This is a genomic window from Vibrio cionasavignyae (genome assembly GCF_050337155.1).
Classification (GTDB): Bacteria; Pseudomonadota; Gammaproteobacteria; order Enterobacterales; family Vibrionaceae; genus Vibrio; species Vibrio nomapromontoriensis.
The window spans coordinates 1-57,671 of record NZ_JAKJSR010000027.1 but is presented as its reverse complement, the minus strand read 5'-3'; the positions used below and the strand labels follow the sequence as shown (position 1 = coordinate 57,671).

The following is a 57,671-nucleotide window of genomic DNA, read 5'->3' as shown; positions in this document are numbered from 1 at the left end:
AAAGTGATGAAGCCACAGCAACAAGGACAAATTATCAACGTCATCAGTACAGTGGCTAAGCGTGCGAATGCGACCATGAGTATCTATACTGCGATGAAGCAAGGTCTTGCAGGTTTTAGCGCGATCTTAATGAAAGAAGCGCAGCCTCATGGCATTAAAGTGACATCACTATTTCCCGGTGGTACGGATACCAATTTTCGCGAGGCTGAGCGTCCGGAATACATGAATCCGACCAGCGTAGCCAAAACCATTGCACAGTTGCTTGAACTGCCCGCGGATATTGTTATGCATGAAATGACATTCCGTCCACCCGTTGAACTCGAGTAACATCTGTTGTGATCGAAATCTTAGACGATATCACCTGACATTCGCGTGTTCGGTGATATCGTTATTCCATGGCCTGAGTCCCAAGAAAATGCCGGGAGAAGATGGTTTAGTAGCTTCTCAAGGTATTGAACAACGAGCTCCGCGCATTCAAGATGGTTATCTTGGGTAAAGGCGACCATGATTTGTTCCATTGTATTAATAGGCAGCAGTTGCGAGCACTGTTTGGGATCATGCATTATATAAAGCCGAATATAACGGCGTAGATTGGTCAATACGGAGTCAAAAAACAGGTCTACTACTTTGGCGACGTGTTGGTTTCGAAGTAATGACAACAGTGCGATAAAATGGTCTTCAATGATAATCGCGTTTACACGCTGAATATCTTTGTTATTTAATTCTTGTTTCAGTTGTATGAAGTGGATAATAACCTCAGCGTGTTGCTTTGAGTATTTTTCATCCGACTCTATTACTTCTTCGTGAGTGACTGGGCTGTTCTGCGTAGGGGAACTGAAGTTATCAAAATGGAATATCAGAAATTGTATTAGGGAACGCAATTCGATCGCCGTCAGTGGTGTGACATAAGCACCTATATTGGGTTTGTAGTCAACAAAACCCATCGAAGCAAGCTCTTGTGTCGCTTCGCGAATGGGAGATAGGCCAAGACCGTATCGATTGGAAAGATCTTGAGTAACGAGCCGTTCATTTGGTGCAATGGTTTGATTGAGGATATCTCGTGTTAGATAAGCCATTGCTTTGTGTTTACTAGTCTTCAAGGAAGAGGACCTATGGTTATGTATTTTCATTTATTGTCCATATTTATAAAATCATAAATACAGTAAAATTACTGAATGTTATTGCTATTTGTCATAAAAAATAGTGTTATCAAAAAACAGTATTTTTACGGTATTGAAACGATAGGGTTTCATTCAAACTCACTGACTCGTTAATAAGCCTTAATGATTATCAAATCTTATTAATTAACAAGTTAGAGAGCGCGCTCATGAATAAGCACCTTATATCTGCGATGATGGTTATTGCATCGCCATTTTCCATTGCTGAAACTACGGGTGGGGATATTGTTGACCCTACCTCCAAGCTGATTTTTACTTATAACAATGTCACTGCTGAGGTGGCTCAACAAGAGCTTGCTCACTGCCAAACATTAGCAAACCATACGCAAGAATCGGTCACGAGCAATCAAGGCTCTGGTGTTCGTGGTTTATTAAAAGGTGCGGCGGCGGGCGCTGCTGTCGGCGCAATTTCGGGTGGTAGCGGTTCTGACGCGGCGAAAATTGGCGCTGCTGGCGGTTTGGTTGTTGGGCGCGTCCAAGGCAACGCGAAGCAGTCGGCGCAGCAGAGTAGCAATATGAATAATTACAAAACGGTGATGAGAAACTGCATGGTAGAACGTCAGTACGTGGCGTTAAATTGATACGTTGACGGTTAACCATTAATGATTCCTTTCATATTTAAATAAATGTTCAAGGCGTATATCGCGAGTGATACACCTTGAACATTTCTTACTGACCTTTCTCTTTGCGTATAAGCAAAAGGGTTACATGGCGTTTAAGTAAGATTTATAAGAGTGTAAACGCACCGTTGCCGCGCCAATTACATCAATAAACCCAAAGAAAGCATGCGGCTTAGTCGCTGCAATCCATGCTGATCCCGTCGCTCCAATAGGAATGATTTTTCCCTCAGGTTCAATGATTTCAAGCACGACCGTGCGTCCGTGAGTGCTGGTGTTCGCCCCCACATGCTGACGCACGCTTTGTGGACCTTGTATTGGCGATATTGACGATTCTCCAGTACCCGCAGTGAAGCTGTGAACACGAGCACGGAACACTTCACCTGGGTAGGCATCGACATAGAATTCAGCAAATTGGCCTTTTTTAACGTATCGGAATGTTTGATCTGGGATCCGCATCTCCAGAAACTTACGAGACGTATCATAAATATGCATGTTGCCCACACGACTGCCATCGGCGACATTGACCACTGCGACCTGACCATCAAACGGGGCACGTACCGTTTTTCTGTCTTGTTCGAATTCCACGCGATCATAATCGGCGTGTAATGAAGCAAGAGAAGACTCAGAAATTCTAAGTTGAGAAGCGTAATTTTCAACATCACGTTCTTTAAAGATCTCTGGTGAAGTTTTAGCTCGATGAAGGTCACGCTTCATTTGAGCAATCGATTCTTCTTGTTTCACTATTGATGCTTTAATTTTTTCTAATTCAGCATAGGAAGTGGTGTCGATTAAGGTATAGATGACATCGCCTTTTTTGACCACTTGGTTATGGTCGACGTGAATTTCATTTATCTGTTCACGTAGCAGAGGGGATAAGACCGAGTGAGGCGCTTTGATCGTTGAAGAGTAGGTTAAATCGACCGGAGCCCATAATCGAGAGAGGACACCTAACACGACAAGTATCAGTGCACCGCCAGAAATAATCCAAAACGCACTTTTTAGCGTCCATTTTATTGCGCCTGTCGAGACTAGAATCCACATAATGAGGATATAAGGAATCATCACTTCTTTCATGATTGAGCCTCGTGTGGGTCTGTAGAATTCTCTAAGTTTGAAGTACGACTATTTTTTATAACGCGGCTAATTGATGCGCCAATGTGTTCCCAGTTAGCGAATGCAATAATAATCGCGAGTACCCACCATGCTTTATGTAAAAATAATCCACAAAGTGACAGGGCGAAGACCAGTTGGATATGCGAGCTTCTTTTCTCGTGAGCTCTGTGAACGGCAACCTCATGAACCCGCCACAGTAAATAGATCACAAAGATAGCAAGGGCAATGGTGACGGAAAATAGATAACCACTAAAATATTCTGAATTAAAAATGACCATCATGGCGTCGTTTGGCGTGTTGGTAAAAGTCGCCATATCAACATCTTTAGAGTTGATGGTTCCCATAGGCGCTAACAAATAAGCGCCTAATAACATAGTGAGCATAAAGGCTGAGAACTTCATCAGTACTTTAGTTATCACCATGACGATACGCATTATATTTCTTATTGCGTTCATACAGTTTCTCGTTTTAGTTTGTAGGTTTTCACGGTTATTGACTACCATGCAAGCAGTTTATAACGGGTGTTTTGTGCCATTACCTTCATTTTATTTTTCGTTAAAAAGCCGCTAATTTTATTAGCGGCTTGGACTTAAGGTAATGAGTAGCTTCGACTACTTCAGGACTTGCTGGCTAACTTGTTCAAGCTGCTTTAATTTTCCTTGAAGCATGTAAGTGTTCTGGTTGAAGTTACCTGGGTTGAGCACTTGGCTGTTTTGCATTGGGTAATCAGGTAGTGTCGCAATGAACTCCTGAACTTTGCCGCCTACTGGTACAAACAACCACATGTTGTCTGCCATCCAACGAAGGTACATACCTGACTCGTGTGGCGCTTTTTCAAATGGGTCGGCACGTAAGTGAACAACCTGAGGCCAGTTTGTTTGGAAGCGAACCGCATCAGTGATGTTACCTTCTAGTAATGCGAACGAGATCTTAAAGTCATTCCAGCGAACCGCGTTTAATTCAGCATTAGCAGAGAAGTACAATAGAGAGTCACGAGGGCCTTTGTCTTCTTTGCCTTCAAAATAAGGCAGGAAGTTATAACCATCGAGGTGCACGCGCCAGTTCTTATTGTTGTAGCTTGCGCCTTTGTCTGACGCGAGTTTTTCAACCACTTTATCGTCGCCGGCAGCGGCGAGCAGTGTTGGGATCCAGTCTTGGTGTGCCATGATGTCATTAATTTTTGACCCAGGCTCAATCACACCAGGCCAACGGACGAGTTGAGGGACACGCATGCCACCTTCAAAGGTTGTGCCTTTTTCGCCATGGAAAGGGGTTGCACCACCATCTGGCCAAGATACGGTTTCCGCGCCGTTATCGGTTGAGTAGATAACAATGGTGTTGTCGGCGATGCCCAGATCGTCCAGCTTATCAAGCAGTACGCCTACGTGATCATCGTGCTCCAACATACCGTCTGCATAGATGCTGATACCAGATTTACCTTGGTATTTTTCTTGTAAACGAGTCCAAACGTGCATGCGAGTCGTGTTGTGCCAAATAAAGAATGGCTTGTCCGCTTTGACCGCTTTTTCCATAAACGCTAATGACTCTTCTAAAAACTCCTCATCCGCGTTTTCCATGCGCTTACGAGTCATAGGGCCAGTATCTTCAATCTTTCCGTCAGCGGTCGATTTAATGACGCCACGAGGGCCGTAGTTTTTACGAAATTCAGGATCTTTAGGGTAGTAATACGTTTCTGGTTCTTCTTCGGCATTGAGGTGGTAAAGGTTGCCAAAGAACTCATCAAAACCGTGGTTCGTAGGTAAGTGTTTATCTTGGTCACCCATGTGATTTTTACCAAATTGCGCGGTCATATAACCTTGCTCTTTGAGTAAATCCGCAATGGTCGGCGCCCAGTCTGGTATGCCGTGATCTGATCCCGGCATACCGATAGTTAACAGACCGGTACGAAATGGTTCTTGACCCGTTAGAAATGCAGCTCGACCAGCAGTACAGGATTGCTGTCCATAATGGTCGGTGAACAATGCACCTTCGTTGGCAATGCGATCGATGTTTGGCGTTTGATATCCCATCATGCCATTGTTGTAGGCACTGATGTTGTAGATACCAATATCATCACCCCAAATGGCAAGAATATTCGGTTGTTCAGCAGCGACTGCGGCACCAGAAGCAGCCAGTAAGCTGACTCCAACAGCAGCTTTGTTTAAACGGGTCGTCATAGGGACTCCAATTGTTATTTTGTGATTGGACGTTGGGACGTTATTTCTGTGAAACGTCCTACTGACAACTAAACTAATCCTATTACGCGTATGCGTCGCTTTATACTGACTATAACCAAAGGTTATGAGCTGCTTGAGTACTATCGAACCTAGACTACTATCTAATTATCTCTTATGACGATGTCACTAAGATGCCATCTCTGAGTGTTGGCACGTTACCTTGGTGGTTTTAATCACTGGCTGATCGTCGTAATAACTGATAACCGTTTGATTTCTTGCGTGAGCCGTTTTTTCTGAACGTTCAATACACGCAAAGTACCTAACTTGATGAGATGACACATGAACCAAGCACAGCAAAAAATTAGCGAACTCATTACCCGTATTGAGCAAGATGTGGTGGGACAACAGCATGTTGTAAAAGCACTGGTGCTTGGATTACTCACCAACGGACACATTTTATTAGAAGGTTTACCGGGGACTGCGAAAACGCGTTCAGTTAAAGCACTGGCGAGTGCGCTTAATAGTCGATTTGGACGAATTCAGTTCACCCCAGATTTACTTCCATCCGATGTCACGGGTACGGAGGTATATCAAGAGTTAGAAGGCAAACCACAGCTTACGTTTCAGCAAGGTCCGATATTCAATGACATTGTATTGGCGGATGAAATCAATAGAGCACCCGCTAAAGTGCAAGCAGCGTTACTAGAAGCAATGGCTGAATCAACGGTAACGGTTGGTGACCAAACTCACGCATTGCCAGAATTATTTATGGTTCTCGCGACCCAAAACCCAGTCGAACAAGAGGGAACATATCCTTTGCCTGAAGCGCAAATGGACCGCTTCATCATGAAAGTGAACGTGGATTATCCAGAAGATGATGCCGAACTTGCCATTATTCGTTTAGTTCGAAGTGAGGAGAAGAAGGTTGATCGCCAAGCCGGTCATGCGTCACCTTTACCTCCGATTGACCCTCAATTAATTCTTCAAGCACGCGGCGAATTGCCGAAGATCGCCGTGTCAGACTTAGTTGAAAAGTACATTGTGGCGCTTGTGATGGCAACGCGTAAGCCTCAGCGTTACCCGGACAGCAAGCTGAGTGAATGGATAGCGGTAGGGGCAAGTCCGCGTGCCTCCATCGCTTTGGATAAATGCGCCCGCGCAAATGCGTGGTTGGAAGGGCGAGATTATGTCTTGCCAGATGATGTACGAGCAATGGCGTCCATGGTTCTTGGCCACCGCTTTAGTTTGTCTTATGACGCTTTGGCTGATGGTGTGAGCCACCAAACCGTGGTGGACACGTTACTTGATAGCGTTGAAATCGGATAGAGGATGTCATTGATATGATAAGCCCAACCAGTCCTCCAAGTTCGGTAAGTCGCGACGCGAGAATTTATTGCGATTATGCGCAATTGGTTCGCTTACAGTCTCAATCTCAATCTTTTCATTTACTTCCCAACTTAAAAGCGGGAAGTGCTTTGTCAGGGCGACATCAATCTCTGTTTAGAGGTCGCGGACTCAATTTTGAAGAACTGCGCCATTACCAACTCGGCGATGACATTCGAAACTTAGATTGGAAGGTGACGATGCGAACAGGAAAGCCGCATGTTCGCACCTATACCGAAGAGAAAGATCGAGATGTTGTGATTGTTGTTGATCAACGTAGTGCGATGTTTTTCTCCTCTGTGCAAGTGATGAAATCGGTCGTCGCGGCGGAAATCGCCGCATTGTGTGCTTGGCGGGTATTAAAAGACAGCGATAGAGTTGGTTTTCTGCTCGCTGATAGCCAACGTTTGACGTGGAGCAAGTCGAAACGATCCCAAAATGATCTGTTGGCTCAGTTAAAACGCATTGCTCACGCTAATCAAACGCTTGATGCTGCGAGTATCGATGCAGAAGGGACTCAATTTGATGATATTGTTCAGTTATTACTGCGCTTAAAGCTTCAGTCGACAACGTTAATATTGATCAGCGATTGGAGTGATGCGAGTACTCAAAATATCTCTCACTTACAACGTCTACAGCAGCACAATGACGTACTAGCCATCATGGTCTCTGATCAGTTTGAACAGCAGTTACCGACTCATGCATCAACGCAAGGTTGGGTGATGGGTAATGGCTCGCAACAAGTTAATATCCAAAATGATGCGATGTTACAGGTCGTCAATCGTCAGTTACAAGACCACATTAAGTCCAAGCGAGAGCAACTTTCCAAACTGATGCATCGTTATCATATTCCGTTAGTCGAGCTGGATACATCTGGGCAGCACATCGCCCAATTTAAGAAAACGGTGGGAGGCTGCAAAGATGGAGCATAAACCGCCAAGTACCTACATCCTTCGAGAGATGGTGGATGTCGATATACCTGAATCCATTAGCTGGTTTCCTCAAACATTAGGCTGGAAGATTGTTGCAGTGGTGCTTGTCGCTATATTGCTGGTGGTTATTGCCAAATTAGTGAAGCATTGGTGGAAAAATCGTTATCGTGGCGAAGCATTGCAAGCGATACAACAAGTTAACGTGCTTGAACCTAAAGCAGAGTATCAATTATTTTTGGTGATAAAAGCGGTATTACGCTACAGAGAGAAAGAGGCTGCAGCGCTGTATGGCGTGGATTTTCTTACTACGTTGGACCGTATGAATCCAGGTAGCCCTGTTTGGGCGCCTAACGATCGTTGTCATGTTGATGAGCATTTAGGCATGCAATGGATGGAGAGTATCGTTAATCCAAAATCAACGTTAACCCCTGAACAAAAGCAAGCCTTAGTGAGTGAGTTAAAGCAGTGGATTCTTCATCATGATTCTGGAGACGCGCATGTTACTTGCTAGTTTAGGCATTACTGGCCTTGATGCCCGTCAATTCCAATGGAGCAGTTTAGAGCTAGTCCATCCATTATGGCTGTTATTGCTACCGTTACCCTTAGTCATTTATCATCTGATTCCCGCATATAGAACCAAGAAAAAAGCGACGAAAGTACCGTTTTTCCAATTGCTCGTCAATGCATTAGGGGAACCGCCACGCCAAGGCGCCCACCAACTCAAGGCGCGTTGGTGGCAGCGTGCTGTACTTTTGGTTGCGTGGGTGCTAGTGGTCATCGCGTTGACAAAACCAACGTTGCTAGGGCCGCCGCAATTTAGAGAAAGTTTCGGGCGTGATGTTATGGTGGTACTGGATTTATCTGGTTCCATGGCAGAAGAAGACTTTATTTCACGCCAAGGCAAGAAAGTGACGCGCTTAGATGCGGCTAAAGACGTTTTGAACGAGTTTGCAGATGGACGAGAAGGTGACCGTTTAGGGATGATCTTGTTTGGTGACGCGGCTTTTGTACAAGCCCCTTTTACCGCTGATCATAAAGCGTGGCGAGAGCTTTTAGGACAAACTAGTGTGGCAATGGCAGGACCAAGCACGCGGTTAGGCGATGCCATTGGTCTAGCGATTAAAGTGTTTGAAAATCAGCAAGAACACAACGCCAACGATTCTGAGCGAGAAAAAGTGGCGATTGTTTTGACCGATGGCAATGATACGGGAAGCTTTGTTGAACCAATTGATGCCGCCAAAGTGGCCGCTGTAAAGGGCGTGCGTATCCATATGATTGCAATGGGCGATCCCAGAACCGTTGGTGAACAAGCTTTGGACATGGATACGATTCGCCGTGTCGCAAGTGAAACCGGAGGCGAGTCTTTTGAGGCGCTCGATCGTGATTCGCTAACGGCGGCATACCAAGTAATTTCTGAGCTTGAGCCAAGGCTATACGAGAGCACTAGTTTTAGATCAAAACAAAGTCTTCATCATTATCTTGTGTCGATTGTGATCGGTTTGGTGTTGGTGGCATTTACCACGGCAAGCGTGATTCGACGTTTTTTCCCGTCTCAGTCTAGACGTACTGAAGAAAAGCAAGCGGGGGGCGAATTATGATAGACACTCAATGGCTAGAACAGGTTATTACCCAGTTTCATTTTATACGACCATTATGGCTATTGGCATTTATCCCAATGGCAGTGGTGTTCTATGTGCGATGGAAACAAGAAGCGAATTCTGAAGATAGCCGATTTTTACCGTCCCATCTTCGGCAAGCACTGACGATCGAGTCACAAGGGTGGAATAACCAGTTACCGTTAAAAATGCTGATACTCGGTACCAGCCTACTTATTATCGTGGCTTCTGGACCTACGTGGCAGCGCCAAGCCTCGCCTTTTGGTGAAGACAAAGCGTCTTTAGTGATTGTGCTTGATGTCAGCGAAAGTATGCTGCAAACCGATGTTGCGCCAAATCGCTTAGAGCGAGCGAAGCATAAAATACACGATTTGCTAGAGATGCGACATGGTGGTCGAACGGGGCTAGTGGTGTATTCGGGCTCGGCGCATCTTGCGATGCCTACCACGCAGGACAATCGCGTTTTTGCGCCCTTTCTTGCGGCAATAGACCCACAAATAATGCCAGTGGCGGGGAAAGCGGCGGAGAACAGCTTACCGATCATCAAACAGCAACTCGACGGTCAGCCTGGTAGCACGGTGCTACTCATTACCGATGGTGCGACCCCAGCAACGGTCAAGGCTTTTGAATCTGAATTTGCGTCATCTTCTACCCAACTATTGGTGCTTGCGATGGGGAACCGTGACATTGTCACTAATAGTCCGTTAGATATAGTGGCATTGAAGCAATTGGCTAATGCCGCCAATGGCCGCCTTTTTCAGACTAGTATTGATAGCAGTGATATTCAGGCGTTGTCTCGTGATATTGATACGCATATGGAAATCAATGGAGAGTCGACCATGCCATGGAAAGACATGGGGTATGGCTTATTGGTTCCCATTGCGTTACTGATGCTGCTTTGGTTTAGAAAAGGTTGGTTAGTTCAATGGTGTCTACTTATCGTGTTGGTTGTGCCCACGCTCACGCCTACGACGGCGTTTGCCAACCAAGATTCATTACTGCAGGAGAGCGCTGAATCTAGCATTGAGACATCTAGCATTGAGACATCTAGCCTTGAGACAAACGGCAACGAAGTAATGCAAACGCGAACGCGAACGCTAATGGATAAAGGGTATCAATGGTGGATGGATCTTTGGTTTACTCAAGATCAACAAGGCCAGCGTTTATTCGACCAGCAGCGCTATCTAGAAGCCGCTCAGCATTATACCAAACCCCAATATAAAGGTGTCGCTTACTATTACGCGATGGAATATCGATTGGCGCACACGGAGTTTGTTAAAATGGACAGTGAACGAGGCGATTATTATGCCGCCATTGCCCTTGCTCGTCAGCGAGAGTATCTAGCGGCCAGAAACATGCTCCGTACGGTCGTAGAGTCCAAAACTATTGATGACAATTTACGAAGCAATGCCACACAGAATTTGACCGTCATGGAAAGTATTATCGACGAAATCAATCGAGTGAGCGAGAGTCAAACCAACACAACAGAAAGCATGGAAGAGTCTATTGAATTAGGGGATAACCCACAAACGGCAGATGGTGCGGAAGAAATGGCCTCGGGTATATTGATGAAAAAAGAGACATTAAATGCCAATGAAATCCTGGGTAGCGAGGCGCTGGCGGATAAGTGGTTAAAACGGGTAGAGGCAGATCCAAAACAATTTTTACGTGCCAAATTTCAACTTCAATATCGCGATCAAATGGCGTTGGGAGGCAGCAAGTGAACCTTAAATATAAATTCGTTTTAGTGTTGCTTGCGATAGTAGCGATGTTGTCTCATTCAGCCTTTGCCAATGAGAAGGACAGCTCGAAGATTCGAACCGTTAAAATGTCGGCCTGGTTAGGACAGGAAAATGCCGACAAGCCTCAAGAATTTACAGTCAATGAGCAAATAATTTTGTCGATTGAAGTCGCTACCCCCCGTTGGTTTACCGGGGGCACACGTATCAGTCGTATAGATGTGCCTAATCTTATTGCCAAGCAACGTAACCCAATGGCCATTAATTCAACAGAGCGTAAGAATGGCATTACGTGGTCAAAGCAGCGGTGGGAGGTGACGTTATATCCACAAACCTCTGGGACATTTGTTATTCCTCCTATCGCCATCCAAACGCAAGTATCGACGCCAAATGTACGCTCGGCCTCTCGGACGCTATATACGCAGCCAATGACATTTGAGGTTAGAATGCCAACTGGAAAATTGTCAGAGCAGCAGTCTTGGCTTTCTGCGAGTGATATGGCGCTAACGCAGCAATGGGAGATGTCGAGTGATGAACTCAAGGCGGGAGAGTCAATAACGCGCACGGTAACACTTAATGCAGATGATACTCTGTCGATTCTTATTCCTAGCCTAATACCCAAAGATGCGACGCATGCCTATCAAGTTTATCGTCAACCGGCTCGCCTAAGTGACAGTCATGAACGGGGGGCGTATAAAGCGCAGCGAACTGAGCAGCATACTTATGTCTTGCAAAGAGGAGGCAACGTTATCCTTCCTGACATAGATGTGGTTTGGTGGAACAACAGTACCAAAATATTGGAAACGGTGACCTTAGAAGGTAAAACGATTGCGGTTCGTCATACATTATCGTCATTTGTTGCTCAATATCAGCGCTGGCTTGCTGGCATGGCGGTTTTACTGTTCATGCTTATTGCTGGTAGCGTTTTGCTTTACAGACGTGTTCAACAGCAAGGTTTCTCAGAGGGTTTTAATTTACTATTCGCATTGAAAAACAAAAACTTTTCGCGATTACGTTTACTGACCTATCGAAAGCTGAAAATGTCTCAAGGGAAAGTTGCTTTATCTACGGTTTCAAATAATGAGCATTGGCAAGAGCAAGCAAGGCAGTGGCAAACGGGTAAGGAAAGCACCAGTTTGTTGATGCAGGTGTGGCGTAAAGTCAGTCAAAAGCACAGTGAGGATGCGCTGAAACCGTGTACAAAGTGCAGTACGCGGTTTACGGTACTAAAAAATCGGATCCTTCCTCCTGCATTGAATTTGCCAAAAGAGTAAATTTGCCAACTGTTTCAATAGTGTCTGTGATGTTGAATTGCAGACAATGTCGACGTTAACAGCAACCTCAAATTTCAGTGGGGTTGCGATGGATACTTATGAAAAACACAGAATTGAATCTTATCCCTATTTTCGTGGCGATTTATGAAGAAAAAAATCTATCAAAAGCGGCCAACCGTATGGATATCAGCCAGCCTGCGGTGAGTAAGGCGTTGGCCAAGTTGCGTGATATTTATGATGATCCACTGTTTCACCGAAATGCATCGGGTGTGGAGCCGACCCCATTTTCTAGCGATATTTATCCCGCGTTATCAGCGGCATTAAAAAACTACACGTCCACACTTTCGGCTTCTCGCGACTTTAATCCAAAGAAATCGAAGCGGATATTTTCAATCGCGTGCGTATCGCCGACAAATTTCAATCTTATTCCTATTGTGGTCAAACTCATTTCCGCATCAGCACCGGATATTTTTCTAGAAGTACACCCTTTGTTTACCGAAGATTATGAATCCGATCTTCGTTTACAACGCTATGATTTAATTATCGATATGACCCCTAAAGGGCGAACATCTTTAAAGCATGAAGTGTTGTATGACGAAGACTTGTTCGTAGTGTGTAGCCAGACTCATCCCAGAATCAATGACTCGATAGAAATGGTGGATTTTTTACAGGAAGAACATGTTGTGGTATCGCGTTGGCACACAAGACGAAGCCTACTAGAGGTCGAAGATTTTAGTGATCTTCAGCAAAGAAGGGTGGTGTATCGGGCGGCTGGCGCGGTAGAGATGTTGCCTGTGATCTCGGGGACGGATTACATCGGGATTTTACCGGGGACGACCATTGCTGACTTTGCAGATAAATATAAGGTAAAAGCCATCCCTTTGCCTTTTGATTTACCGTACCTTGGCTTATCTATGATTTGGCATCCAAGCCGAACCAATGAAAGTGGTCATCGCTGGTTGCGGAATAAGTTTAAGCAAGCGGCAAAGCATTGGGTTCAACAAAGAGCGATGAGTTAATGGCTGGAGAGTGAGCTCATAGCCGGAGAGTGAAAGGACGATCCTTTGTCCTATTTTTGCGGTATCTTACCTTCGGTATTGTCTTACGATCATATGAGCAGCGTACTGTCAGTGGCTTTATGTTTATTGAACGGCATGATTACTTGTCTTTAGCAAGTCTTAGCCCAATATCTGACATGATAATGGATTGGCTGGCAAAATCACGGCGATAGTTTTCAGAGTCATGTTCTGCGTATGAGAAGCTGCCACCACGTAACGACTTATGGGCGAGTTTGATGCTGCTATCATGAGCATTGTTAGGGTTGTCTGTAGGGCCATAACGATAGTAAGTGTCATCGAACGCATCAATAACGAACTCACCGACATTGCCTGTCATATCAAATAAACCCAGTTCATTTGGCGCTTTTAAGCCTACTGGATGCGCTTGGTTGTTTGAATTACTCGCATACCATGCGACATCGTCGATGTTGTTTGAGCCGCTATAAGTATAGCCCTTACTGTTGTTGCCCCCTCTGGCTGCAAACTCCCATTCGGCTTCAGTAGGTAATCGATAGGATTCACCAGTTAACTCATTGAGGCGTTCAATGAAGTAATTCGCTTGTTGCCAACTTAAATTGTTGACTGGAATGTCCGCGCCGGAGAAGTAGCTCATGGATGAACCCATCACGGACTCAAATAGAGATTGAGTGACTTCAAATTTAGAAATATAGAAACTGTCAACGGTCACTTCTCGAGAGGGTTGCTCAGCTTTTGAAGCGGTATCTCCATCTGAACCCATCACGAAACTCCCGCCTTCAACCAAGACAAGGTCATCATTGATGAGTTTGGCAATAGGGTGGTTAGGTTGTGTCGTGCATCCTGTCATGACAAGGGCTAATGAGAGGGTACAACACCCAATATAAGTTTTACTTTTTAATGATGGCATGACAAGGATCTCTGGTCTTGTGTGGAAGGCTAGATTACCGATTTTGGTCATTCCAATTGGTTATAAAGGGTATAACGAGCAAAGACAGTGAATGAGAATTATGATGGGACAGTCCAACTCATTTCAGGTGTTCTCAGTATGCATATCACTCAAGGCCCTCAATTTAACGGTAAAGCGTCGAAAAGGTTACATGCCATGGCCAAGCCGATTGGTGCAGCATGCAATATCGACTGTACTTACTGTTATTACTTAAGCAAACAGGACTTGCTGGAATACAAAAAAGGATGCTCTCCTAGAATGGATGACGAGACATTAGAAACTTACATTCGTCAGTACATTGAAGGACAAAATACACCTGAGATTATTTTTTCTTGGCAGGGTGGGGAGCCGACCATGCTCGGGTTGGAGTATTTTCAAAAAATCGTAGCGCTACAGGCGAAGTATCGCCCTGCTGGCATTGTGATCTCAAATGACTTACAAACGAATGGTACGCTCCTTAATGATGAGTGGTGTGAGTTTTTGTCTGAGCACCAGTTTTTAGTCGGGTTGAGTATTGATGGCCCCGAACTCCTTCATAATACTTACCGTACCAACAAAGCGGGTCGAGGTACGTTTCGCCAAGTAATGAATGCGGTTGAGTTACTGCATAAACATAACGTCAAGTTTGCCACATTAACTTGCGTGAATAATCTGACGAGTCAAAATCCTCTAGAGGTCTATCGATTCTTGCGCGATGTTGTTAAGTCCCCTCAAATGCAATTTATCCCTATTGTTGAGCAGAAAACATTCCGAACTACTGCGCCACAAACATGGGCGGCGTCGGACCAGCTAAAGCAAGGCGATAAACGTTTGATCCCGGGGCATAAAGATTCCGTCGTAGAACCGTGGTGCGTATCTGATCAAGCATGGGGCAACTTTCTTATCGCGGTATTTGATGAATGGATTCAAAAAGACATCGGTAAAGTGTTCGTCCAGTATTTTGAAGCGAGCGTTGAAACGTGGACAGGGCGTCCTAATCCACTCTGTACGCTCAATGAATTGTGTGGCAAAGGGTTGGCAATGGAACCCAATGGTGATGTGTATAGTTGTGATCACTATGTCTACCCAGAATACAAAATCGGCAATATTCACCATCAAAAATTGGATGAGATGGCGTACAGCCCAGCTCAGCAAAATTTTGGCTTTGCTAAGTCACGCACATTAACTAGCCAGTGTCAGAGTTGTGATTATAAATTTGCCTGTCATGGCGAATGTCCTAAGAACCGCTTTATTAGAACTAAAGCAGGCGAGCCGGGGCTTAACTATTTATGCGCCGGTTGGCATAAATTTTTTGCGCATGCCGATAAGGCATTAGCTTATATCTTAAGAGCGACGGGTCACCCTGTTGCCCACGGCAAGTTTAGTGATGAAGCACTGCGCCAACACCAAGTCGAGATGTGCGCGAAAAAGACCACCGTGACAGCGTCATTTAGCAGCAAATTTTAGGAACCAACTCAAATGAAAAAATCGTTAGCCTGTGCTTTTCTGACGCTTGCATCCGCATCCGTTATCGCCGCCAACATTGCGCCATCTGGGACAAACCATAATGAACGACCGGTTACCACGCCCGATGAACAAACCGTAACAAACACACTTGAGCAGCAACTGAGCCAACTCTCTTATACCGCTCAGAATATCAACGAACCGGAACAAGTACGTGCCAAGGCACTCAGAGAGTTAGCGAATTACCCTAGTCAAAATGCGCTGGTGGCCGTGGCGCGAGGACTCAAAGATCCCTCTTACGTGGTGCGAGAAGCGGCCATAATTGGTGCTGAGCCTTATCAGCTAGAACATCGCTGGCGTATTGTTGCCCCATTACTGACAGACAAAAATGAGGTGGTGCGAGTGACGGCTACCGCCAGCTTAGTGCGCGATTACGCCAATGTTACGCCAGAGCAGCAGCAACAATTGCAAATACCTATTGCAGAACTTAAGGACTATTTAGCCAACAAAGACGATTTTGATTCCCAGTTGCTGCTAGCCGATGTGTTACGCTGGAGCCAAGAGTGGGCACTGGCCGACAAACACTATCAGACGTTGCTCATCGAAAACGATGATAACCCGCAAGTGTGGTTAAACATTGCTGATAATTATCGCGCGCAAAATCAAGATAAATTGGCGATTGAAACGCTCGATACCGCAATAAGCATTAATGAAGATGTGGCGTCTCTCCACTATGCTAAATCGTTAACTTTGGTTCGTATGGATGAAAAGAAGAACGCGGCCAATGAGATTGAAACGGCTGCAACGTTAGCAAAAGATAATAGCTACTACTGGTATTTAAATGGTGTGCTGCAAGAAGAGTATGACATTGATAAATCAACAAAGTCGTTTGAAAAAGCGTATTTAATTTCTGGTGCCCCGGAGCAATTATACGCTGTTTGTGACATTTATGTGCGCTATGGAAACGAGCATGCAAATTCATGTTTAGATGAGCTTGGTAAAATAGCCCCACCTTATGTGCTGGAAGACTTAAGAGCAAAGCAACAGAAAGACTTGGATTCTTAATGGATAAGTAATACCGCATAATAAAAAAACCTCCTTTCGGAGGTTTTTTCGTTTGGTGAATTCGTTTTATTTGTAAAACGCTTCAACCGTGCCTTTTAGCGTGATAAGCATTGGTTGGCCCCAACGATCAAGCGCTTTAGGTGAAGGAATTTTAACCCAACCTTCACTGATGCAGTATTCTTCTACGTCGAAACGCTCTTTGCCATTGAGGCGGATACCAATACTATACTCAAAAATTTCTGCTACGTGGTGCGGGCTACGAGGGTTGCCTGCAAGGCGATCGGGTAAAGCTGGTTGTGACTTAGAGTCGTTCATGTTCATGACCTGACATAAATAAAAAGTGCGTCATTGTAGACAAAAATTCGATAAATATCACCATCGAGATGGAAAGAAATGGCGTAAACGTCGTCTCTTTGAGGCGATAGGGGAAAAGCGGTTTAGGCTTTGTTTCAAGACTAAGCAAAAATAGCGTGTTATTTACTCACCTTCGGAACAAAGGTCGGGTGTAATGCGATTCCAATAGAGTTGGAAGATAGTCTGTTCCACTGATGATGGTGAGCGAAGCCCCGTATTGGCGGTATTCCAGCGGTGCGAATACGGGGAAGGTGAGAGGTGGGGTGATTATGAATTAACCAACTCTACCGCTTCTCGTGTCAATCGTGCCAGCTCATCCCATTGCCCTTGTTCAATTAGGGTTTTGTCTACCATCCATGTACCGCCACAGGCTAACACTCGTGGAAGCGCTAAGTAATCAGTGATATTTTTGGTGTTAATACCGCCAGTCGGCATAATGTCTATTTCACCATAGGGGGCCAATAAAGATTTAAGCATATTGATGCCACCAGATGCTTCTGCTGGGAAGTATTTTAAGGTGGTTATCCCCATCTCTAGCGCCGCTTCAATGGTACTGGGGTTGTTGACGCCTGGTATAATTTCGATGCCGATTTCCTGGCAGGCTTTGACTGTGTTTGGATTAAAGCCAGGAGACACAACGAATGTTGCGCCCGCTTCTTTGGCTGCAATAGCTTGCTCACGATTTAACACCGTGCCGGCACCAATTAACATGTTTGGTTGCGTTTCTCGAAGTAACCGTATCGCTTCTACTGCGGCATCGGAGCGGAACGTGATTTCCGCCGCAGGCAAGCCATTATCCGCCAATACTTTACCTAAGGGAATAATATCTTCAGCGTTATCAATTGCGATAACGGGAATCACTTTAAGCGCTTGGAGTTGTTCTTTTATGGTCGACATTGAGTATCCTTAGTTAAATTTTTGTCACGGTATCGGTGGCGTCGGTTGGAATAATTGCGCCTCGATGCTGAATAACGACACCAGCGAGCGCATTGCCTCGCTGACACGATTGTTTTAGGCTGCCACCTGCGAGGTAGCAAGATAAAAAACCGCCGTTAAATGAATCACCTGCTGACGTTGTATCAACGACACGACTCACGGGCGTAGTTGTGACTGAATAGGTTTCATTTTGAGTGCGGTCACCCACGAGACAGCCGTCTTTTCCCAGCTTGACGACGACCTTGTTTACGCCAAGTTGATGCAATCGACTTAGGGTATCTTGAGGGCTGACGTCACCCCAAATCAACTGCTCATCATCAAACGTCACAAGCGCTAAATTTGTGATTTGGTACATTGCTTGATAATCCGTTTTAACGGTCTCAAGATTATCGCTCGGCCATAAGGCCGGACGATAATTACTGTCAAAAGCTATCTCAATACCATGCGTTTGCAGCCGTGTTAATAAGGCCAATAATGCCTGTCGATCTTGTAGAGATAAGATAGCCAAGCTGATTCCGCTGACAAATACCATATCGACATTCATCAGCTGAGTTTCTATGGCCTTAAAATTAGGGTGCTGCAGCAAGTAACGGGCAGCAGACTGATTTCGCCAGTACAAAAAGGTTCGTTCGCCAGCGTCGTCGAGTTGAATAAGGTATAAACCTGGCGTTCTTTGGTTATCACGCAGCACCAGTTCGGTATGAATGCCTTCTTCTTGCCAACGAGATAGCATTCCGTCACTTATGGAATCAGTGCCCAATGCGGACACATAAGAGACCTTAATGTCCCTCAATTTAGCATTGAGAGCGCAGCTACGAGTTAGGTAAACTGCCGCATTAAGGGTGTCTCCACCAAAGGTTTGATGCATCTCACCAAACGGTTTTCCGTTGAGTTCGATCATGCATTCTCCAAGAATGGCGATATGTTTCATATTAAGCCCTCGAACCATCAAAATAGCACTTGGCATTGTTAAAGCTGATATTCTCCACCAGTGAGCCCAGCATCGACATGTCATTGGGTATTTCGCCATTTTCGGCCCATTGGCCAACCATGTTGCAAAGGATGCGGCGGAAATACTCATGGCGAGTGTAAGATAGGAAGCTGCGAGAATCGGTCAGCATACCCACGAACTGACTTAATAATCCTAGCTGAGACAGTTGTTCCATTTGACGCTGCATGCCATCTTTTTGGTCGTTAAACCACCAACCTGAACCAAATTGCACTTTGCCAGCGATCCCACCACCTTGGAAGTTACCGATCATGGTTGCCATCATTTCGTTATCACGTGGGTTCAAGCAATAGAGAATGGTTTTTGGCAGCTCGTTACTTTGGTCCATGTCATCAAGTAGATGAGCCAATTCCCAAGCGAAGGTGCGATCGCTGATGGAGTCGAATCCAGCATCGGCCCCAAGACGTTTAAACATACGGCTATTATTGTTACGTTGAGCACCAATGTGCAGCTGCATTACCCATCCTAGCTTGGCGTAGCGCCGACCTAACCATACTTGAACTGCGGTTGAGAACTGCGCGCATTCATGTTCGGAAGGAACCTCACCATTTAAGCGACGAATGAGTAGGTTGTTTAACGCTTCCTCGGAGGGGATTTCAGCGTAACGGACCACTTCAATGCCGTGGTCTGCCGCTCGGCAGCCATGAGTGTCGAAATGAGCTAGGCGTTTGTCTAACGCATTAAGTAGAGAGTTAAAACTGGTAATTACGATATCCGCGGCTTCACCCAGTAATGTTAAATAGTCAACAAAGCCTTCCAGCTCAATCTTGAAGGCTTTATCCGGCCGCCAGCTGGGCAAAACTTCGACGTCAAAGCTTTGGTCGTTGGCGATGACGCTATGGTGCGCCAATGAATCAATGGGGTCATCAGTGGTGCCAGCCATGACAACATTCATTTGTTTCATGATGCCGCGTGCCGAGAACTCAGGGCATTGCAATTTGTCGTTACACTCATGCCAGATACGATCGGCGGTTTCTGGGCCGAGCAATGTTCCCGTAATACCAAATGGACGACGTAGCTCAAGGTGAGTCCAATGAAATAGGGGGTTACCCAGTGTCATCGGTACGGTTTTCGCCCACGCTTGAAATTTGTCGTAGTCCGAGGCTTGACCCGTTATTAAGTGCTCTTCGATGCCGGCGGAGCGCATGCCGCGCCATTTATAGTGGTCACCTTCAAGCCAAATTTGACTTATGTTCGCAAACTGGCGGTTCTGCGCAACTTCTGCCGGGTTAAGGTGGCAGTGGTAGTCATAGATGGGTTGATCCGCAGCATGCTCGTGATAGAGACGGCGAGCCGTCTCGTTGCTGAGTAAGAAGTCGTCACATAAGAAGTGCTTCATCCGAATACCTTCTAAAGCGCTGAAACGGTTGCTCTTGCACCGTTGTCGATAAGTGATTGGTAGGCGTGAGTAACGGCGTCAATGACAAGCGGGTTTTTACCGATATCCGCAGCGAAAATAGCTTCGACAGACAGTAAAGCTGGGACAACGGAAGCATTCAGTCCGTGTGTGTCGCAGATATCACTCAGCTTAGCTGCCATTGGGTCTCGAAGATCGATGTCATTACCTTTTTCATCGACACCCGCTACGTAGCGCATCCAGCCCGCAATACCGGTAGCCAGCCATTTGAAGTTAGAACCTTGCTCTAGGTGAAATCGCAGGCTTCCTCCCATACGCTGTGGGATCTTTTGGCTACCGTCCATGGCAATTTGCCATGTCTGGTGCTTTAGGCTTGGGTTAGTAAAGCGTTCGATGAGTAGGTTAGCATAGCCTTCAAGGTCTGTTCCCTCTGGCATTGTTAGTGAAGGGGCTTGAGCAAGCATCATCATATCAAGAGCGGCTTTGCGGTAACCTTGGTCCGTCATCGTGTCAGAAATATGCGCATAGCCGCCTAGGTAGCCTAAGTAGGCAAGGAAGGAATGGCTGCCGTTTAGCATACGTAATTTCATTTCTTCATAGGGTACAACGTCAGAAACAAATTCTGCACCGGCGATATTCCAATTAGGTCGACCAGCGACGAAGTTGTCTTCAATCACCCACTGACGGAAGGGCTCACAGGCTATGCCACAAGGATCTTGAACGCCTAATAGTGTGGTAATTTCTGTCAGCGTTTCTTCAGTTGCAGCGGGGACGATACGGTCGACCATGGTACAAGGAAAGGTGACATGTTGTTCGATCCAAGCAGCAAGCTCTGAATCCAACAATTGAGCGAATTCTAAGATTGCTGCTTTGGCGACATGGCCATTTTCTTGTACGTTGTCGCACGACATCACAGTAAACGGTGCGATGTTTCGTTGACGACGCAGTTTCAGCGCTTGGACAATATAGCCCAGAGCCGATTTAGGTCGGGTGGGGTGCTCTAGGTCGGCAATAACTAAAGGGTTATTTTTGTCGAGTAGGCCAGTGGCAGGATCTGCACAATAACCTTTTTCAGTAATGGTCATTGAAACGATGGCAACTTGTGGCTCTGCCATTTTTTCAATCACAGTCTCTACACCGTCTAAGATTGGGTGCAGTGATTCGGTGACTGAACCTATCACTTTTACATCTGTTGCGTCAGCACCTTTCTCTGCGACAGTATAGAGGTGATCTTGGTTACGTAGGTCTTTGATGAGCGCTTCGCCCCCAAACAGGTTGACTTCACAGATACCCCAATCACTGTCTGATTTTCGTGCGATTTCGTCAGTAAATAGACCTTGATGGGCACGGTGGAAGGCGCCGAATCCAAGGTGTACGATGCGAGATTTAAGATTACGACGGTCGTAATTTGGAGTGCTGACGATAGCGTTAAGCTCAGTGTTGCTAATGTTTTTCATGAAATAGTCTCTGTAATTCGTTGTCTTCTTATGCTCGTTCTGTCAACGAGTCGTGTGAATAATGGGTTTGATGGCAAGTTATTGCTGTTCTCGAATCACACCTTTCGTGAGTATGATATTGGCCTTTAACGCTCTTTCTGAGGTAGCTACAATGGCAAAGCATGTCCGCGCTTCTTTATAGAAATCAAATCGCTCTTTGAATTCCCATCCCTTAAATTGGTCATGTTTTTCAATGATGACCTCATAGTCGTGCCAGACTTCAGGTGTTTGTTCAATCGAGATGGGTTCCATCACACAAGTGGGTTTGTCGATATAATCATCGAGAGGCAGAAAGGTTAAGATGGCATCCAGCAGCTCAGCGATTCCATGGCCGTCTGCTCGTATCACTCGTTGAGCATTAGAAACGACCGGAAAATTGGCGTCGGCCAAGATGATTTTATCGCCATGGCCCATTTCCATTAATGTTTTCATTAGCTCAGGGGACAGGATTGGGGGGATATTTTTTAACATTATTTATTGTCCTGAATTAGTACTTTGTTGGTATCGGAACGCAAGCGATAAATGGTGATTAGGTTCATTATGATAAAGGTGGCTTCCATCAATGTGCCGCCAATCGAACCGACAATATAGTTATTGATAGTCCACCCGACATTGTTCGTGAGGAACAGCAACCTCATCTGGATACCACTCGTTCGATACAGACCATACGTGGCTAGGCTAGATGTCAAAATAGTGATGAGCTGATAATACTCAGTGAATTGAGATAAACCGAGTAACCACATGAGTGCGATAAAGCTCAGCATAACGCGCCGGCTTTTGGTCTTGCCTGAAAAGTAGGTTCGTGCGCCGTTTAGAATGCACATACAAGCGGAGATATAACTGCCCAATAGAGCGAAGTGCACCATCATGACTGCGCACATGCAAACCAATAGAAATCGAAGCTTCGCATCATCTTTTTGAAGGGATAATGTGATTCCTATTAAGTAGCCAAGAAAGCCTAGTGCCTGTGCAAAACTAACGTCCACGATAGAGTCTCCAAGGAGCTGCCGAAGCAGCTCCTGTGTTTACGAGGTTAAGATATCGTGCCGTTAGACAGCATTGAGTGATAGCGCTTGGCATCTTCGGTTTGCTGCTCTATATATCTAAATGCGTGTTGTGCTATATCTTCGCTATTGCTCCAAGTTTCACGCCAGATGGCGAGTTTTCCAGAGTGAGCTGGTTCAGATACGGCTGATGAAAAGACTTCTAAACCAATAAAATGTTGGTAGTCTATTTCAGCGAGTGCTCTAAACAGTTTGGTAAAATTAAACTCACCTGTTCCTAAATAACCACGATAATTTTCAGCAACTTGTATATATCCAAGACGATCACCTAATGTCAAAATGGCACCGCGGATGTCTGACTCTTCAATATTCATATGAAACGAATCAAGCTGGACATAAAGGTTATCAGCGCCTACTTTATCAACGAATTCACGGCCTTGTTTCGCGGTATTAATAAGATTGTTCTCGTAGCGATTGAGTGCTTCTATACAAATATTAATACCGTACTGTTTTGCGTATTCAGCGAGTTCAGCCATAGAACGAGCAGAGTTATCGATTTCAAGGTCAGTACGTTGAATATCAAACTTTCCTAACGCCGAAGCAGTTGGGCCTGTTATCCATTTCGCGCCCAGTGCTGCTGCACAGTCGATGCCTTTTTTCATCTTTGCTACTGCGGCGATACGAACACTTTCATCTTCGGTCGCGATGTCGAGATCGGCAGCATGCACGTATGGACAGACACAAGTCATGTCATAAGCGTCAAGGATCGCCTTAATTGCGGTTACATCGACGGTTTCCGGAGCGCGAATTGGGACTTCTAGAAAGTGATAGCCTAGTGCCGATGCTTTTTTTGCGGCTTCTTCGACTTCACTTGGTGTCCATGTTGGTTTCCAAACTTGGATATGTGTACCGAGTTTATTCATCTTCTGCGTCCTCAATCATTCCAATTAGGTCAAATTTTTCAAAGCTAACTTCTAGTTTGTGGTCTTGGTTGAGGTTGGGGTAGCGAACACGAACTGTGTTGTCCGCACAGTCAAAGATCCACCCTTTGTCACAATCAGCAAAGTGGTTGCGGTCGAGAACTTGTGGCAGAAGTTCGTCATCCAATTTACACCAGAATGCTCCTTTTTCAGGGCTAATGACGTGCCATTCAAAGGTTGATATTGGGCTAACATAGTCGCCCTTAGATTCAACATTAATGGTACAGATGTCTTTTGAGTCGACGTTGAATGTTGTTAATTTGTAGTCACCAGACTGGAAGTTGTTAGTCTCGCCATCATCTTCATACAGCTCATGCGCACCAGATGCAGGGGCAAGGTGCAACTTCAATGTATTTACTTGGTCGAGTTTTAGATGATTAATATCATGAGTACTCGTGACTAACCCACCTTGCTTAATGAACATTGGAATTGAATCGAGCTCTACGTCTAGCGTAATAGTTTGGCCGCCAGCATAGACTTCATGTGTTCCCCAGCGTAACCATCTTTGTCCTGCCGGCAGATAGACATCACGTTGCTTTTGTCCCTTTTTCAAGACTGGCGCAACGAGTAGGCTATCACCCCACATGAATTGGTCTTCAACATCAAAGACGTTTGGATCGTTTTGGAAGTCGACAATAAGGGCTCGTAAAATAGGCTCGCCAGTCTGAGTTGAACGACGCAACCAAGTGTACAAGTAAGGGCTCAGCGACAAACGAAGTTGGATGGCGTCTCTAACAAGCTGCGTGACGTCTTTATACATCCAAGGTTCTGTGACCGTATTATCGGTGTTGCATGAGTGAATGGAGAATCGAGGGTAGAACACACCGCTTTGTACCCAACGAACAAACAATTCTTTTTCAGGGCGAGGGCCAGCAAAGCCACCGACATCCGCACCATTATTGGCGACACCTGAAAGCCCCATACCCATAATCGTTTTTAGACCATATTCCATTGCGTCCCACGTAGAGGGATTATCGCCACTCCATGTTTGGGCATAGCGTTGAATACCGGCTGAGCCAGAGCGGTTAATGACATATGGACGAACGGTTGGCGCTGATTCTTCCAGTGCTTCATGAGCCACTTTCCCCATCAGGGTAGGTTGAATAGATTTCAGCTCGCCTGCAGTGCCACCTATGCCATCAAAATGGCATTTCGCCATACGATCATTGATTTCGTATTCGCAGTTGTCGTTCCAGATCGAAGTGACACCGTGGTCGATTAAAGACCTTTTCATTTGGTCTTTCCATACGCTGCGGCCATCTGGATGAGTAAAGTCGACGAAAGACCCCATTCCACCCCACCAACTATCGATGTACGGATTGTCACCATCCGCTGTTTTTATGAAGCCATTGTTTGTTGCATACTCATCATAGTGAGGGTGGGTGACTAATATACCGGGCTTAATGTTTGGAGAAACAGGGCAGCCGCGTTCTTCCATTGCTTTGAAGAAACGTGATGGGTTAGGGAAGCGAGTGTCATTCCAGGTGAAGACATAGCGCTTATTGTCAGGACCTACTGTATAGCCAGAAGAGAGTTGGAAACCACTGACTGGAATCTGCTCGCGGTCGTTTTGCTCCATGAAACCAAGAATCGCATCATCACAGTCTTTTGGCAGCTCCGGGTAATACATGGTTGAGCCAAGGTACCCCATTGAGTATTTTGGTGGCATGTAAGGACGGCCAGTAAGCTGCGTGTAGCGGTCGAGTACATCGGTAATCTTTGGTCCATTGATAAAGAAAATGTCAATATCACCACCTTCAGAGCGGAAGTAAGAGTATCTAGGCCAGTAACCAGACACTTCGCTATCCATATGAAACTCGGATTCCCAGCTGTTATGATAAAACATGCCTAGTGCATGCCCAGTGTCATTTTGAACGCGCATATAGAAAGGGATATGCTTGTACATGTTCTTGGTCTTAGACGGATCGTGGTTGATGGCGTCTTTTGGACTAAGCGAAATATGCTCGCCTTTTTTGTTGATGTTGCCAGTGGTCTCGCCAAAGCCGAAATAGCGTTCATCTTTTACTTCACTGTAGTGATAAACACGGCCTAAATGATCTTGTTGAATATTTCGATTTGGTAGGTCAGCGTAAATGACCTTGCCATCTTGGTCATAGATTTTAATGACAAACGGGTCTTTAAATAACTTGACGGTAATCGATGCTGTTTTTAGTAAGTAATGAGTCGGGTTATCAATGACTTCTGGTGATAATAAGTCGATTCGATGCCTTTCTTTCCCTAAAAATTCATCAAGACTGTCTTCCCAGCCAGTCATGGTGAGAACGTATGATCTTTCATCGAACTTACCACTAAAGTCAGCTCGGAGGCGGACGATATCATCAGTTAAAAAATACAGTCTTAATGTTGTCGATTCAGTTTCTAAAGAAAACCAAGGGTTGTCTTTTTTTACACTTAGCAGTTTATTTGTAGTCTTCATATAATTATTCCAATAAAAATCAATTACATTAAGTTAAGTAAAGTTGGTAGACCTGTTGTTAGGAATGGTACAAATGTGATGAACATCAGCATGACTAACAAAGCAAAGAAAAATGGAATTAATGGTTTAGTGACCCCTTCAATAGTGGTATTACCTACACTACAACCAATAAATAAAACACTGCCTACTGGTGGTGTCATATTTCCAAGTCCAAGGTTGAATATCATCATCAAGCCGAAGTGAACCGGATCCATGCCTAGGTATACAGCGATTGGCATAAATATAGGCGTAAATATAAGTACAGCTGGCGTAAGGTCCATAAAGGTCCCAACAACGAGCAAACAAAGGTTTATAAGTAGTAATACAAGAATAGGGTTTTCAATTTGAAGAATTAGTTCACTAATTGCATCTGGGATTCCAGTGAAGGCCATTACCCATGACATGATACCTGATGCGGCAATTAAGAATAAAATAGACGCTGACATAGTCAGTGACTTTCTTAACGTCTCAATATAGTCCTTTAATGATGCCATTCGGTAAATAATAGAGAGGCCTAATGAATAAATGACGGCAACTCCAGCGCCTTCTGTCGCTGTAAAAATGCCCCCAACAATACCTCCGATAACCACAACAACTAATAGGAGACTCGGAAGTGCCTGCAAAGTGACGGTTTTAGCTTCTTGAAACGTTGGTTTTCCTGCGACAGGGTAGTTATTTTTTTTCGCGTAGTACCAGGCAACGATCATACATGCGAGTCCCATCATTATTCCTGGGATATAGCCACCAATGAACAAGGCACTAATCGACGTTCCACCACTGACAAGTGAGAACAGAATCAAGGGGCCACTAGGCGGGATAAGTATTCCTGAAGGCGCTGAAGCGATGTTCACGGCCGCTGAAAATTCAGGACTATAGCCTTCTTTCTTTTGTAGAGGAGCCATGACGCCACCAACAGCTGCAGCGGCAGCAATCGATGAGCCCGAAATGGAACCGAACAGCATATTAGCAACGACGTTGGTGTGTGCTAGACCACCCGCAAATCGACCTGCTGAAAGTTTAGCAAAATTGACGAGCCTTAACGCTATACCGCCGCTATTCATTATATTTCCGGCGAGTATGAAGAAAGGAATAGCTAATAGAGTAAAGCTATCGATACCTGCATACATTTTTTGAGCACCGACAAACGCTGCCATATCGGGCATAATGAACAGCCCTAGTATGGCGGAAGAGAGCGCAATTGCGATAGCAATCGGAACACCAATGAAGAGTAGGATAAAGAACGTGCTAAATAGTAATATGGCAGCGTATAGCGGCTCATACATGAGCTCAGAAATGACATCAAACATTATCAATACCTTTAATTAACAGTATGAGCATCGGCAGGAGATTTGTTTTTGTCCTGTGGCTCTGTGCTGAAGGTTGTTATTATGTGTTGTATTTGAATTACGGTAACTAGCAAGCCAGATATAAATACGCATGAATAAACTAACGACATGGAAATACCTAATATGGCTGTTTTTTGTGTTCCTGCCGAGATTATTAAATCGTATCCGCCATAAACCATTACTAGCAGAGTAAATGCCAAAACAATACAGTCATTAATAATACGTAGGATTTTTGCTTTACTTGGTGTTAATTTTTCGAAAATAAACACTAAAGCAAGATGTTCTCTGGTTCTAAATGCTAATGCTGATCCAAGCATAACCATCCATACTAGAAAGGATCGCAACAATTCTTCAGTAAACGTACTTGGGTTATTTAATCCGTAGCGGGAGAATACTTGCCAAAAACATAACATGACAAGCGCGACTAAAATGGCAATACAAAACCGTTCAAGGTTTTTAAATAATTGATTCATAACTACCACCAGTACGTAGGCCTAACGAGGTTAGGCCTACGTGAACATTATTTACGTTGAATTAAGTCAAGTAACGTTGCGATCTCTTGGTTTTCACGGTACTCGTCATACAAAGGCGCCACTTTTTCGCGGAACGGTTCAATTTCAGGGTAAAAGAACTGAACGCCCATCTTAGATTTAGCTTCTTCAATAGCTAACGCTTCTTGCTCACCCCAGAGTTCTTTTTGGAAGTCTCTTGCAACATCAGCGGATGCTTGCACGGCCTCTTGTTGTTCTGGCGTTAACTTATCCCAAGAGCGCGTACTAATTAAGACGAAGTCAGGGATACGATTGTGGCGGTCGAAGCTATAGTACTTCGCCACTTCACCATGGCGGCCGAGCGTAAGCGCGGTTGGGTTGTTTTCTGCGCCATCAATAACGCCTTGCTGAAGGGAAGTGAAGATTTCGCCATAAGCAAGGGGGGTTGGTGTCCCACCAATGAGCTGAACCATTTTGATAGCTGTAGGGCTATTCATCACACGGATTTTTTGGCCTCTAAGATCCTCGGGCTTCATGATTGGCTTATTAATGGTGTAGAAGTTACGTTCACCACCATCAAAAAAGGTAAGTCCTTTAAGCCCTGTCTCTAATGTTTGTGTGTAAACAAACTCACCAGCTTCACCTTGTAATGCCGTATACATGTGTTCACGGTCATCGAAAAGATAAGGGAGTGTAAATGCAGAGTAGATTGGGTCAAACGTTTCCAATGTTGCTGCGCCAACACGTGTCATATCGATGACACCACGTTGCACTTGTTCAACAACAGAGCGTTCATCGCCTAATACACCATTGAAAAACAGGCGAACTTTTACATCACCTTCGGTACGGTCTTTCACCTCATCGGCAAATTTTTGCATTGCTTGGCTGGTTGGATGGTCCTCAGCTAGGTTGTGGGCCATACGTAATGTCAGCGCATTCGCGCTAAATGCACTAATGCTTAACGCTAATGTAGAGAGGGTTGTGAGTAATTTTACTTTTTTATTCATAGGAAGTGTCCTTTTGTGTTCCACTGGTATGCCAATATAGGTGTTTGGTGAACAATTAATACCCAAACATGGGAAAGGTGTGCCACTCATCACATCTTTTCGAGAAGAATATAATTTAATTGAGTGATTCATCAAAAAAATGAGTTTGCAGTAATTATACTGTATACAAATGTGTTTTTGAGTTAAAACAACGACTTATCTTTGTTTGTTAGGTTTGCGTCAGCTCAGTGTCAAAACATGACACTGTTCAAAACTAAATTAACTTCTCTATTTTTTGATGATTTTAAAATTGAAATTGGCATGCCAAATGGGGTAGAGTGGTTGCGAACAGAAGAATTTTATTTGGAGAAGTAGCAAATGACGAAAAGAGTTGCGATATATTGGCCCGGTGAGTTCTATGAGAAGCCAAACAAACTAGCACAGCCAGAAGCGGAACTAGCTTTGGTCCAGCTGCAGCGAGCCTTCGTAAAATTAGGCTGGGAACCTTATGTCATTGAAGGGTGTATTGACCGCCCTCATAAGGCTCAAGAGAAATTGTGGAATATCCAAGACCCGATTGTCGGGTTGTTTGTACATTTTGCTTGGGGGACGCACACGCTTGAGGGTGTAATTGGTAAAGACACGCCATTGTTGCTTTGCTCCAACTTTAATCGAAAATGGCCAGGGTTGGTCGGGTTACTTTCCACGTCTGCGTCGTTGCAGTCTTTTGACCGAAAACACAGCCGAATCTGGACTGATGCTGAAGATTGGTCTATCGATGATGCGTTTATGTCGAGACTAGAAGAATGGTGTACCACTGGTCAAATTAGGTACGATGACGCTCAAATTCAATCCGTTATCCCATTGGAAAAAGAGTCTGTTGATCTGGCACATGCCGCCGCAGAAGAAATCAAACGCAAACGTATTACGATGCTAATGCTGGGGGATACGTCTCAAGGCATGGTGAACTCCTACTTTGGCCCGCGCCTACTTATGCCGTATGGCTTTTCTGAATATAAATTTGATCAGTCGTGGATAGCACATCGTGGCCAATTTATTGAACAGCAGCGTATTGACGATGCATTTGAGTTTGTGGTGGACAAAGGGGTTAAGTTTCATTGGGAGGGTGACTTTACACCGGAATCAACCAAAGAACAGCTTAGGGATTATCTGACGGTTTTGGATATGGCTAACGAGTATAAAGCGGACTGCATAGGCTGGCAGCATCAAATTGGAATGCTTGAAATGCTTCCGCCTTCCGACTTTGCAGAAGGGCTTTTGAATTCAGCATGCCGTCCTGAATCGAACGGTTCTACTATTGTTTGTGCGACTGAGGCGGACCAAGGTAATGCGATGCCAGCAGAGTTGCTGAAACGTTTACTTGAGAAAAAAGGGCTTCATGGTGCTGTCTTTATGCATGACTTACGCTGGTGTGGAGAGCATGACAACAAAGACGTATGGATGATGTGTAACTCCGGTTCAAGCGGCGCGTATGGTTTTAACAAACAAGTCGACTCTCTAGAGGGCGTCAACTCTTACCGCCAAGTTCGTCGTAAGTTCCCTATTGGTGGGGGCACATTTGCTGGACTTGGTCAGCCCGGACAAATTACTTGGGCACGTTGCTATAATATTGATGATAAACTTATCATGGATATTGGCCGTGGAGATATCGTCGATCTCCCAGAAGAAAAGCGCAATGAGTGGTGGAACGGTGCAACACCAGAGTGGCCGCTTTTACCAACCGATCTTGGAGTGAGTAAAGAGACCATTATGGGTCACTATATGAGTAATCACATTGCAATCTGTTACGGTGATGTACTCCAAGAAATGGTAGCATTGTCGACAGAACTAGGCTTTAAAGTCAGAATTTTTGGTAATAATTAAGGATTTATAATGAACAGCAGTACGGTTAGGTTAAAAAAGTATCAGGAAATAGGTAACAGTCTAAAGCTGGATATTTTTGATGGCCAATATGTCGTAGGTGATAGATACAAATCTGAACGAGAGATTGCAGAAACCTATGACGTAAGCCGTACCGTAGTTCGAGAAGCCTTTGTTATGCTAGAAATTGAAGGCGTTGTTGAAGTTAAAAAAGGGGCGGGCATCTACATTCGAAGAACACATGCTGTTAGCGGTTCTGTAATCGTTAATAGTGAATTGAGTGATGTTGGTCCTTTTGAGCTTCTTCAAGCTCGACAATATATTGAGTCAGAAATAGCATCATTAGCTGCGTTGCAAGTGACTAAAAATGACATTATCAAGTTGAAACAAGCGTTGGATAACGAGAGGAAATTTTTACATTCGGCTGATTTAAGTCAATCTGACATTGAAGATGACGCTGATGAACAATTTCACCATTTGATTGCTGAAGCTTCCCAAAACAGTGTTCTGGCACAGGTCGCTAAGGACCTGTGGTCTAGGAGACACAGTAGCGCGATGTGGGCGCAGTTACACTCTCGGATTGAAAATAAAGACTATCGTAAAAAGTGGCTAAAAGATCATGAAATGATTTTGGCTGCTTTAGTTAGACGAGACGCGAGTGGCGCAAAAGATGCCATGTGGCAACATCTTGAAAATGTAAAGCAGACTCTTTTAGAGTTATCTAATGTTGATGACCCTAATTTTGATGGCTATTTATTTGGCTAATTATTGATATTCGCTATTTAGCATACTTTGGCTTCCTTAAGAAAATAAAGAGGAAGCAATATGGAACAAACATGGCGTTGGTATGGCCCTAATGACCCTGTATCTTTGGATGATATAAAACAAGCGGGCGCAACAGGTATTGTAAATGCACTTCACCATATTCCAAATGGTGAAGTTTGGACTAAAGAAGAAATATTAAAACGAAAACAGATCATAGAAGATAAAGGCTTTGTATGGTCTGTTGTTGAAAGTGTTCCTGTACATGAGGAAATTAAAACTCGCACAGGAAATTATCAGCAATGGATCGAAAATTATAAGCAGTCTTTAATTAACCTAGCTGAATGTGGTATTGATACCGTATGTTATAATTTTATGCCGGTATTAGACTGGACGCGAACTGATTTAGAGTATGAATTAGCGGATGGGTCTAGAGCACTGCGATTTGATCAAATAGAATTTGCAGCATTTGAGCTCTATATTTTAAAACGACCAGGTGCAGAACTCGAATATACACAGCAGGAGGTGGATCAAGCGCTTGAACGTTTTGAATCAATGCCACAAGCCGCGATCGATAAACTCACTTCGAATATTATTGCAGGTTTACCAGGTGCAGAGGAAGGTTACACTTTAGAGGAATTTCAGGCTCGATTAGATACCTATAAAGGCATTGATAAATCAAAACTGCGAGAGCATCTAGTGCTGTTTTTACAGGCCCTTATGCCGGTTTGCGAACAGTATGGCTTGAGGTTAGCGGTACACCCTGACGATCCACCTCGACCTATTCTTGGTTTACCACGCATAGTGTCGACGATTGAAGATATTGAAGCGTTAACCTCTGCTGTGCCAAGCATGATGAATGGTATTACAATGTGTACCGGCTCGTATGGTGTACGAGGTGATAACGATTTAGTGAAGATGATTGATGTATACGGTGACCGTATTTATTTTACTCACTTACGTTCAACCCAAAGAGAAGAGAACCCTTTGAGTTTCCATGAGGCTGCTCATCTTGAAGGGGACGTGGACATGTATCACGTGGTCAACGCATTGCTCAAAGAAGAGCACCGACGTAAAAAAGTAGGCGAGACCCGCTTGATTGCGATGCGTCCAGATCATGGGCACCAAATGATTGATGATTTAAATAAAAAGACTAACCCAGGATATTCTTGTATCGGCCGATTAAAAGGTTTAGCTGAAATTCGTGGATTAGAGCTTGCTCTTAAAACAGCGTTCTATAAGTGATAAATAGCACCGGTATAAAATAATGGCTAGCAAAGCGTAAGCTAGCCATTCATTTCTTTCATGGCATTACAGGTGATAATAATCCTAACCGATATAGTGTCCATGTTAATGTTATGAGTAAATACGACGTTTATACAAAAATGTCGCATATGGAATTTTTAATTAATAATACTTGGAATATATATGTCTGATCTTATTTTGAATTCAACCGACTCGTTCGTAATTGACTCCATTTATGGAGCGCTATATACATCTCAACGTGACAACCTCACGTTACTCGATTTTGAAAGTGATATTAAAGTTGTCGCTCGCAATGACTGGAATAAAGAGAAGGTCGCGTTAATTTGCGGTGGTGGCTCGGGGCATGAACCCGCTCACGCTGGTTTTGTTGGCAAAGGAATGTTGACAGCTGCTGTTTGTGGCGACTTATTCGCAGCCCCAAGCGTTGATGCCGTGTTGAATGCTATATTGCATGTGACTGGACCTGCTGGCTGTTTAGTCATCATAAAAAATTATACGGGTGACCGCCTTAATTTTGGTCTTGCTGTTGAAAAAGCAAAAGAGATGGGGCACAAGGTGGATTTGGTCGTTGTCGGGGATGATATTTCTATACCCGAAAATCCACAGCCGCGAGGGATTGCGGGTACTTTGTTTGTCCAAAAAATCGCGGGTTATACTGCAGAGCAAGGCGGCACCCTTGAACAAGTAAAGCAGGCGGCGTTGGATGCTAACGAAAAAACCGCATCAATTGGCGTTGCTCTAACGAGCTGTTCGTTACCTGGAGAAACTAACGAGCGTATTGCACAGGGCAAAGCAGAGCTCGGTCTCGGTATCCACGGAGAACCAGGAATTGAGACCATTGCACTTCCTGCGGCTCGAGAGCTTGTCACAGCAATGGTGAACAAACTTCTTCAAGCTAAACCTGTCACAAACAATGCCATTCTTTTAAATAACCTCGGTGGTTTATCTCCGATAGAGATGAATATTGTTACCAAGGAAGTGATGGAGTCCGATCTCGGTCGTCAATGTGAATTGGTAATTGGCGCTGCACCGCTCATGACTGCAATTGATATGAAAGGTTTCTCTATCTCCACCATCCAATTAAATAGCGAGATTTCTAAGGCAATACAAGCACCTGTCGAAGTTGAAGCGTGGCCAAGTGCTGTTATTCGCCGTGAGATTCCTACGTTAAAATGTAACAACAAAATAGAGAAAACTACGTTTGAACCATCGGATGACGAAGAGACAGCGTTAGCTATCCGTACCGTTTGTGATGCGATAATTACGATAGAAAAAGAACTCAATCATTTGGACTCAATTGTTGGCGACGGCGATACGGGTTCAACGTTTAGCGCTGGTGCTCGTAAGGTCTTGTCGGAACTGAACGCAAATAATTTGCCACTAAAAGATCACGCCAAATTATTAACGGTTATCGCTAATAACTTAACTTCGGTAATGGGCGGATCATCTGGAGTATTGCTTTCTATCATGTTTACGGCGGCAGGTCGTGAATTAGAAACAACGGGTTCTTTTCCAAAGGCTTTGGCAAAGGGACTTCAGCAAATGATGGCATACGGTGGTGCTAAACCTGGCGATCGCACGATGATTGATGCGTTATATCCAGCGTTAGAAGCATGGGTTAATTACGGATTTGAAGCCGCGATTGATGCTGCCATGATCGGAGCTCAATCAACCGTCGCTATGACTAACGCGAACGCGGGGCGTTCCTCTTATCTTAATAGTGAAAGCTTATCAGGAACGAAAGATCCGGGTGCCTTTGCTGTAGAAACCGTGTTTACACAATTTAGAAAGTAGAAGCTCCTCTTATTTAGGGGTCGGCGCTTGAGTTAATTACGAATTTAAAGGAATAGAACATGGACAAAATAATCATCTCTCCAAGCAAATACATTCAGGGCGAAGGGGCACTCGACAATATTGGTAAATACATATCCGTCTTCGGAAGTAACCCGTTGGCCATTGCCGATGACTTTGTATTGGGTTTGGTTCGAGAACGCGTAGATACGAGTTGTAGCGTTGAATCAGTTTCGGTTAATTTTGAACAATTTGTTGGCGAGTGTTCTCGCCAAGAAATCGATCGTTTAATTGAAGTATGTAAGAGTAATGGCAATGATGTTGTAGTGGGTATTGGTGGTGGTAAAACACTCGATACTGCAAAATCAATAGCATTTTATACCAAGTTACCCGTAGTCGTTGTACCTACCATTGCTTCAACAGATGCACCAACCAGTGCGCTTGCTGTTATTTATACACCAGAAGGTGAGTTCAGCGAATATCTAATGTTCCCGTCGAATCCGGATACGGTGATTATGGACACTGGCATTATTGCCGCAGCACCCGTTCGTACGCTGGTTGCGGGAATGGGCGATGCGTTGTCGACATATTTTGAGGCAAGAGCAAATGGTATCTCGGGTAAAGCGACCATGGCTGGCGGGGCACCAACTCGATCTGCACAAGCTTTGGCGCGTCTTTGTTATGATACGTTGATTGCAGATGGGGTAAAGGCAAAAGCGGCGGTTGAAAATCAAGTGTCAACAAAGGCCGTGGAAAACATCATTGAAGCGAATACGTATTTGTCGGGTATTGGTTTTGAAAGCTCGGGTCTGGCTGCAGCCCATGCCATTCATAACGGTTTAACTAAATTAGAAGAATGTCACCATTTATTGCACGGTGAGAAGGTGGCGTTTGGTACTTTAACTCAACTCGTGTTGGAGAATGCACCCAAGGAAGAGATTGAAGAAGTTCTAAACTTTTGCAGAGCGGTAGGGTTGCCGACCAACTTGCATGACATGGGTGTCAAAGAGGTGAATAAACAAAAGTTAATGGAAGTTGCTGAGGCGTCTTGTGCAGCAGGAGAAACTATTCACAATATGCCATTTGAAGTGACCGCAAACTCCGTTTACGCAGCATTACTCACTGCTCATACTTTGGGTAAATAACAACGACTAAGTCATTAAATAACAAGAGTGGATATTATATGCCGTTCCACTTTTGTTATTTCTTCCCCCAACTGAACTCATCGCTATACCGTCAATATCCACTTTTTCTTTTCATTTAAATACACACCTAATGCTCTTCTTGATATTGGTGTATTTCATTACGTCTCTGCATAGTGGTGTATTTTAAACCGAATGTTGTTTTGCTTATTTTTATAAAATCACATCACAATTTACTGTAAAAGTGTAGTTTATCAATACGCAATTTGTGTCGTATGTCGTAACATTATGCATAATGTCAGTAAAAATCCCCACATTTGCAGCAGATACGAAATACATTGCCTATACTTCGGTTTCTGTCAATTTATCAGATGCTAAGGAACAGTGTGGGTAACTTGCAAAGGGCAAAGAATTCTGTTGAAACGTGTTTTCACTCTACGGAATATCGACTTGTAGAGAAGATTGGTGAGGGAGGTTTTGGCCAAGTTTATAAAGCGCAACAACATAGCACAGGGAAGTATGTTGCGATAAAATTCTTGATTCTTAGCGATGACTTTAGCGCTAGCAAGAAAGATCGTTATATTTCACGTTTCCACCGAGAGTCAGAGTTAATTTCTCGTCTTAATCACCCTAATATCGTCACGCTTATCGACAAAGGTCAGCAAGGTGATTACTTAATTTACGCCGTTTATGAGTATATCGAGGGCGAAACACTACAGCAGTATTTGCAAACTCAGGGCGCGCTTAATGCGTGTTCGGCTGCGGAAATTATGTCGTGTGTGCTAGATGCATTAGCACATGCTCACCAGAAAGGCGTGATTCACCGTGATATTAAACCTGCCAATATTATGCTGTATCAAGTTGGGGCGAAAACACATGTAAAGGTCTTAGATTTTGGTATAGGCACACTAAAAAACGAAGCACGACAGCTTGATTATAAAAGCATTACACTCACTCAAGAAACACTAGGTACTCCGACATACAGTGCACCAGAGCAGCTAAGGGGAGAGCCGCCCTTACCGCAAACGGATATCTATGTCTGGGGGTTGGTATTTTTAGAATGCTTGACCGGAGTACCGACATTTACAGGAACGAGCTTAGCTTCAATTTTTCATCAGCAGCTTAGCCAAGCTAATGTCCCTTTGGGAGTCCTTGCAGGTCATAGTTCGGCGAACTTTTTTAGGCGGGTTTTAAATAAAAGACCGCTACTGAGACCCTGTGATACGGCTAAGTTGTATCATGAATTTATGGGGTTTAATTTCAGTAATTTGGTCGGCGTGTTGGAAGATCCATCGCCGTATAATGCTAACCCCAAGCTCAATTCACAAGTTCATGATGAAACACTTATCACAGATGGACCGATTTCATTTTCTCGTTTAGCGGAACGAAAACAAATTGTTGCTCTGGCCCTTATAATTAGTTCCGATGGTGCTGAATTTTCACATGTGTCAGCTGTTGACCAAGATATTGTGGACATGTTGCACCGAGACCAAATGCAGCAGTGCATTGATATTGCCGTTCGGTATGGTGCTAGCCATGTTGGTACTTTAGGCGACACATTATTGTTCTATTTTGGTTACCCTCATGTAACGGACAATGACAGTCGTTTATGCAGCCGAGCAGCATTAGAAATAGCCAGTAATGTCACCAATAAAAATGCGCTATTAAAACAACGTCATACGATTGAAACTCAAGTAAGAATGGGTCTTGATACCGGCTTGATGATGACGATTTCTGATAGCGCCCCTGAGGGGAAAGTGGCACATAGTGCAATGAATCTGGCTCGAAAAGCAAAATATGGTCAAATTGTATGTACTGAACAAGTTCATGCCACGCTAGATAGTTACGCCTATTTTGATGGGTACTTGTTTGATAATCAAACAAGAAGAACGAGTGATGAAGATGCGAAAGCGTATTATTTGTTACGAGGGGAGCGTCAGTCCGAAGCTTTTGGCTTTCTACGTGGCAGACGCAAACACAGCGCATTTGTGGGGAGAGAAACTGAACTTGCAGAGTTAAAACAAAGCGTGTCGATTTCCAGCCAGTCCGTGGTTGGACATTCCGGTGGTGCTAAGGGCCTCATTCATCTTTTGGGCGGGCCCGGTATTGGAAAGTCTCGACTCATTATTGAGCTTAGAGAACAAATAAAAGAGAGACGATGCTTTATTGGTCAATGTTTGCCTGAGCACAGAAATAATGCGTTATACCCCATTTTACTTATGGTTAAGCACAAATTTTCACTGACAGGCTTAACGGAAGAACAAAGTCTTTACCGTCTTGAGCGGGCTATAGCAGAAACCTCATTGGACCATAAACACGCTAAGCAAGCTCTACTCGTATTATCAGCTTGGCTAGGGTTGCCGCTAGAAGGTTTAGAGCCTCTCAGTGGCTTGTCACCGGAACTGCAAAAAGCACGTTTGTTTGAGGTTCTACGCTTATTGCTCTGTCAAGTTGATAGGCGTATGGCGAAGCAAGGTGGCTCGCATCACCTTTTTATTTTAGAAGACATACATTGGATCGACCCAACTAGCAAAACATTCATTTTGGATCTAGTGCAAAGTGATGCGTTTATAAAAGGCGATCACGCTTGGGTTAACACATCAAGGAACTCTGCACCTCTGTCACTCGCGGCGTTATCCAAGACAACTATCACTCTTAGTAAGCTCAGTCAGGAACAAACACGTACCTTTATTAACGATCTTTTCGATAATCAACCCTTAGCTCATGCATTACAGGCGTTACTTATTGAACGGACCGATGGTATTCCGTTATTTGCTGAAGAGTTGGTATCTAGTTTACGAAAACAAAAATTGGTTCATAGAGTGAATGGCGTTGTCGATTTTATCGACAAAGATAGGCAACATTTAGTGCCAGTAACCCTACGAGCATCACTACAACAGCAACTCGAACATTTGTCATTTGCTAAAGATACGGTTCAGCTTGCTGCTTGTATTGGACGCAGTTTCGACTATCAGCTACTGGTTGCTGCCTCTGACAAAGACGAAGCGCAAGTTCAGACGGACCTGAATGAGTTGCTTAACGCTGAGTTGATATTTTTGCAGCGTAAAGTGGATGGGGATAGCTATATTTTTAAGCATGCTTTGATTCGGGATGCGGCGTATGAAAGTCAGCTAGGGGATAAACGTCTGTCCAAACACAAAGCGATTGCAAGTGCACTTCAGAAAAGTGGTCAAGGTGCAGCAGATTATCATGCAATATCGTTACACTTCTTTCATGCAGAAATGCATGCCCAGGCCATACCATATCTGCTTGATTATGGTGAAACTAAAATATCACAATCTGCTATTTCTGACGTTCTAGAAGTTGTAAAGATGCTAGATGATTGCTTTGAAAGATCGTTGACTGAAAGTAATCATTCACAGCAACAACGAGCGAAAAAACTGAAAGCTGTCTCTGAGCTCAGTGTTTCAGGCTATGGGGCGAGAAGTGTCGTTGATGAAATAGCGCTATTTACGGACATCTCAGATGACTCAGTAAGCGCAACGTTTGCTGATCAAAACTATTTATTCTCCAATTTTTTAAAGTTCCAAGACCTTTTGTTTAATGGCTACCCAGATAGGGCGATGGAACTGGTACTCGATATAATTAAAGGCTTAGAAGGAGAAAGCTTACGGCTTGCTATCGTTATGTACGGTCCTCTGATAGGCAATATAATGATGCTGAAAGGAGAGTTTCAAAATTCAGAAAAGATATGGACGACGGTTTTAGAGCTTTATAGTCAAGAGAAAGATATACATTTGCATACTGAAACTGGCGCAGACCCTAAAGTTACTACATTATACACATGGGCATTACAAGACTCTCTTTCTGGAAATTATACGTTGTCTAGCAAGAAATTAGAGGAGTCAAAAATTCATGCTAAATTAGTAGGAAGTAGTTTATCTTTAGATTTAGCAATACATTTTGAATTTCTAATTTCTGTTTATACAAAAAATCACAAGAGAATAGTGTCTATCTCCTCAGAGTACTATGATTCGTTTACATCTCAGAATGAAAATGAGTGGATAGTCTTTGGGTCAAAAATGATATATGAATGGAATCAAGGCAATGTTTCTAGTTTGAGTGAGTATATTGAAGAGCAAATTTCCTTGGGAAGGGTTTGTGTGATTAGTACATATGAGTATATGTTAGCTGTTAAATTACTTAGGATGAAAAATCTATCCGACTGTATCAATGTTTGCGAAGAAGCATTATCCAAAATGAAGAGTATGGGTCTAACTTGGAATACAATGTTTATATATTCTATTAAATTATCGGCAATATATCGTATGACTAGATCTGTTTCGGGGGTGTATCAATCTGAACTTTGTAAAGCAATATTTCAGAGTAGTCGAGAGAGCGAGTGGCCCGGTATTTTTGAGGTTGTGTATCAACATTGTTTGATCTTGTATTCGTTAGGGAAAAGGTATGAATTGGTGAGGTTTGTTCGGGAAAATGTCAGATTAGATGCATTTTCTTTGGATACTGTAACTTCTAAAAAACTACGAAATCTATACCTTAGGAGCTTATAAATGATTAGAACAAAGTTCAATATTTTTATATTTTTATATTTGTCTTTTAATAGTTGTATCGTGGCTGCAGATGATGATTCTGAGCAGTATGTTGAATATGAAGTTGTCTATGATATACCATCAAAAGAGTCTTCATTAAAAGGGTTTGGAAATATCAATAGTACGAATGCTGAGATATTATCATATGGATATCAACAGTTTGAAGCAATAAATGGAATGATTTATTCGAGCAAAACCAACAAGATACAACCACCAATTTGGTTTGATTGGTTAACTGTTGATGCTTATCGTCAAAAGGGTGATAACCAAGTTGTTGAATATAATCAGGTGGTTAAGCGATGTGATGTGGTGGGCAAACGTATCTTGGTCGATACAACGGTTCCATCGTATAACATTGAATATTTAAAGGATTCCTCAGGGAATAAAATTCATTATGAAACCGTAATTAGCCCAAGGGTTGTAGATTATCTAAACTCAAACCCAACACATCCACTATCGTTCCCAAAAGGTGATCAGAATAATTTTGGTTCAATGGTTATCAAGTTGGCTTGGAAGGAATTAACGAGCTCCGATATAAGTAGCGATTATTATAACGTTGAAGCCGTTACTCTGAAATCAGATGGTAATGGTTGCCGTACATTAAAAGTCGGATTGATTTCTATGCATATGATTTACAAAACAGTGAAACAACCTAATTGGGTTTGGAGCACGTTTGTACATCGATTAAATGCACCAACAGAAAGTAACATTAACAAAGAAAAATATTGGACTTTATATGATAAATCATCAAGTGCAAAGATTAATGAGTTTGACAGGAAGGGAGGGAATTCTAGGATAATTGATACCTATGTTCCATGGTTTGATAGCTTGTATGGAGATTATTTAACAAACTCTCCGGAATCGGTGTATGAAAACTATCAGTATGTTTTGCGTAACATGGAAGGCACTTCATCATTGAAATCCCAAATGAGTCATTGGATGAATTATATTCAAGTTGGTACCCAGTGGGCACTAGATGTTGAGGGTGAAAAGTTAACAACTAAGCAACAAAAATTTTGTCGATATTTGAATGCTGGTGATAGTAACCTTTGCATAATGCCATCTTACTTATCTAATACGGCAATCGAGCCATATGAACAACATGAAAGTTGTATGTCATGTCATAATGGTGGTAAGAAAAATAAAACGGAAGATTTCTTGTTTTTTCCAAAACAACTAAATAAGGAAAGGTAATGACGATTAAAAATATTACGATAGATAATTATAATACCAGCACGGTAGTCGAGTTATCAGTTAAAGAGCGTATATCTATAGTGAACTGTATGGACTCGTTCGCAAATGATAACGGTAAAAAATCTGAAATGGTTCGTCTAGTCAACAATATATTGGAGGCTCAGGGCGAACAGGCAAAAAAAGAGGCTTCCAAAGCAATGGAGAGCTTTCTTATCAGCGAAGCTGATTTGAATGAGAGGTGTGCGAGAATACTGACTGAGTCAATGGCCGAAGGGGACAGAGATAAAACAAAATTTTTGCTTGGTGACATCGCATACAGTGCGACGTGGTAGAAATCTTGGTGAGGTTAATAAGTATCCCTAGCTCAAATTCGACAAACAGCTTTAGGTCTGTGTGTGCAGCGTCTCACTCTAAATCGATAGAGTTGAATGAGAAAGAGATCATGTTTGCGCATAAACTGTGTCGAGTACATAGATTATGCGCATGCGTATATTTTGAGAAGAGTTTGATTTTACCGACTCCAACCGATGTTGCTTTTTCTATCTATAGAGACAAACAACTATATTGGTTCGAATATGATTACGAGCGAATTGATTATTTAACATCCTCGCCTTCTGAATTTATTTCATTGTCGAGTGATGACAGTAAAAAATACTCGGTGTCAATTAAGCAGAATGAGATGGTAAGACGTTTCTACCATCGTGTGTTAGCAAAAGTTGGTAGAAAGAGATCTCTGCTGTTTTTACTCTGTAGGTTACGAGTTTTACAGCGTCGAGTTCCGATTGAACATTTTGGCTATATGACGCCCAGAAAACCTTCAACCTTGAGGGTTTGTAGTCGTGCACTATCAATAGAAAGTGCCAATAAACTGTTCCCAGCATTGCTAGGGTCTAATCCGTTATCGTCGATCTTTAGTGCTGTACGGAATGACTTTGAGGTGAAGCTTTCAATCGATGTCTCCACGGTGTATCACGTTGTTGGCGTCGAATTTCACCCTATCAACAGGGTGGAAAATCGATGGAGTGATCTATTCCACATTGTGTCGGAGGTAATGAGCCTTCCTGAAGGTTGGATTCAAAGTATCCAGAGTGTTGCTAATACGTCCTACCAATTAGCTCCTGACAATGTGGACTATGTTTCAATGTTAGCACTGTCTCATGTCAAGCTTTCGCTAAAGCATGGGGAGGTGACAAATATCAAATCGTACACCAAAGTCAGTAGCTTTCGGCTTTTCAGCGGTGCGACAAAGTAGGTCTAAGGTTGTAATGGGTATGTAATGGTTATCTAGGTTGAATGGCGTATTGTTTGATTAGGTATAGGGGTTGAACAGAGAGGCTCACTTTCTACAGGAGATCGTATATGGCATTTTTAATATCACAGTCGACAAATTATCAGGTTTACCTGAAAGCATTCCATCAGTTTGGGCGTTTGACCTCGGCAGTCGATACCGTCATTGATAGTCCGGAAATTTCACGAATTCATGGCATTATTGAGTGGATAGACGCAGGTTGGTATATTCGAGATATCAGTAAAAATGGGATTTGGCTGAATAATCAACCTATTACTGCCAATTCATTGCAGCCGTTATCACTCAACGATACGATCAGTTTTGCAAATCGTCGAGACATTACCTTCGTGGTCGAAAACCTAGATAAACCTTGTGATGCTTTGGTGCCGATGTCTTCCTCTGAGCCCGATGAAAGTAAAACTTATAAGCCTATTTTATTACAGCAATATCACTTTTTACCGTCTGAAACCTCACCTGAATTGATCATTTACTATGACGTCAGTGAGAAGCAGTGGTATTGCGAAAACTTATCGGAATCCTCGGTTCATAAAATTGAAGATGGAGAGATGTTGGAGTTTTCTCACTCAATGTGGCAGTTGATGAAAGGGGTTGATCAAACTGTTAATGAAACCGTCGCGATTAACGAAAATGTCGACGCTGACTTATGTTATGTCTTCAACATTAGCCAAGATGAAGAGTTGACGGAACTCACATTAAAGAATCGCAATGGTGATATTGATTGCGATACACGCACTCATCACTACTTAACAGCGTTGCTGGCGAGATACAAAGGGCAAGATCGACTTAATTCATTGCCAGCCGATCTACAAGGCTGGCGTAGCATAGAGCAGTTAACCAAAGATATTGGTTTGTCTGAATCTCATGTCAATATTCAAATTCATAGGGCGAGGAAGCAGATTTCAGACAAGCTGTTATCGGCTGGTATTTGTGAGCCACTGCTTATCGAGCGAAAACGCGGTCGAGTGAGATTGGCAGCGACCAATTTTAAAGTGTTCAAAGGGCAAGCGCTAGAATTAGATTCAACATCCATATAGTGATGACTTCATTGCTGTCTTCCTTATCGTTTTGAGCGTTACGATATTAATAAAAGTCAATAGGTTAGCTGTTCGCCGTTTAGGCTAAATGGCTAGCCGTGTTTCTCGACAGATCCTGCTGTAATACCCCGTAATAACATCTTGCGTGTTTTCGCTCTACTCTTTGTCCGTGGTGATTATCCTTGTGGTGAACAGAATGTTTGCGCTGGATAACGCGCAGAGGCCATTTGTTTGCTGACGTTACACTGGTTATGCAATCAGGCATGGGTTAAAGAGTTGGAGACTAGGATGAAAACAATACGGATATTAATTGGTTTAGTGGCATCGCTGGCACTTGGACCTGTCGTGGCGAGCGGTATCGAGTCGAACATATGGACACTGGGGAATGTCATCTTTGATGATGGTGGAAAGGCAAAGGGGTCGTTTGTTTTTTCTTCAGAATCAGGTCAATGTGAAGCAGTGAACGTCACAGTGAGTGGCCCTTTGTTCAATGGTGCCGACTTTACTTTTGCAAGCTATAAAGACCGAATTTCATGCAATGCAAACTATCTTGATGCTTGTGAGGGCGAGTGCCCTAATGGTTCAAGGTATTTTAGGCTTACCTTTGACAATGCACTTGGTAGCAATGTCATTGAGACAAAAGTTGCGACTGGTTCAGTTGAGAGTGGAACCTATTATGGTAAGGGAGCGTTTGCTAACGCTAAAGGTGGCAAAGAAGGTCTCGTTCAGATCGTACCCACCAATATTGATTATGGTATGTACTTTGACGCTGATATTCGCGATGCGGAGTTTTGCCAGCTTTCTGTCGATAGTGGGAGATTGAGTTTTGGAGACGGGGTGACTAATCCGGCGATGACCTGTCCAGATTTATTCTCGTGGTACTTATTTACTAAAGTGATTGATGATGAGTTTTGGGTGAAATGGGCAGATGAGACCCAAAATTGGCCCGAAAATCCGTTACCGTTATGTAGTTCAGAAAATTCAACGGATTGCTGCAACCCTAATCAGGTGGTTAATCAAGACAGTGCTCACTTTAAAAACTGCCCTTATTTTCCAGGGGAGGAGCAACAGGCACTTATTGAAAAAGCGAAACATGCCACCAATGCAACAAGTGCTAATAGCAGTAGTGTACAGTCATTCGTGGAAAACTTTGAGAGTTTGATCAAAGTGGGTAATCCGGTAATCAAGGAGAAACGGGACCAAATAGTGACCTATTTAGCCAATGAATGTACTTCTGCAGAGATCGATACCATTTTGCCGAACGACCCTGAAAGTATTGGCCGTGTACTTCGCCAAACTAATGCTGAAGTGACCATCAGAAATCAGCAGTTTCACGAGTACTTATATCGCAACAATTTATATAATAGTGATGGTGTGTTAGCTGTGTATAGTCGAAACGATGCTAATCAAGTTAACAATGCACCTTATCATCTTGGTAATCAGTCAGCGGCGAATTCTGCTTCAAGCAAGCTAGCAACGGTTGACCTTCCTCCTCAATCAATAATGATTAAAAGTAACTGGCTAAGTGAAAAATTGATCAGCGCGATGCGCGCAAAATATCCAGAGCAAATGGTTGACTTTGCAGCTTCAGATCAATACATCAGGCAGATACACAAGACACCGGTCACGTTGAAAAGTGGTAAAAATTGCCATATTACGGATAATCACCTGTTAATGGCTTTTCATGTATCTTCGAAAGATATTCCCCGCTGGGTCTGGACGACGTTTGAGCATAAAAATAATCCCGGGCGCTGCGACTTTACGGGTTGTAATGATAGCTTTGGGTATAGGGCAATAAGGCCTGTTACTGGAGAATCCACTAACTATATTTCTCCATGGCAGAAAAGCGACAATTTAGCTCAAAGTTCCGTGGTATTCGCTCGCGATCTCCAGTACCCAGAAGGGAAGCCAACAGAGCAACTCACGGTGTTATTGTCGCATTTTGGTATAGCAACACAAAGCAAACCGCAAGCTGTCAGTGTGCTTCCGAGTAAATCGGACTTTGCTTGGAAAAACTATCGCTTGAAGGGCTCTCAGGTGAACTTCACGGATAACCAAGGTCGACCAACTCATTTAGGGAACTCGATCACAGAGGCTGGATTTATGTCTAACTCAAGTTGTATTGGTTGTCATGCAAGGGCGGGTGTTGCACTCATTGAAGCAACGAAAGCGGGGGAGCGAGATAAAGCAAATTTCTTCCACCTAGGTGTATTTGAGCCGACATTCAGTGAATTTGGCTATCAACAGTCGCATGATGGGATCCCCAATCAAAAATGGTATTACCAAGACAACGGTAACCAATCTTTAGAAGTGCTACAAACAGACTTTGTTTGGGGCTTTCTTAATGCTCAACCACTCTGCTTTGGTGATTGTAACCAACAGCTAAACTAGGTTGGGCTAATTGATTATTCAATGACAAGGAAGCGTGCTCCTTGTCATTTTTTATCATTATTTTGTAGGTTAATTAATTTCGATTTCGATGACTCCATCATAAGCTCCTACCTTGCTGTAATAGAGTGTAATAGCATAATTGGACCATGGTTATTAAAATATATATTCGTTAAGTGAATAAATTGAAGTTCCAAACTGTAAGTCGAAATACAGCAAGTATCCATCTCAACATTGGAAGCGGTGTAGGTGACGATATGAGTGACACACTCGATCGTGAACGTGTGCGCTTGGAGACTAGGTGCTAATTGGTACTGCTATATAACAACGCTATTTAAAGTGAGTGAAAATCATGAAAACCATCTGTTATTCTTCTCTAATTAATATTAAGCATAGTAATTTACCACAAGCCTCAACACCTATTGAGCGTCTACAAGCAAGTATGACACAGCCTTATCGCTCCCAAATGTGTGGAGCTTATTCTCTCGTTGCCTCAGCCATTACGCTTGGCGTTTTATCGAAAAATATGGAACCGTTGCATATTACTAATCGCTTACTTTTTGAAGACGTTGACGATGAACATATCAGAACCGCTGAGCAATGTTCACGTGAAGCAATCCTCAATCAAGATGATACGTTTGCGCAGTGGGCTGAGAAAGTTTATAGCGTGACAGGAATAGTGAATTTAGATGACCCTTTGTCTGATTGTGTTCCTTATAGCCAAGGTTGTAACAATGGTAATTCACCTTCAGCCATGATTATGGTTGCTAGGCAATTGGGTATCGACGTTCAGTTGAGAGTGAGTAACAAGATGAATGAGGAGATTAATAGTAACCCCAGAATAAAGGATAGACTCTGTGTCGCACTTGGTACTGCTCCGAAGTTGCGCATGGACCGAATTAACTTTACGGATGGCTTTGGTCATTGTCCAGAAAATGGTCAGCTCGGTATTTCACTAATGTCCATTATTTCAAATGATAATGTGACTCTAGCTAATAAACAACCGAAGCACTGGATAACAAGGTGCTCAGATAACACCTATTTTGATTCTCTTCGTGACTTTTATGAGGGACACCAATATGGTCGAGTAGGAGCGCCTTGGGCTGCTCGACCTTATACTGATACGGGAATGGAAATTATTTTATCAAAGAATCATTGAGGCAACTGTTTCGGTTTTTAATGTATCTATTCCACGCGAATGAAACTCAGGAAATAACAACCTGTCGATTAACATATTATAAGAATAAGCACGTTGTTTTGATAACGATGATGAGCATGGTTGGTATGTCAACATGTAAATGTATTACAAGGAAGGAAAATTATGTGTACAAACTTTTATATTAAAACAACAAAGAGCGATATGGTAATTGGTCGGACACTAGAGTTTGCTTTAGACGTAGAGTCAGATATATTTTTTCGAAAGGCCGGTTATCAGTATAGTCAAAATATACGTCAGGTTCTGAGTCAGATTCAGACCGATCTTGGGCTTTCAGATGAGCAATTGAATGATTTTGCTATCAATACTGAAACACCGGACGTAGAACAGCTTTATAGCTGGAAAGGAAAATATGGTTTTGTGGCCATGGGCAGTTTAAGACAAAGTTTTGCAACGAATGGCTTAAATACACAAGGGTTAACAACGGGCACGATGACCTTGGCACAAAGTGAATATCAGCCTTTTGTAGCAGAAAAAAACTCGAAAACACTACTCTATCCATGCTTAACAAACTGGATTTTGTCAAACTGCGCTTCGTGTCAGGATGTGATTGATTCTCTTGATGTAAGGCGTGAAGACATTCGTTTATCCGAAGAAAGTACCCTGTCGACAGTGATGGCCGATAATGGAGAGGAAAAATTAAGAGTCTCCAACCCATTTACTGACGCATTACCGCCTGGGTTTAAATTTCATATGCCGATTCAAGACCGACTCGGCCACAGCATTGTGCTGGAATATACACATGGACGTTTAACGATTACAGATTTAATGCCGATTGGTGTTTTGACCAACGATCCTGTGATTGGATGGCAGCAAGAAAATGTCATTAATAACTATATGAATATTACGCCCGTTAATATACAAAACTTAAATCCAAATGCGTTTGGGCTGAACAACAACTTTGAATGTCATACAGTAGCACAAGGTACTGGCTTTACGGGGTTACCGGGCAGCTCAACGCCTGTTGACCGCTTTGTTCGTGCATCCATGATGACAAATTTTGCTTTTCAAGCTGATGACACAGTAGAAGCAACCAACTTGGCGTTTCACATTCTAAATACCGTAGATATACCTGATGGTACAAGTCGTGAACATATCAATAGTGAAACGGGCAATGGTTCGGATCGCACTTTATGGGCGACGGTGTCGGATCTTACTCATCAAGTCTATTCTATTCGTATGTATGGCTCTCCTCAGGTGTTTAAAATTGACTTGAAGAAACTGGATTTAGAAGCGCTTAACGACGTTCGATATCGCTTGCCTGTACGTGAACATCAATCTATTGATGTAACAAACAATATTATGAGTCAGGTTACAATATCAAAAGAGCCTCAACCGGAAAGCGTATAATAACAATGTTTAGGCTACCTTGATGTGCGAGTATCGTTCTAAACTTAGTAGTGTAATATTCATCAAATCGTTCTATGCTGTGTGACTAATATAAGTTATTAATAGCTAGTTTGAATTTTGTTCTAGTGAGTTTGAACGGTGTTCTCATAAATTAGTCGTTGACAGTAAAATTACTTTAAGAGAATTTTAAAGTAACGAATGAAACATAAAATCCCTGCGTTAAGCTGACGACTGTCTGCTTTGTAATATTCACAGTACTGTAGGGATATAATGAAAAGTAAAGTAGTAAGTGCGATTGCCCTGTTGTTAATTGCAACGGGGCATTGTCGTGCGTGGGAAGGCAATCCATTTCTAATTGATATCGATAATGGGGTTTCTTCGCAAGAGAATGAAAATACCTTTGCACCAATGGGTGCACTGACCTCGAATTATTTTGATATAAACCTAGATGCTTCACCCGGAAGTCGGGTGGTTGGTAAGATCAATTTTGAAGGTAATCGTCGACCGAATAATGTATCAAGTGATTTGCATTATCGCATTGCCGAAAGCTCTGGTGAAGGCGCGTCGCTATTTACGATTGAAAATGTTCGCGATAGTAAAGGTCGTTTGTTTGGTCAATTAGTCTATCAATCGGCCACGCCATTAGAGGTAGGTGCGTATCCGTTGCAAGTCGTTTTAATGGAAGCCAACCAAGCGAAAAGACGTTACGACATAACGGTAAATGTCGGCGCCGAAACACAATGGCAAGGCTTTTATCAGCGAGCGTTTGAGTTTATGCAGTCGTCCAAGCGACTTCAGGCAGTGTTTGATTTCGAGGATAGTGAAGTTGCAGATTATATAGCTGAATTGAACGATAATAATGGCGCCTTTACAGGATTTGAGTTTTACCACGCCAGTAGCGAAGGTGAACGGTTAGATATTGGCGCTCGTCAACTTGCCAAAGAGTTAACGTTAGCCGCTCATCAAATTCGAGCATTAGCCGCCTCGTTAGGTGATAGTGATACTTATGGACCTAATGGAATACCAGAAGAGCGAGCAAATCTACAACATGCTTTGTATTTAGCTGTGATTCGTTATGTTGAACACTTCCCTGTGCGCGATTTTGCCAATACGTTAACATTGATGCACAACATGGTGACGCATCAATGGCGATTTACCGATCCAATGAGTTCAACCGGATTGATGATGGTTGTTGATATGGAAAAAGACATTGCTTCGGGCGATAGTTTGGCCATAAAAGCAAAAGAGCGTTTTCATGAATTATTGCAGATCGCATTTGATTTACCGTATAAGCAAAGGCGGCCAAAGTTCAATCGATACTACTTACCTAATGATCTCGCACACAGTCCCGGTGCCTGGGCCGATGCCAATCGCCATCACCGAATGCGGACATGGGTGATGATGGCTGCACTATGGCATGACTATAATCGTCCTCTTACCTACCAACGATGGTGGTATCGTGATTATCCGCCATTTGCTAAGCAAAATACTACTTTGCTTCCGGGGTGGGAACCAAAAGGTAGCTTATCGGACCTAAATACTTGGTTGGAAACGAATGCTCGTTATGCTTATAAGTATGGGCAGGCAGGTATGCTTCCTGATGGGACCATTTCGCATCACACAGGCTCTCGCCAAGACATGGCGTTTTTTGCTTATGGTTTTGAATGGATGACCGACACGCCTTTTTCTGCAATGAAAACGCTTGCCGATACACCATGGAAAGTCAGCTCACAGCCATACAATGATTCTAGCTATTTCCTAACTGACGTCTACCCAGCTCTACTCTATAAGGGTGGGTTGGACTTTCAAGTAAGTGGTCGCAGCCATGCTTCTCCCATTACGGAAGTATTTGGTAGTACAAAAATGCAAAAAGGTATTGCCTCAATACTAGAAGCTAAGAGCCATGATACCGAAATAAAAAATGAACCCGAGTTAGTAACTCTGGGTGATCAGTTGTTAAATCAAACACATGAAAAATCGGCAAGTGTGGCATTTTGGAATAGTGACTTTTTGGTACATCGTCGTGGTGAGCAGGGTAGCCCCGCGTATTACATGTCTTTTAAAATGAATTCATCTAGGACACTCGGTGCAGAAAGTTTTGATCCAGACACCGGCTATCACAATGGCAGTGGGATATTGCAAATTAAAGTCAATGGTCAAGAGTATTCAAATGTGATGGACAGTTGGGATTGGCACGCGCTACCAGGGCTAACAGAGGAGCTTCGAGTTGACGAATTACCGATGAAAAGTGACTTAAAGCTGTTTAATCCAAATCACTATTCTGGCGTGGCGTCGGATGGTGATATCGGTGTTGCTGGTTTTAAATACGCAAGTGAGGCACCTTATAATTCAGCATCAGCGAATAAATCGGTCTTTTTTATTGGCGATGCTGCCTATGCGACTGGAAGCCAAGTTTCCCGAGTAAAAAACGAAGAATCCGATGAGCCCATTATTACGACCATTGATCAAGTGGAATGGAAGAGCGATGTGACTTATCAAATAGAGGGTGAAGAGCTTGAGACAATCGAGGTTGGGAGTTATGTCGATCAAGTCCTGCCTGTGCGAGGCACTGCATGGTTCCATCAAGGGGACGTCGGTTATGTCGTGATGGCAAGCTCAGCGGTACAAACCAATGTGATGTTACGAGGCGGGGATGCCGTCAACTCAACGCTTCGTGGTGATGTTCCTGTTATCCACCTTGCGATTCATCATGGCGTTGAGCCGCAAGCTAATGAAGAGCGTTCACATTATCGCTATGTGGCCATTCCTAATGTAACGGCAGATCAAATGCCTAGTATTGTCACAAGGTTAACCCGCTCATCTACTTTGATAGCAGATGAATCAATACACGGTATGTATCAACATGATGGCGCGAATGAGAGTATCGCCATGAGTTTCTTTACGGCGGGGGAAAAGACAATCTCTATACCTCAAGGGAACCCTTTGACTGTTTCGGTCGATAAGCCGGCATTGGTGATCATGAATAGAGCACAAAGAACGTGGAAAGTGACGGTTCAGGATCCTTTACATCATGTTGATAAAGAAGCGATGGAAGAACGAGGAAAGCGATTTAAGTTTTGCGTGAGAAAAGGAAAAAATGAAATCGTTGTGAGTGTAAACCGAGCGCTCCAAAGTGGGCAGTATGACTACCCAAGACAAGGCCGCGTGAATACTAATACACCGAGCCAAATAGCAACGGTGAGCAGTGATGATGTCAATAGTACGATAGTGTTTGAGCTTCCCGATACAACGGACTCTAAAGACTATGCGGGTAAAGAAGAGCTCTATGTTGGGATGCCTGCGACCATAACCGTACGAGAACGGTAAGCGCACCGATACTCAAAAAAATCAGCGGATAAATGAAGGCAAAGCACCGACAGAAGGTCGGTGCTTTTTTTGAGCATTAGAGAATGCCGAGTTGCTTTAGTTTTCGGTAAATTGTATTACGGCTGATACCCAAGACCCGCGACGTTTTACTGATATTGCCTTGGTTCGCGTTGTAGGTGTGCAGTAAGGTGTCGTCGACGGTAGTTTTTAAATCGGCATGAGTGGTGCCATCCGATAAATGAAGGCTTGTCGCATCGGATGGCTTTTCTGAAGTCAAACGTGCGGCTAATTGTGTCGGGAGGTGATCAAGTGTAAGAACGGCTTCATCACCAGATAGCAAAGTGGAGACCTTTAGAACATTGTCTAATTCACGAATGTTACCCGGCCAAGAGTAATGACAAAGCAAGGCCATGAGCTGTGGGCAAAGGGTTTGTTTTACGGTCACATATTTCTGGTGAATATGAGAAATTAGCGCCAGTTTATCGTGCCTATCCCTTAAGCTCGGGATTCTAAAGGTAAGACCCGTAATTCGATAATAGAGATCCTCTCGAAATTGGCCATCGGCGATCAATTGTTCAAGATCTTTATGTGTGGCAGCAATGATTTGGCAATCAACGTTAAAGTGTTGGTTGGAACCAACAGGCACCACCGTTTTATCTTGTAATACCTGCAATAAACGACATTGTGCCTCAAGAGGCATGTCGGCAATTTCGTCTAGGAATAATATGCCTTTGTCAGCTTGCCGAATTTTGCCTTGATAACCTTTGTTGTTTGCTCCAGTGAATGCGCCAGGTGCGTAGCCAAACAGTTCAGACTCAATCAGATCTTTAGGTAACGCCCCACAATTGACGGAAACAAGCGGTGACGATTTGCGTTTACTTTGCTTGTGAAGCGCTTTAACAAACTCTCCTTTACCAACGCCAGTTTCCCCCAAAATAAGGAGGCTAATGTCGTTATTAATAATTCGATTGGCTTGTTGCCACGCATCTTCAATAGATTGCTCGCCAAAATGTAAATCACTGGAGGCCGTGTACGATTGAGAGCGGGGAAGGCTTGGTGTTAGGTGCTGTTTTTGAAACACTAAAGGTGATGGGGAAAGTGAACCATCCAATAACGCATCTATTGATTTACCTAATATAGGAGTCTGGTCTAATAGTTGTGTGGCGACTTGGTTATGGGCCAATATTTCACCAGATTCATTTGCAATAACAATCCCTTGCCAACCACTGCGTAATAGCGATTTGTCGCAAGCAAGGTCGATTCTGATCGAGCCATCTGGAATGGTGTCAAGAAGGTGGTTTTCGACTTGTTGCACCATACTTTGTACTAATACTTGAATGGTGGTGTCGTGCTGTTGCTGTTCACTGGTAATATCTAAAATGCCGATCAGTTGTCCAAGGTGGTCGAATAAAGGGCTGGCAGAACAACTGATGAAGCGATGTTGGTGAATAAAGTGCTGCTCGCCGATAATTGTTACGGGTTTTGCTTCAATTAATGCGGTGCCAATGGCGTTGGTGCCTTTGATTTGTTCTTGCCAGCAGGCCCCTGAACTTAACGCAATGGATGTTAGCTTTTCCTTAAACCGTTCCTGTCCCCAGCTTGCCAGTATCACCCCTTCTTGGTCTGTTAAAATAAGACGGCTGTCCGTTCGAGCAAACATCTGGCTAAACAAAGGTAATGCGTAGCGCTCCACGATGTTAATCAGTGCAGAGGACTGGTGACGTCGCTGTTTCAGTACGGAAGGTGCTAAGTGAATATCATCAGGGCGCTTTCTTTGTTTGAGTCCGGCTTCACTACTGCGGTGCCATGAGCTTGAGAGCCAATCTGAAGTATGAACATGTTGTAGCCGCATGAATGTTCCATCCTGTGACAGTTAGGGTGTTTCAATTTGCAACAGTTGAACAAGGGGGCATTCCCGCGATATCGCACCTGTCGATTATTGTGTTTTATGTTAATGGATTGTAATCATAGCGTTGCGCTATGTTGACGGCAAGTTTTCATAGTTGGCGCGTGAATTGCGTTGTTGGTTTTGTGAAGCTGATTTTTTGATGGCTGTTTTAAACCATATTTTAAGCGCTGACTCATTCGCTGCATTTGCACCGTTTAAGTCGCACGTCGAATATTGCCATACCTTTAGACACTTCCTAAACAATGAACCGACACAATGTAATGTAATAGACAGAAGGATATCACGATGATTTATGCACAACCGGGCAGCGCAAACTCAGTCATTAACTTTAAAAATCAGTATGATAATTATATCGGCGGTGAATGGGTCAAGCCTGTTGGTGGAGAGTATTTTGACAACATCTCACCAGTGAATGGTGAAGTTTACTGTCAAGTAGCGCGCTCTAGTGGTGCTGATGTTTCATTAGCGCTGGATGCCGCACATGCCGTCCGTGAAAGTTGGGCGAGCACGAGTGTGACGGAACGATCCAATATTTTGTTGAAAATCGCGGATTGCATTGAAGCAAATTTAGAAGAGATAGCCGTGGCAGAGAGTTGGGAAAATGGTAAGCCCGTACGCGAAACGTTAGCGGCAGACATTCCTTTAGTTGTTGACCATTTTCGCTATTTTGCTGGGTGCATTCGTGCGCAAGAAGGCAGTGCGGCAGAGCTAGATGTGAACACGGCAAGTTATCACTTTCCTGAACCGGTTGGTGTTGTAGGTCAAATCATTCCTTGGAATTTCCCAATTCTTATGGCGGCTTGGAAATTGGCTCCTGCACTGGCTGCGGGCTGTTGTGTGGTATTAAAGCCAGCAGAACAAACCCCAACGTCCATATTGGTGCTAATGGAAAAGGTCGGCGCATTGTTACCCGCAGGCGTAGTCAACATCGTTAATGGATTTGGCAGCGAAGCCGGTCAAGCTCTGGCAACCAGCGATCGTATTGCTAAGCTTGCGTTTACAGGTTCAACGGAAATCGGTCACCATATTCTTAAATGCGCCGCTGAGAGTCTGATTCCTTCAACGGTGGAGCTGGGAGGGAAGTCACCTAATATTTATTTCCCAGATATATTTGATTATGAAGATGAGTATCTCGACAAGTGTGTGGAAGGAATGTTACTGGCATTCTTTAATCAGGGGGAGGTGTGTACGTGCCCGTCTCGAGTGTTGGTCCACGAATCGGTATACGACAAGTTTATTGCTAAAGTGATAGAGCGCGCCCAGAGCATTAAGCAGGGTAACCCTTTGGACACGGACACCCAAGTTGGGGCCCAGGCTTCTAAAGAACAATTTGATAAGATCTTGAGCTATTTGGATATTGGTCGACAAGAAGGCGCGAAAGTTCTGACTGGAGGGGAAATAGCTCAACAATCCGAATCGTTAGGAAGTGGCTACTATATTCAACCAACGGTGCTGCAAGGGCACAATAAAATGCGAGTATTTCAAGAGGAGATTTTTGGTCCTGTCATTGCAGTGACAACGTTCAAAGATGAAGCAGAGGCGTTAGCCATTGCCAATGATACCGATTACGGCTTAGGCGCGGGAGTGTGGACACGAGACGCAAACTTAGCGTATCGAATGGGGCGTAAGATTGAAGCGGGTAGAATATGGGTGAACTGCTACCACGCCTATCCGGCACACGCTGCGTTTGGCGGATACAAAAAATCAGGCATCGGACGAGAAACACACAAAATGATGCTAGACCATTATCAAAATACCAAAAACTTACTGATTAGTTATGACACCAAACCGCTTGGCTTCTTCTAGTCCCCTAACATAAACAGAAGCATTTTAATTTGTTAACGCAAAACGTCGATCTTACTAAGGTCGGCGTTTTTGATTAGTTAAACGACGCATTGTCAGTTTTTTATATAAGGGCAGTTCGCATTTTCTTACATGTTTGGGCGAATTATGTAAGGCGCTATCTCCTTGTTTATTGATTCACAGTCATGACTTACCGTGAAACAAACAGTTTTAAGCATTTCATGATGTTTGCTTAGCCCTTGAGCTTAAATAGTTTGAATTACCTGAGTCGGGACAATAATGGTTTGTTATCGATAGGATTAAAATTTTTAGAAATGATTTAGTGGAATGTTATATGTCATTAGGCGCGGTAAATGGTAGATTTTACAGTCTATTATGCTGCCTTGTGCGTATTTTCTAGTTGTATCTGACATTCTGTTAGTACACGGCCATTGAGTAATACTATGACCGCGAAATGTTCTTCCTTCGTTCATTTATCTTGTCTTGCGTTCGCCTCGAACATTTTAGCCTCCGACGATCTGTTGTCATTAATCGATATGCCTTTGGCATCATTGGCTGAGACAAAAGTGGTGTCTACTACTCGAAATGCTCAAAGTTTGGCCGATACACCCGCGTCGGTTTACGTCATTACAGCAAAAGAGATTAACCGTTCTGGCGCGCGTTCCGTGGCCGATGTGTTAGCACTCGCGCCCGGTTTACACGTCGCGAAGTTTTCCAATTATGATTGGGGGATCAGCGCCCGAGGATCAAATGAAACACTCAATAACTCCCTATTGGTCATGGTGGATGGGCGTAGCGTATTTAATGCCATGTTTTCAGGCGTAGACTGGGATTTAATTCCGGTGAGTTTAGACAGTATTGCTCAGATCGAAGTCGTATTAGGGCCTGTTGGTACTATTTGGGGAGGAAACGCGGTTAATGGTGTCGTCAATATCATAACCATGGATGCAGAAAGTGCGCCGCAAGGAAAGGTTTCTGTCAGCGTTGGAAATTACCAATACAAGGAAGTGAAACTTCATGAAGCCACTCAACTTAATGCGAAGACCCATATCAGTGGTTATGTTGAATATGTTGAGCATAAACCATGGACCAGTGAGGAAGGTCGTGTCCAGCCTAATCAGCATTTTGGCGTATTAACGGGTCGGTTTGGTGGGAGGTTAGATTACCAACATCTAGAAAATACATGGAATGTCCAGTTCGGTGGTATTCGCTCGGAAGAAGACTATCTGTGGGCAAAATATAACCCGCACTTTTTATTTCCGGGTCAATCTGGTACTGAGTATTTTGAGCAAGTGATGGTCGCGCAGGAGTATTTTGTCGGCACGAACCATGTGTATGAACGCGCCAATGCCGATACGTGGGAAAACGATGCATGGCTGACTTATAGCTCGAACGATAGTACTGATAGAAATACACAATTTGTGAGATTCGATCTTGATAGTCGTTACACGTTAAATGACTTGGCAGGGACTCAGTTAATGCTCGGTGCGAATGTTCGGCTAATTGATGAAACATTCGCGTCATACACCATACAAGACCAGTTCACTATGCCGTATTTACGCACGACGCAATCACCGGAGTTTTTTAATCAAAGCTACGGGTTGTTCGCTAACTGGACTGTCCCTATTACTGAACGAACCACCATGATGCTTGGTTCTCGTTGGCAGTATGACAATATTACCAACAAGGTCGCACCACAACCCCAAGCTCGTATCAGTTACGCTTTGTCTAAATCGCAACGCTTATGGGCGGGTTGGGGTCGGGCTATTG

At 43.6% G+C, this 57,671-nt stretch carries 45 protein-coding genes (1 of these 45 running past the window's edge); 27 read left to right on the top strand and 18 right to left on the bottom strand.

Going from position 1 to position 57,671, the window contains the following annotated elements; genetic code table 11:
• A protein-coding gene (locus tag L4D74_RS20525; RefSeq protein WP_428754388.1) for an SDR family oxidoreductase crosses the window boundary here: on the top strand, positions 1–327 show its 3' end. 354 nt of this gene lie to the left of the window's left edge; only the last 327 of its 681 coding nucleotides appear in the window; its start codon lies beyond the left edge, outside the window; it ends in the stop codon at positions 325–327.
• 20 nt (positions 328–347) lie between these two features.
• On the opposite strand, the gene L4D74_RS20520 is transcribed toward L4D74_RS20525, so the two are convergent.
• On the bottom strand, positions 348–1,100 hold the full coding sequence (locus L4D74_RS20520) for a GntR family transcriptional regulator (protein ID WP_428754387.1): 753 nt from the start codon (positions 1,098–1,100) through the stop codon (positions 348–350).
• Between the two features lie 227 nt (positions 1,101–1,327).
• Between L4D74_RS20520 and L4D74_RS20515 the strand changes: the two genes are divergently transcribed.
• The gene (locus L4D74_RS20515) at positions 1,328–1,759 is read left to right on the top strand and encodes a glycine zipper family protein (RefSeq protein WP_428754386.1); all 432 of its coding nucleotides are present in this window, start codon (positions 1,328–1,330) and stop codon (positions 1,757–1,759) included.
• A 123-nt stretch (positions 1,760–1,882) separates the two neighbouring features.
• On the opposite strand, the gene L4D74_RS20510 is transcribed toward L4D74_RS20515, so the two are convergent.
• The 3 genes from L4D74_RS20510 to L4D74_RS20500 all read right to left on the bottom strand — a co-directional run bounded on the left by L4D74_RS20510 (position 1,883) and on the right by L4D74_RS20500 (position 5,088).
• The gene (locus L4D74_RS20510) at positions 1,883–2,872 is read right to left on the bottom strand and encodes an efflux RND transporter periplasmic adaptor subunit (RefSeq protein ID WP_428754385.1); all 990 of its coding nucleotides are present in this window, start codon (positions 2,870–2,872) and stop codon (positions 1,883–1,885) included.
• Positions 2,869–3,366, bottom strand: coding sequence for a magnesium transporter (locus tag L4D74_RS20505; RefSeq protein WP_428754384.1), 498 nt, complete (start codon positions 3,364–3,366; stop codon positions 2,869–2,871). The genes L4D74_RS20510 and L4D74_RS20505 overlap by 4 nt, the downstream gene beginning before the upstream one ends.
• A 156-nt stretch (positions 3,367–3,522) precedes the next feature.
• Entirely contained in the window at positions 3,523–5,088 is a 1,566-nt protein-coding gene (locus tag L4D74_RS20500) for an arylsulfatase (RefSeq protein ID WP_428754383.1), read from the bottom strand.
• A 339-nt stretch (positions 5,089–5,427) separates the two neighbouring features.
• On the opposite strand from L4D74_RS20500, the gene L4D74_RS20495 reads away from it, so the two are divergent.
• From L4D74_RS20495 to L4D74_RS20465, 7 genes are all read left to right on the top strand, one after another.
• Positions 5,428–6,414 (top strand): AAA family ATPase, encoded by a 987-nt coding sequence (locus tag L4D74_RS20495; protein WP_428754382.1) that lies wholly within the window; start codon positions 5,428–5,430, stop codon positions 6,412–6,414.
• A 14-nt stretch (positions 6,415–6,428) separates the two neighbouring features.
• Positions 6,429–7,403 carry a DUF58 domain-containing protein gene (locus tag L4D74_RS20490; RefSeq protein ID WP_428754381.1) on the top strand — a complete coding sequence of 325 codons (975 nt, stop codon included), beginning with the start codon at positions 6,429–6,431 and terminating at the stop codon, positions 7,401–7,403.
• Entirely contained in the window at positions 7,393–7,914 is a 522-nt protein-coding gene (locus L4D74_RS20485; protein WP_428754380.1) for a DUF4381 domain-containing protein, read from the top strand. The genes L4D74_RS20490 and L4D74_RS20485 overlap by 11 nt, the downstream gene beginning before the upstream one ends.
• A complete protein-coding gene (locus L4D74_RS20480) occupies positions 7,901–9,001 on the top strand; it encodes a vWA domain-containing protein (protein ID WP_428754379.1) in 1,101 nt (366 codons plus the stop codon). The genes L4D74_RS20485 and L4D74_RS20480 overlap by 14 nt, the downstream gene beginning before the upstream one ends.
• Entirely contained in the window at positions 8,998–10,743 is a 1,746-nt protein-coding gene (locus tag L4D74_RS20475) for a vWA domain-containing protein (RefSeq protein WP_428754378.1), read from the top strand. Before L4D74_RS20480 ends, L4D74_RS20475 begins: the two co-directional genes overlap by 4 nt.
• A complete protein-coding gene (locus L4D74_RS20470; RefSeq protein ID WP_428754377.1) occupies positions 10,740–12,032 on the top strand; it encodes a BatD family protein in 1,293 nt (430 codons plus the stop codon). The genes L4D74_RS20475 and L4D74_RS20470 overlap by 4 nt, the downstream gene beginning before the upstream one ends.
• Positions 12,033–12,130: 98 nt before the next feature.
• Positions 12,131–13,051, top strand: a complete 921-nt coding sequence (locus L4D74_RS20465; RefSeq protein ID WP_265673874.1) for a LysR family transcriptional regulator — start codon at positions 12,131–12,133, stop codon at positions 13,049–13,051.
• Between the two features lie 139 nt (positions 13,052–13,190).
• On the opposite strand, the gene L4D74_RS20460 is transcribed toward L4D74_RS20465, so the two are convergent.
• On the bottom strand, positions 13,191–13,916 hold the full coding sequence (locus L4D74_RS20460) for a formylglycine-generating enzyme family protein (protein WP_428754417.1): 726 nt from the start codon (positions 13,914–13,916) through the stop codon (positions 13,191–13,193).
• Between the two features lie 198 nt (positions 13,917–14,114).
• On the opposite strand from L4D74_RS20460, the gene L4D74_RS20455 reads away from it, so the two are divergent.
• Together L4D74_RS20455 and L4D74_RS20450 are read left to right on the top strand one after the other, a co-directional pair.
• Positions 14,115–15,461: an anaerobic sulfatase maturase gene (locus L4D74_RS20455; RefSeq protein WP_428754376.1), complete on the top strand. Its 1,347-nt coding sequence runs from the start codon at positions 14,115–14,117 to the stop codon at positions 15,459–15,461.
• Positions 15,462–15,473: 12 nt separating this feature from the next.
• The gene (locus L4D74_RS20450) at positions 15,474–16,523 is read left to right on the top strand and encodes a tetratricopeptide repeat protein (protein WP_428754375.1); all 1,050 of its coding nucleotides are present in this window, start codon (positions 15,474–15,476) and stop codon (positions 16,521–16,523) included.
• Positions 16,524–16,589: 66 nt separating this feature from the next.
• On the opposite strand, the gene L4D74_RS20445 is transcribed toward L4D74_RS20450, so the two are convergent.
• The 12 genes from L4D74_RS20445 to L4D74_RS20390 all read right to left on the bottom strand — a co-directional run bounded on the left by L4D74_RS20445 (position 16,590) and on the right by L4D74_RS20390 (position 28,979).
• Positions 16,590–16,838: a DUF3297 family protein gene (locus tag L4D74_RS20445; RefSeq protein WP_250618544.1), complete on the bottom strand. Its 249-nt coding sequence runs from the start codon at positions 16,836–16,838 to the stop codon at positions 16,590–16,592.
• A 306-nt stretch (positions 16,839–17,144) separates the two neighbouring features.
• Positions 17,145–17,774, bottom strand: a complete 630-nt coding sequence (locus L4D74_RS20440; RefSeq protein WP_428754374.1) for a bifunctional 4-hydroxy-2-oxoglutarate aldolase/2-dehydro-3-deoxy-phosphogluconate aldolase — start codon at positions 17,772–17,774, stop codon at positions 17,145–17,147.
• 13 nt (positions 17,775–17,787) lie between these two features.
• Entirely contained in the window at positions 17,788–18,744 is a 957-nt protein-coding gene (locus tag L4D74_RS20435) for a sugar kinase (protein WP_428754373.1), read from the bottom strand.
• Between the two features lies 1 nt (position 18,745).
• Positions 18,746–20,161 carry a glucuronate isomerase gene (gene uxaC, locus L4D74_RS20430; RefSeq protein ID WP_428754372.1) on the bottom strand — a complete coding sequence of 472 codons (1,416 nt, stop codon included), beginning with the start codon at positions 20,159–20,161 and terminating at the stop codon, positions 18,746–18,748.
• An 11-nt stretch (positions 20,162–20,172) separates the two neighbouring features.
• A complete protein-coding gene (locus tag L4D74_RS20425) occupies positions 20,173–21,636 on the bottom strand; it encodes a fructuronate reductase (protein ID WP_428754371.1) in 1,464 nt (487 codons plus the stop codon).
• 78 nt (positions 21,637–21,714) lie between these two features.
• Complete coding sequence (locus L4D74_RS20420; protein ID WP_428754370.1) at positions 21,715–22,146, bottom strand: RbsD/FucU family protein; 432 nt, start codon at positions 22,144–22,146, stop codon at positions 21,715–21,717.
• Positions 22,146–22,661 carry a YgjV family protein gene (locus L4D74_RS20415; RefSeq protein WP_428754369.1) on the bottom strand — a complete coding sequence of 172 codons (516 nt, stop codon included), beginning with the start codon at positions 22,659–22,661 and terminating at the stop codon, positions 22,146–22,148. The genes L4D74_RS20420 and L4D74_RS20415 overlap by 1 nt, the downstream gene beginning before the upstream one ends.
• A gap of 47 nt (positions 22,662–22,708) precedes the next feature.
• Positions 22,709–23,602: a sugar phosphate isomerase/epimerase family protein gene (locus tag L4D74_RS20410; RefSeq protein ID WP_428754368.1), complete on the bottom strand. Its 894-nt coding sequence runs from the start codon at positions 23,600–23,602 to the stop codon at positions 22,709–22,711.
• Positions 23,595–26,096: a glycoside hydrolase family 31 protein gene (locus L4D74_RS20405; protein ID WP_428754367.1), complete on the bottom strand. Its 2,502-nt coding sequence runs from the start codon at positions 26,094–26,096 to the stop codon at positions 23,595–23,597. The genes L4D74_RS20410 and L4D74_RS20405 overlap by 8 nt, the downstream gene beginning before the upstream one ends.
• Positions 26,097–26,119: 23 nt before the next feature.
• Entirely contained in the window at positions 26,120–27,442 is a 1,323-nt protein-coding gene (locus L4D74_RS20400; RefSeq protein WP_428754366.1) for a TRAP transporter large permease, read from the bottom strand.
• Between the two features lie 11 nt (positions 27,443–27,453).
• Positions 27,454–27,954: a TRAP transporter small permease gene (locus L4D74_RS20395; RefSeq protein WP_428754365.1), complete on the bottom strand. Its 501-nt coding sequence runs from the start codon at positions 27,952–27,954 to the stop codon at positions 27,454–27,456.
• 47 nt (positions 27,955–28,001) lie between these two features.
• Positions 28,002–28,979, bottom strand: coding sequence for a TRAP transporter substrate-binding protein (locus L4D74_RS20390; RefSeq protein ID WP_428754364.1), 978 nt, complete (start codon positions 28,977–28,979; stop codon positions 28,002–28,004).
• Between the two features lie 357 nt (positions 28,980–29,336).
• Between L4D74_RS20390 and L4D74_RS20385 the strand changes: the two genes are divergently transcribed.
• From L4D74_RS20385 to L4D74_RS20320, 14 genes are all read left to right on the top strand, one after another.
• Positions 29,337–30,842 carry a hypothetical protein gene (locus tag L4D74_RS20385; RefSeq protein WP_428754362.1) on the top strand — a complete coding sequence of 502 codons (1,506 nt, stop codon included), beginning with the start codon at positions 29,337–29,339 and terminating at the stop codon, positions 30,840–30,842.
• Between the two features lie 9 nt (positions 30,843–30,851).
• Complete coding sequence (locus L4D74_RS20380; RefSeq protein ID WP_428754360.1) at positions 30,852–31,604, top strand: FCD domain-containing protein; 753 nt, start codon at positions 30,852–30,854, stop codon at positions 31,602–31,604.
• Positions 31,605–31,664: 60 nt separating this feature from the next.
• The gene (gene uxuA / locus L4D74_RS20375) at positions 31,665–32,846 is read left to right on the top strand and encodes a mannonate dehydratase (protein ID WP_428754358.1); all 1,182 of its coding nucleotides are present in this window, start codon (positions 31,665–31,667) and stop codon (positions 32,844–32,846) included.
• Between the two features lie 183 nt (positions 32,847–33,029).
• Entirely contained in the window at positions 33,030–34,661 is a 1,632-nt protein-coding gene (locus tag L4D74_RS20370) for a dihydroxyacetone kinase subunit DhaK (protein ID WP_428754356.1), read from the top strand.
• 59 nt (positions 34,662–34,720) lie between these two features.
• Complete coding sequence (locus L4D74_RS20365) at positions 34,721–35,803, top strand: glycerol dehydrogenase (RefSeq protein WP_428754354.1); 1,083 nt, start codon at positions 34,721–34,723, stop codon at positions 35,801–35,803.
• A 383-nt stretch (positions 35,804–36,186) separates the two neighbouring features.
• Positions 36,187–40,332 (top strand): TOMM system kinase/cyclase fusion protein, encoded by a 4,146-nt coding sequence (locus tag L4D74_RS20360; RefSeq protein WP_428754352.1) that lies wholly within the window; start codon positions 36,187–36,189, stop codon positions 40,330–40,332.
• Positions 40,333–41,565 carry a hypothetical protein gene (locus tag L4D74_RS20355; RefSeq protein ID WP_428754350.1) on the top strand — a complete coding sequence of 411 codons (1,233 nt, stop codon included), beginning with the start codon at positions 40,333–40,335 and terminating at the stop codon, positions 41,563–41,565.
• The gene (locus L4D74_RS20350; RefSeq protein WP_428754349.1) at positions 41,565–41,897 is read left to right on the top strand and encodes a hypothetical protein; all 333 of its coding nucleotides are present in this window, start codon (positions 41,565–41,567) and stop codon (positions 41,895–41,897) included. Before L4D74_RS20355 ends, L4D74_RS20350 begins: the two co-directional genes overlap by 1 nt.
• Before the next feature lie 173 nt (positions 41,898–42,070).
• Positions 42,071–42,817, top strand: coding sequence for a hypothetical protein (locus L4D74_RS20345; RefSeq protein ID WP_428754347.1), 747 nt, complete (start codon positions 42,071–42,073; stop codon positions 42,815–42,817).
• Between the two features lie 107 nt (positions 42,818–42,924).
• The gene (locus L4D74_RS20340; protein WP_428754346.1) at positions 42,925–43,908 is read left to right on the top strand and encodes an FHA domain-containing protein; all 984 of its coding nucleotides are present in this window, start codon (positions 42,925–42,927) and stop codon (positions 43,906–43,908) included.
• Positions 43,909–44,196: 288 nt separating this feature from the next.
• Positions 44,197–46,299, top strand: coding sequence for a hypothetical protein (locus L4D74_RS20335; RefSeq protein ID WP_428754344.1), 2,103 nt, complete (start codon positions 44,197–44,199; stop codon positions 46,297–46,299).
• Between the two features lie 349 nt (positions 46,300–46,648).
• Positions 46,649–47,455: a T3SS effector IpaJ family cysteine protease gene (locus tag L4D74_RS20330; protein WP_428754343.1), complete on the top strand. Its 807-nt coding sequence runs from the start codon at positions 46,649–46,651 to the stop codon at positions 47,453–47,455.
• A 162-nt stretch (positions 47,456–47,617) separates the two neighbouring features.
• Complete coding sequence (locus L4D74_RS20325) at positions 47,618–48,862, top strand: linear amide C-N hydrolase (RefSeq protein ID WP_428754341.1); 1,245 nt, start codon at positions 47,618–47,620, stop codon at positions 48,860–48,862.
• Between the two features lie 270 nt (positions 48,863–49,132).
• Positions 49,133–52,189, top strand: a complete 3,057-nt coding sequence (locus L4D74_RS20320) for a polysaccharide lyase family 8 super-sandwich domain-containing protein (protein WP_428754339.1) — start codon at positions 49,133–49,135, stop codon at positions 52,187–52,189.
• A gap of 76 nt (positions 52,190–52,265) precedes the next feature.
• On the opposite strand, the gene L4D74_RS20315 is transcribed toward L4D74_RS20320, so the two are convergent.
• Positions 52,266–54,041, bottom strand: a complete 1,776-nt coding sequence (locus tag L4D74_RS20315; protein ID WP_428754338.1) for a sigma-54-dependent Fis family transcriptional regulator — start codon at positions 54,039–54,041, stop codon at positions 52,266–52,268.
• Positions 54,042–54,383: 342 nt separating this feature from the next.
• On the opposite strand from L4D74_RS20315, the gene exaC reads away from it, so the two are divergent.
• Together exaC and L4D74_RS20305 are read left to right on the top strand one after the other, a co-directional pair.
• Positions 54,384–55,904: an acetaldehyde dehydrogenase ExaC gene (exaC, locus tag L4D74_RS20310; RefSeq protein WP_428754336.1), complete on the top strand. Its 1,521-nt coding sequence runs from the start codon at positions 54,384–54,386 to the stop codon at positions 55,902–55,904.
• 440 nt (positions 55,905–56,344) lie between these two features.
• Positions 56,345–57,671, top strand: a 1,327-nt coding sequence (locus L4D74_RS20305) for a TonB-dependent receptor plug domain-containing protein (protein ID WP_428754334.1), incomplete at its 3' end; no start/stop codon positions are given.

Coding starts and splice junctions, on each gene's coding strand:
- L4D74_RS20500 (WP_428754383.1), bottom strand. CDS start 5,088: ATGACGACCCGTTTAAACAAAGCTGCTGTTGGAGTCAGCTTACTGGCT.
- L4D74_RS20425 (WP_428754371.1), bottom strand. CDS start 21,636: ATGAAAAACATTAGCAACACTGAGCTTAACGCTATCGTCAGCACTCCA.
- L4D74_RS20365 (WP_428754354.1), top strand. CDS start 34,721: ATGGACAAAATAATCATCTCTCCAAGCAAATACATTCAGGGCGAAGGG.
- L4D74_RS20440 (WP_428754374.1), bottom strand. CDS start 17,774: ATGTCGACCATAAAAGAACAACTCCAAGCGCTTAAAGTGATTCCCGTT.
- exaC (WP_428754336.1), top strand. CDS start 54,384: ATGATTTATGCACAACCGGGCAGCGCAAACTCAGTCATTAACTTTAAA.
- L4D74_RS20485 (WP_428754380.1), top strand. CDS start 7,393: ATGGAGCATAAACCGCCAAGTACCTACATCCTTCGAGAGATGGTGGAT.
- L4D74_RS20495 (WP_428754382.1), top strand. CDS start 5,428: ATGAACCAAGCACAGCAAAAAATTAGCGAACTCATTACCCGTATTGAG.
- L4D74_RS20505 (WP_428754384.1), bottom strand. CDS start 3,366: ATGAACGCAATAAGAAATATAATGCGTATCGTCATGGTGATAACTAAA.
- L4D74_RS20455 (WP_428754376.1), top strand. CDS start 14,115: ATGCATATCACTCAAGGCCCTCAATTTAACGGTAAAGCGTCGAAAAGG.
- L4D74_RS20380 (WP_428754360.1), top strand. CDS start 30,852: ATGAACAGCAGTACGGTTAGGTTAAAAAAGTATCAGGAAATAGGTAAC.
- L4D74_RS20510 (WP_428754385.1), bottom strand. CDS start 2,872: ATGAAAGAAGTGATGATTCCTTATATCCTCATTATGTGGATTCTAGTC.
- L4D74_RS20410 (WP_428754368.1), bottom strand. CDS start 23,602: ATGAATAAACTCGGTACACATATCCAAGTTTGGAAACCAACATGGACA.
- L4D74_RS20335 (WP_428754344.1), top strand. CDS start 44,197: ATGAAAACAATACGGATATTAATTGGTTTAGTGGCATCGCTGGCACTT.
- L4D74_RS20450 (WP_428754375.1), top strand. CDS start 15,474: ATGAAAAAATCGTTAGCCTGTGCTTTTCTGACGCTTGCATCCGCATCC.
- L4D74_RS20480 (WP_428754379.1), top strand. CDS start 7,901: ATGTTACTTGCTAGTTTAGGCATTACTGGCCTTGATGCCCGTCAATTC.
- L4D74_RS20435 (WP_428754373.1), bottom strand. CDS start 18,744: ATGAAACATATCGCCATTCTTGGAGAATGCATGATCGAACTCAACGGA.
- L4D74_RS20340 (WP_428754346.1), top strand. CDS start 42,925: ATGGCATTTTTAATATCACAGTCGACAAATTATCAGGTTTACCTGAAA.
- L4D74_RS20370 (WP_428754356.1), top strand. CDS start 33,030: ATGTCTGATCTTATTTTGAATTCAACCGACTCGTTCGTAATTGACTCC.
- L4D74_RS20405 (WP_428754367.1), bottom strand. CDS start 26,096: ATGAAGACTACAAATAAACTGCTAAGTGTAAAAAAAGACAACCCTTGG.
- L4D74_RS20465 (WP_265673874.1), top strand. CDS start 12,131: ATGAAAAACACAGAATTGAATCTTATCCCTATTTTCGTGGCGATTTAT.
- L4D74_RS20330 (WP_428754343.1), top strand. CDS start 46,649: ATGAAAACCATCTGTTATTCTTCTCTAATTAATATTAAGCATAGTAAT.
- L4D74_RS20325 (WP_428754341.1), top strand. CDS start 47,618: ATGTGTACAAACTTTTATATTAAAACAACAAAGAGCGATATGGTAATT.
- L4D74_RS20515 (WP_428754386.1), top strand. CDS start 1,328: ATGAATAAGCACCTTATATCTGCGATGATGGTTATTGCATCGCCATTT.
- L4D74_RS20315 (WP_428754338.1), bottom strand. CDS start 54,041: ATGCGGCTACAACATGTTCATACTTCAGATTGGCTCTCAAGCTCATGG.
- L4D74_RS20445 (WP_250618544.1), bottom strand. CDS start 16,838: ATGAACGACTCTAAGTCACAACCAGCTTTACCCGATCGCCTTGCAGGC.
- uxaC (WP_428754372.1), bottom strand. CDS start 20,161: ATGAAGCACTTCTTATGTGACGACTTCTTACTCAGCAACGAGACGGCT.
- L4D74_RS20350 (WP_428754349.1), top strand. CDS start 41,565: ATGACGATTAAAAATATTACGATAGATAATTATAATACCAGCACGGTA.
- L4D74_RS20400 (WP_428754366.1), bottom strand. CDS start 27,442: ATGTTTGATGTCATTTCTGAGCTCATGTATGAGCCGCTATACGCTGCC.
- L4D74_RS20420 (WP_428754370.1), bottom strand. CDS start 22,146: ATGTTAAAAAATATCCCCCCAATCCTGTCCCCTGAGCTAATGAAAACA.
- L4D74_RS20395 (WP_428754365.1), bottom strand. CDS start 27,954: ATGAATCAATTATTTAAAAACCTTGAACGGTTTTGTATTGCCATTTTA.
- uxuA (WP_428754358.1), top strand. CDS start 31,665: ATGGAACAAACATGGCGTTGGTATGGCCCTAATGACCCTGTATCTTTG.
- L4D74_RS20355 (WP_428754350.1), top strand. CDS start 40,333: ATGATTAGAACAAAGTTCAATATTTTTATATTTTTATATTTGTCTTTT.
- L4D74_RS20320 (WP_428754339.1), top strand. CDS start 49,133: ATGAAAAGTAAAGTAGTAAGTGCGATTGCCCTGTTGTTAATTGCAACG.
- L4D74_RS20475 (WP_428754378.1), top strand. CDS start 8,998: ATGATAGACACTCAATGGCTAGAACAGGTTATTACCCAGTTTCATTTT.
- L4D74_RS20490 (WP_428754381.1), top strand. CDS start 6,429: ATGATAAGCCCAACCAGTCCTCCAAGTTCGGTAAGTCGCGACGCGAGA.
- L4D74_RS20460 (WP_428754417.1), bottom strand. CDS start 13,916: ATGACAGGATGCACGACACAACCTAACCACCCTATTGCCAAACTCATC.
- L4D74_RS20385 (WP_428754362.1), top strand. CDS start 29,337: ATGACGAAAAGAGTTGCGATATATTGGCCCGGTGAGTTCTATGAGAAG.
- L4D74_RS20390 (WP_428754364.1), bottom strand. CDS start 28,979: ATGAATAAAAAAGTAAAATTACTCACAACCCTCTCTACATTAGCGTTA.